41 protein-coding genes (2 of these 41 cut by a window edge) are annotated in these 57,671 nt (G+C 65.1%); 19 read left to right on the top strand and 22 right to left on the bottom strand.

The window, feature by feature from the left end; genetic code table 11:
• The 5 genes from L6Q67_RS09815 to L6Q67_RS09795 all read left to right on the top strand — a co-directional run.
• On the top strand, positions 1-119 hold the 3' portion of the coding sequence (locus tag L6Q67_RS09815) for a PAS domain S-box protein (RefSeq protein ID WP_296568550.1). Its footprint begins 3,562 nt before the window's first position; only the last 119 of its 3,681 coding nucleotides appear in the window; the start codon falls outside the window, past its left edge; it ends in the stop codon at positions 117-119.
• A complete protein-coding gene (locus tag L6Q67_RS09810) occupies positions 116-1,129 on the top strand; it encodes a two-component system response regulator (RefSeq protein WP_296568548.1) in 1,014 nt (337 codons plus the stop codon). The genes L6Q67_RS09815 and L6Q67_RS09810 overlap by 4 nt, the downstream gene beginning before the upstream one ends.
• A 117-nt stretch (positions 1,130-1,246) precedes the next feature.
• Complete coding sequence (locus L6Q67_RS09805) at positions 1,247-2,047, top strand: TIGR00266 family protein (RefSeq protein WP_296568546.1); 801 nt, start codon at positions 1,247-1,249, stop codon at positions 2,045-2,047.
• Complete coding sequence (locus L6Q67_RS09800; protein WP_296568545.1) at positions 2,044-3,153, top strand: M48 family metallopeptidase; 1,110 nt, start codon at positions 2,044-2,046, stop codon at positions 3,151-3,153. The genes L6Q67_RS09805 and L6Q67_RS09800 overlap by 4 nt, the downstream gene beginning before the upstream one ends.
• 165 nt (positions 3,154-3,318) lie before the next feature.
• Positions 3,319-6,141, top strand: coding sequence for a transporter substrate-binding domain-containing protein (locus tag L6Q67_RS09795; RefSeq protein WP_296568542.1), 2,823 nt, complete (start codon positions 3,319-3,321; stop codon positions 6,139-6,141).
• A gap of 38 nt (positions 6,142-6,179) precedes the next feature.
• Here the strand turns inward: L6Q67_RS09795 and L6Q67_RS09790 are convergent, their stop codons facing one another.
• The 4 genes from L6Q67_RS09790 to L6Q67_RS09775 all read right to left on the bottom strand — a co-directional run bounded on the left by L6Q67_RS09790 (position 6,180) and on the right by L6Q67_RS09775 (position 10,514).
• Positions 6,180-6,758 carry a nucleotidyltransferase family protein gene (locus tag L6Q67_RS09790; protein ID WP_296568540.1) on the bottom strand — a complete coding sequence of 193 codons (579 nt, stop codon included), beginning with the start codon at positions 6,756-6,758 and terminating at the stop codon, positions 6,180-6,182.
• A 3-nt stretch (positions 6,759-6,761) separates the two neighbouring features.
• Positions 6,762-7,760, bottom strand: coding sequence for an XdhC family protein (locus tag L6Q67_RS09785; RefSeq protein WP_296568538.1), 999 nt, complete (start codon positions 7,758-7,760; stop codon positions 6,762-6,764).
• An 86-nt stretch (positions 7,761-7,846) separates the two neighbouring features.
• A complete protein-coding gene (locus L6Q67_RS09780; RefSeq protein WP_296568536.1) occupies positions 7,847-10,042 on the bottom strand; it encodes a xanthine dehydrogenase family protein molybdopterin-binding subunit in 2,196 nt (731 codons plus the stop codon).
• Between the two features lie 13 nt (positions 10,043-10,055).
• The gene (locus L6Q67_RS09775) at positions 10,056-10,514 is read right to left on the bottom strand and encodes a (2Fe-2S)-binding protein (protein WP_296568534.1); all 459 of its coding nucleotides are present in this window, start codon (positions 10,512-10,514) and stop codon (positions 10,056-10,058) included.
• A 210-nt stretch (positions 10,515-10,724) separates the two neighbouring features.
• Here L6Q67_RS09775 and L6Q67_RS09770 point away from each other — a divergent pair, with 210 nt between their 5' ends.
• Entirely contained in the window at positions 10,725-11,645 is a 921-nt protein-coding gene (locus tag L6Q67_RS09770; RefSeq protein ID WP_296568532.1) for an AraC family transcriptional regulator, read from the top strand.
• On the opposite strand, the gene L6Q67_RS09765 is transcribed toward L6Q67_RS09770, so the two are convergent.
• The 3 genes from L6Q67_RS09765 to L6Q67_RS09755 form a co-directional block, all read right to left on the bottom strand.
• The gene (locus L6Q67_RS09765; protein WP_296568530.1) at positions 11,646-12,845 is read right to left on the bottom strand and encodes a DUF2252 family protein; all 1,200 of its coding nucleotides are present in this window, start codon (positions 12,843-12,845) and stop codon (positions 11,646-11,648) included.
• 107 nt (positions 12,846-12,952) lie between these two features.
• Entirely contained in the window at positions 12,953-14,806 is a 1,854-nt protein-coding gene (locus L6Q67_RS09760) for a 5'-nucleotidase C-terminal domain-containing protein (RefSeq protein WP_296568528.1), read from the bottom strand.
• A 92-nt stretch (positions 14,807-14,898) separates the two neighbouring features.
• Positions 14,899-15,543 carry a response regulator transcription factor gene (locus L6Q67_RS09755; RefSeq protein ID WP_296568526.1) on the bottom strand — a complete coding sequence of 215 codons (645 nt, stop codon included), beginning with the start codon at positions 15,541-15,543 and terminating at the stop codon, positions 14,899-14,901.
• A gap of 114 nt (positions 15,544-15,657) precedes the next feature.
• On the opposite strand from L6Q67_RS09755, the gene L6Q67_RS09750 reads away from it, so the two are divergent.
• The 4 genes from L6Q67_RS09750 to L6Q67_RS09735 all read left to right on the top strand — a co-directional run bounded on the left by L6Q67_RS09750 (position 15,658) and on the right by L6Q67_RS09735 (position 21,034).
• Complete coding sequence (locus tag L6Q67_RS09750) at positions 15,658-17,739, top strand: TonB-dependent siderophore receptor (RefSeq protein WP_296568524.1); 2,082 nt, start codon at positions 15,658-15,660, stop codon at positions 17,737-17,739.
• A 14-nt stretch (positions 17,740-17,753) separates the two neighbouring features.
• Positions 17,754-18,662, top strand: coding sequence for an ABC transporter substrate binding protein (locus tag L6Q67_RS09745; RefSeq protein WP_296568522.1), 909 nt, complete (start codon positions 17,754-17,756; stop codon positions 18,660-18,662).
• Positions 18,659-20,551, top strand: a complete 1,893-nt coding sequence (locus L6Q67_RS09740) for an ATP-binding protein (RefSeq protein ID WP_296568520.1) — start codon at positions 18,659-18,661, stop codon at positions 20,549-20,551. Before L6Q67_RS09745 ends, L6Q67_RS09740 begins: the two co-directional genes overlap by 4 nt.
• 66 nt (positions 20,552-20,617) lie before the next feature.
• Positions 20,618-21,034 carry a PhaM family polyhydroxyalkanoate granule multifunctional regulatory protein gene (locus L6Q67_RS09735; RefSeq protein WP_296568518.1) on the top strand — a complete coding sequence of 139 codons (417 nt, stop codon included), beginning with the start codon at positions 20,618-20,620 and terminating at the stop codon, positions 21,032-21,034.
• Between the two features lie 26 nt (positions 21,035-21,060).
• Here the strand turns inward: L6Q67_RS09735 and L6Q67_RS09730 are convergent, their stop codons facing one another.
• The 8 genes from L6Q67_RS09730 to L6Q67_RS09695 all read right to left on the bottom strand — a co-directional run bounded on the left by L6Q67_RS09730 (position 21,061) and on the right by L6Q67_RS09695 (position 30,679).
• Entirely contained in the window at positions 21,061-21,990 is a 930-nt protein-coding gene (locus tag L6Q67_RS09730; protein ID WP_296568512.1) for an AEC family transporter, read from the bottom strand.
• Positions 21,991-22,165: 175 nt separating this feature from the next.
• Entirely contained in the window at positions 22,166-23,401 is a 1,236-nt protein-coding gene (locus tag L6Q67_RS09725) for a phenylacetate--CoA ligase family protein (RefSeq protein ID WP_296568509.1), read from the bottom strand.
• 73 nt (positions 23,402-23,474) lie between these two features.
• Complete coding sequence (locus L6Q67_RS09720; RefSeq protein WP_296568507.1) at positions 23,475-24,275, bottom strand: ABC transporter ATP-binding protein; 801 nt, start codon at positions 24,273-24,275, stop codon at positions 23,475-23,477.
• Positions 24,276-24,479: 204 nt separating this feature from the next.
• Positions 24,480-25,805, bottom strand: coding sequence for an ABC transporter substrate-binding protein (locus tag L6Q67_RS09715; protein ID WP_296568505.1), 1,326 nt, complete (start codon positions 25,803-25,805; stop codon positions 24,480-24,482).
• Positions 25,806-25,875: 70 nt separating this feature from the next.
• Complete coding sequence (locus L6Q67_RS09710) at positions 25,876-26,943, bottom strand: branched-chain amino acid ABC transporter permease (protein ID WP_296568503.1); 1,068 nt, start codon at positions 26,941-26,943, stop codon at positions 25,876-25,878.
• 21 nt (positions 26,944-26,964) lie between these two features.
• Positions 26,965-27,891 carry a branched-chain amino acid ABC transporter permease gene (locus L6Q67_RS09705; protein ID WP_296568500.1) on the bottom strand — a complete coding sequence of 309 codons (927 nt, stop codon included), beginning with the start codon at positions 27,889-27,891 and terminating at the stop codon, positions 26,965-26,967.
• 18 nt (positions 27,892-27,909) lie between these two features.
• Positions 27,910-28,692, bottom strand: coding sequence for an ABC transporter ATP-binding protein (locus L6Q67_RS09700; protein WP_296406283.1), 783 nt, complete (start codon positions 28,690-28,692; stop codon positions 27,910-27,912).
• Between the two features lie 13 nt (positions 28,693-28,705).
• Complete coding sequence (locus L6Q67_RS09695) at positions 28,706-30,679, bottom strand: long-chain fatty acid--CoA ligase (RefSeq protein WP_296568498.1); 1,974 nt, start codon at positions 30,677-30,679, stop codon at positions 28,706-28,708.
• Positions 30,680-31,078: 399 nt separating this feature from the next.
• Here L6Q67_RS09695 and L6Q67_RS09690 point away from each other — a divergent pair, with 399 nt between their 5' ends.
• Positions 31,079-32,854: a protein kinase gene (locus tag L6Q67_RS09690; protein ID WP_296568496.1), complete on the top strand. Its 1,776-nt coding sequence runs from the start codon at positions 31,079-31,081 to the stop codon at positions 32,852-32,854.
• A complete protein-coding gene (locus L6Q67_RS09685; protein WP_296568494.1) occupies positions 32,851-34,050 on the top strand; it encodes an OmpA family protein in 1,200 nt (399 codons plus the stop codon). The genes L6Q67_RS09690 and L6Q67_RS09685 overlap by 4 nt, the downstream gene beginning before the upstream one ends.
• Positions 34,051-34,135: 85 nt before the next feature.
• On the opposite strand, the gene L6Q67_RS09680 is transcribed toward L6Q67_RS09685, so the two are convergent.
• The 6 genes from L6Q67_RS09680 to L6Q67_RS09655 all read right to left on the bottom strand — a co-directional run bounded on the left by L6Q67_RS09680 (position 34,136) and on the right by L6Q67_RS09655 (position 40,029).
• Positions 34,136-34,459: a hypothetical protein gene (locus L6Q67_RS09680; protein WP_296568492.1), complete on the bottom strand. Its 324-nt coding sequence runs from the start codon at positions 34,457-34,459 to the stop codon at positions 34,136-34,138.
• A 187-nt stretch (positions 34,460-34,646) separates the two neighbouring features.
• Complete coding sequence (locus L6Q67_RS09675) at positions 34,647-35,618, bottom strand: hypothetical protein (protein WP_296568490.1); 972 nt, start codon at positions 35,616-35,618, stop codon at positions 34,647-34,649.
• Positions 35,619-35,718: 100 nt separating this feature from the next.
• On the bottom strand, positions 35,719-36,942 hold the full coding sequence (locus L6Q67_RS09670) for a hypothetical protein (RefSeq protein ID WP_296568488.1): 1,224 nt from the start codon (positions 36,940-36,942) through the stop codon (positions 35,719-35,721).
• Between the two features lie 41 nt (positions 36,943-36,983).
• Positions 36,984-37,421 carry a hypothetical protein gene (locus L6Q67_RS09665; RefSeq protein ID WP_296568486.1) on the bottom strand — a complete coding sequence of 146 codons (438 nt, stop codon included), beginning with the start codon at positions 37,419-37,421 and terminating at the stop codon, positions 36,984-36,986.
• Positions 37,422-37,459: 38 nt separating this feature from the next.
• Entirely contained in the window at positions 37,460-39,499 is a 2,040-nt protein-coding gene (locus L6Q67_RS09660; protein WP_296568484.1) for a methyl-accepting chemotaxis protein, read from the bottom strand.
• 293 nt (positions 39,500-39,792) lie between these two features.
• Positions 39,793-40,029, bottom strand: coding sequence for a hypothetical protein (locus L6Q67_RS09655; RefSeq protein ID WP_296568482.1), 237 nt, complete (start codon positions 40,027-40,029; stop codon positions 39,793-39,795).
• Positions 40,030-40,457: 428 nt separating this feature from the next.
• Here L6Q67_RS09655 and L6Q67_RS09650 point away from each other — a divergent pair, with 428 nt between their 5' ends.
• The 7 genes from L6Q67_RS09650 to L6Q67_RS09620 are packed head-to-tail and all read left to right on the top strand — an operon-like array spanning position 40,458 to position 56,964.
• The gene (locus L6Q67_RS09650) at positions 40,458-41,729 is read left to right on the top strand and encodes a hypothetical protein (protein ID WP_296568480.1); all 1,272 of its coding nucleotides are present in this window, start codon (positions 40,458-40,460) and stop codon (positions 41,727-41,729) included.
• Positions 41,726-51,064, top strand: coding sequence for a cadherin-like domain-containing protein (locus tag L6Q67_RS09645; protein WP_296568478.1), 9,339 nt, complete (start codon positions 41,726-41,728; stop codon positions 51,062-51,064). The genes L6Q67_RS09650 and L6Q67_RS09645 overlap by 4 nt, the downstream gene beginning before the upstream one ends.
• A gap of 11 nt (positions 51,065-51,075) precedes the next feature.
• On the top strand, positions 51,076-51,534 hold the full coding sequence (locus L6Q67_RS09640) for a GNAT family N-acetyltransferase (RefSeq protein ID WP_296568476.1): 459 nt from the start codon (positions 51,076-51,078) through the stop codon (positions 51,532-51,534).
• A gap of 43 nt (positions 51,535-51,577) precedes the next feature.
• Complete coding sequence (locus tag L6Q67_RS09635; protein WP_296568474.1) at positions 51,578-53,785, top strand: type I secretion system permease/ATPase; 2,208 nt, start codon at positions 51,578-51,580, stop codon at positions 53,783-53,785.
• Positions 53,778-55,118 (top strand): HlyD family type I secretion periplasmic adaptor subunit, encoded by a 1,341-nt coding sequence (locus tag L6Q67_RS09630; RefSeq protein ID WP_296568472.1) that lies wholly within the window; start codon positions 53,778-53,780, stop codon positions 55,116-55,118. The genes L6Q67_RS09635 and L6Q67_RS09630 overlap by 8 nt, the downstream gene beginning before the upstream one ends.
• Before the next feature lie 23 nt (positions 55,119-55,141).
• Positions 55,142-56,491, top strand: coding sequence for a TolC family outer membrane protein (locus tag L6Q67_RS09625; RefSeq protein ID WP_296568469.1), 1,350 nt, complete (start codon positions 55,142-55,144; stop codon positions 56,489-56,491).
• Positions 56,488-56,964, top strand: coding sequence for a toxin-activating lysine-acyltransferase (locus L6Q67_RS09620; RefSeq protein WP_296568467.1), 477 nt, complete (start codon positions 56,488-56,490; stop codon positions 56,962-56,964). The genes L6Q67_RS09625 and L6Q67_RS09620 overlap by 4 nt, the downstream gene beginning before the upstream one ends.
• A gap of 179 nt (positions 56,965-57,143) precedes the next feature.
• On the opposite strand, the gene icmF is transcribed toward L6Q67_RS09620, so the two are convergent.
• A protein-coding gene (icmF, locus tag L6Q67_RS09615) for a fused isobutyryl-CoA mutase/GTPase IcmF (protein WP_296568466.1) crosses the window boundary here: on the bottom strand, positions 57,144-57,671 show its final stretch. 2,739 nt of this gene lie beyond the right edge of the window; the window shows 528 of its 3,267 coding nt (coding positions 2,740-3,267); its start codon lies beyond the right edge, outside the window; it ends in the stop codon at positions 57,144-57,146.

Here is a 57,671-nt window from a genome sequence, read left to right as displayed (position 1 = left end):
CCCCCCTCACGGCCCGCCTCCAGGCCGCCGTAGACGACTTCGACTTCGACCGGGCCTGCGCCGAGCTGACCAGCCTGCGCACCCACCTCAACCTCACCCCAGCGGATACCGCCCCATGACCCAAGACAGCCGCCAGCGCCTGCTGCTCGTGGACGACGAGCCGGCCAACCTCCAGGTCCTGCGCCACATCCTCCAGGACGACTACCGTCTCCTGTTCGCCCGGGACGGCGAGAAGGCCCTGCAGCTGGCCGCCCAGGAACGCCCCAGCCTGATCCTCCTCGACGTGATGATGCCCGGCCTCACCGGGCTGGACGTATGCCGCCAGCTCAAGGCCGACCCGGCCCTCGCCCGCATCCCGGTGATCTTCGTCACTGCCCTGGCCGACCCCCAGGACGAAGCGACAGGCTTCGAGGCCGGCGCGGTGGACTACATCACCAAGCCGGTGAGCGCACCCATCGTCAAGGCCCGGGTGCGCACCCACCTGTCCCTGGTGCGGGTGGACGAGCTCTACGAGACCCGCCTGCAGATCATCCAGCGCCTGGGGCGCGCCGCCGAGTACAAGGACAACGAGACCGGCCTCCACGTGGTGCGCATGAGCCACTACTCGGCCATCCTGGCCCGGGCCGCGGGCCTGGGCGACAAAGCCGCCGACGACATCCTGCACGCGGCCCCGATGCACGACGTGGGCAAGCTGGGCATCCCCGACGCCGTCCTGCGCAAACCCGGCCCCCTGAGCCCGGAGGAATGGGAGGTGATGCGCCAGCACGCGCGCATCGGCCGGGAGATCATCGGCGATCACGACTCGCCGCTGCTCCAGATGGCCGCGCGCATCGCCCTATGCCACCACGAAAAATGGGATGGCAGCGGCTATCCCCAGGGGCTCGCCGGCGAGGACATCCCCATCGAGGCGCGGATCGTCGCGGTGGCCGACGTGTTCGACGCCCTCACCAGCGTGCGCCCCTACAAAAGCGCCTGGCCGGTGGACAAGGCCGTGAACCTGCTGATCGAGGAGAAGGGCCGCCACTTCGACCCCACCCTGGTGGACGCCTTCGTCGCCAGCCTCCCGGCCATCGAGGCCATCAAGGCACAGTTTGCGGAAGCCCCCGGCGGCCCCACCGCCCTGGCCTGAGCCCTCCGCCACGCACATACGCAACTTTCCCGTGACAGCCTGTCTGAGGCGGAGAACGCGCCCGCCGGGGCAAGATCATTGAACAACTGAAGCTTTTGGCCTTGAAGGGAGACACACATGGCAATGGACGTCGTGGATTACGAAATTTTCGGCAATGAAATGCAGTACGTGGAGGTCGAGCTCGACCCGGGCGAGGCCGCCATCGGCGAAGCCGGGGTGATGATGTACATGCAGGACGGCATCCAGATGGACACCATCTTCGGTGACGGCTCGGCCCAGCAGGGTGGCTTCTTCGGCAAGCTGATGGGCGCCGGCAAGCGCCTGCTCACCGGCGAGAGCCTGTTCACCACCGTTTATCACAACGAAGGCAGCGGCAAGCGCCGGGTCGCCTTCGCCGCCCCCTACCCGGGCAAGATCGTTCCGGTGGATCTGTCCACCGTCGGCGGCACCCTGATCTGCCAGAAGGACTCCTTCCTGGCCGCCGCCAAGGGCGTGTCCCTGGGCATCGCCTTCCAGAAAAAGATCGGCGTCGGCCTGTTCGGCGGCGAAGGCTTCATCATGCAGAAGCTCGACGGCGACGGCATGGCCTTCATCCACGCCGGCGGCACCCTGATGGAGAAGACCCTCGCCCCCGGCGAAACCCTGCGCGTGGACACCGGCTGTGTGGTGGCCTTCCAGCCCAGCGTGGATTTCGACATCCAGTACGCCGGCAAGATCAAGACCGCGCTGTTCGGTGGCGAAGGCCTGTTCTTTGCCACCCTCAGCGGCCCGGGCAAGGTATGGCTGCAGTCCCTGCCCCTGTCCCGCATGGCCGACCGCATCGTGATGGCCTCCCGGGCGGCCGGTGGTGGTGGCAAGGAGGGCGGCTCGGTGCTGGGCGGCATCGGCCTGGGCTCACTCCTCGGCGACGACGAGTGAGCCCCACCCCGGCCAGCGCTTCCATCTCGCCCCCCATCCCGGCCCGCTACTACCCGGCCGGTGGCGACGCCCACGGCCACCCGGCCCGGCTGGCCTGGCAGGACGATGCGCTGCAGATCAGCGTGGAAGACCTGCCGGCCCTCACCGTGCCGGTGGCCCGGCTGAGCGTCGAGGCCCGGGGCTTCAACCACAGCCAGTGGGCCCTGAGCTGGGCGGGTGACGACCACGACGCCCCCCACCTGCTGATCGTCGATGACACGGTGGTCAGCCCCCTGCGGGCGGTGATGCCCGGACACTTCACCGGAGGCGATGGTCGGCGCCGAAGCACCCGGCGACGCTTCGGCCTCGGGCTGGGCCTGCTGGTGCTGCTGCCCCTGCTGGGCATCGCCGCGCTGCTGTTGTCCCTCGACCCCCTCACCGACCGGGTGGTGCGCCACATTCCCCCGGAGGTCGAGCGCCACATCGGCGAGGCGGTGCTGGCCCACACCCGCCTCGAGGGGCCCATGATCGAATCCGGCCCGGCCCACGCTGCCCTGCAGACCATCGGCAAGCGCCTGGCCCGCCCGGGCGAAACCCTGCAGTTCCACCTGGCCGACCGGCCCGAGCTCAACGCCTTTGCCGCCCCCGGCGGCGTGGTGGTGGTGAACAGCGCCCTGATGGCCCGGGCCGCCTCCGCCGAGGAGGTGGCCGGCGTACTCGCCCACGAGATCGCCCACGTGGAGCTGCGCCATGGCCTGCGCCAGCTCGTGTGCAGCGCCGGCCTGCGGGTCATCGTCTCGGCCCTCTTCGGCGACTTTGGAGCCCTCGGCGGCTGGGCGGCCCAGATGGGCGAGCTCAAGTTCTCCCGGGATGCCGAGCGTGAGGCCGACCAACGCGGCCTGGAGCACCTGACCGAGGCCCGCATCGACCCGCGCGGGCTGCTCGACTTCTTCCGCACCCTGGCCCACCAGGACAGCGGCGACACGCGCCTGCCGGGTCTGCTGTCCACCCACCCGGCCAGCGCCGAACGCAGCGCCTGGCTGGAGGCCGCCATCCAGACACTTCCCCTCACACCCTGGCAGCCCCTCGACATTGACTGGGCATCTGCCACAGGGAGGAGGGAGTAACATGGCAGGCGATCCGCACGCAGCACAGTGGTATCGCCCCGCGCCATGAATCGGCCTTCCGCAGGGCGATTCACGCTCAAACACATCAATCCACCAGGCATGTCGACGTTGGCGATTCGCTGGATCATCCTACGATGCCTCCTGACCCTGCAGGTTGGCATCGGCTTGGCCGTTTCGCCCTCTCTTGCAGTCGCCGCCCCCCGCTCCGGCCCGGTGACCAGCCTGCACGTGGTCAGCGACGAGAACTACCCGCCCTACCTGTTCCGCAATGCCGAAGGCCAGGTGGAGGGCTACCTGGTGGACCTGTGGCAACTGTGGGCCACCCGCAACCACGTCAAGCTCACGCTCACCGCCACCAACTGGGCCGAGGCCCAGAAGATGATCGCCCGGGGCGACGCCGACGTGATCGACATGATCTACCGCACACCGGCGCGGGAATCCCTCTACGATTTCTCCGCGCCCTACGCCGACCTGCCGGTGGCCATCTACACCGACACCTCCATCGGCGGCATCAGCGGCGTCACCACCCTCAAGGGCTTCCAGATCGGCGTGCAGGATGGCGACGCATGCATCGAACGGCTGCAGTCCAATGGCATCGCCACCCTGCAGAACTACCGCAACTACACCGACCTGATCGCCGCCGCCCAGCGCCAGGAGATCAAGGTCTTCTGCCTCGACGAGGTGCCGGCCAACTTCTATCTCTACAAGGCCAAGGCCCAGGGCGACTTCCGCAAGGCCTTCGAGCTGTACAAGGGGCAATTCCACCGGGCCGTGCGCAAGGGCAACCTGGACACCCTGCGCCTGGTCGAGGAGGGCATGAAGTCCATCACCACCAAGGAAGAAGCGGCCCTGCGCAAGAAATGGTTCGGCGCCCCCGTCGATCTGGGCGAATACCGGGCCTACGCAGGCTGGGGCCTGCTCGGGCTGCTCTCGGTGGGCAGCCTGCTGCTGCTCTGGAACATGACCCTGCGCCGCCAGGTGAGCGCCAAGACCACCACCCTCAAACAGACCCTGGCCGAACTCAAGGCGGCCCACCAGGCCGTCAAGGACGCCAAGGAGAGCCTCGCCGCGACCCTGCAGGCCATCCCCGACCTGCTCTTCGAGTTCGACGCGGAAGGGCGCTACCTCGACGTCTTCGCCAACCAGGAAACCCTGCTCGCCGCCTCCAAGGCCTCGCTGATCGGCAAGAACGTGGGTGCCGTCCTGCCGGCCGAGGCGAGCCGGCAGGTGCTCGTCGCCATCGAGCACGCCTTGGCCACGGGCAGCGACTACGGGCGGGTCATCGAGCTGGAAATCGGCGGGCAACGGCGCTGGTTCGAGCTCTCCGCCACCCGCAAGGCCGGCACCTCGCCCGAGGCCCGGGTGCTGGTCCTGTCCCGGGACATCACCCAGCGCAGGGAGACCGAGCAGGCCCTGCAACAGGCCCGCGACGACGCCCTGCTGGCGGAGCGTGACCGGCATTTCCGGGCCCTGTTCACCGCTGCCCCGGTGGCCGTGCTGTACACCCGGGCCAACGTGGCGGACTCCATCAACCAGCGCTTCATCGATCTCTTCGGCTACCGTGAAGAGGACATCGCCAACCTCGACGAATGGTGGCTGCGGGCCTACCCCGACCCGGGCTACCGGCAATGGGTCATGAGCACCTGGCAATCCGCCGTCGACCGGGCCGCCAGCACCGGCGGCAAGGTGCAGAGCCTCGAATACCGGGTCACCTGCAAGGACGGCACCACCCGCGATCTGCTCATCGGCGGGCAGATTTTCGGCGACGGCTTCATCGCCACCTTCACCGACATCACCCCCCTGCGGGAAACCGAGGCCGCCCTGAAGGACGCCAAGGACGCAGCCGACGCGGCCAACATCGCCAAGAGCGAGTTCCTGGCCAACATGAGCCACGAGATCCGCACGCCGATGAACGCCATCCTCGGCTACGCCTACACCCTCAAGCGCACCCCGCTGCAGCCCGAACAGATCGGCCGCCTGGGCAAGATAGAAGACGCCGGCCGCCACCTGCTGGCGATCATCAACGACATCCTCGACATCTCCAAGATCGAGGCGGGCAAGCTCGTGCTCGAGCACACCAGCTTCCAGCCCGGCACCATCATCGACTACGTCCACGCCCTCATCGCCGACGGCGCCGAGGCCAAGGGCCTGCACCTCACGGTGGACTACCACGACCTTCCCGACACCCTCCAGGGTGATCCGACCCGTTTGCGCCAGGCGCTGCTCAACCTGGCCAGCAACGCGGTCAAGTTCACCGAGGCGGGCTCCATTGCCCTGCTGGCGAGCACGCTGGAAAGTGACGACAGCAGCGCACTGGTCCGCTTCGAGGTCCGGGACACGGGCATCGGCATCGCCCCCGCCAGCCAGCGTGACCTGTTCCAGCCCTTCAAGCAGGTGGACGCCTCCACCACCCGCCGTTACGGCGGAACAGGCCTGGGCCTGGCCATCACCCAGCGCCTGGCCCGCCTGATGGGGGGTGACGCCGGGGTGGTCAGCGCGCCCGGAGCCGGCAGCACCTTCTGGTTCACCGCCCGCCTGGGCATCGGCGAGCTGCCGGCTCCCGGCCCGGCCCTGACCGGCGCCACCGCCGAGGAAAACATCCGGCACCTGCACGCCGGCGCCCGGGTGCTGCTGGTCGAGGACGACCTCGTGAACCAGGAGGTGGCCCTGGAACTGCTGGGTGACACCGGCTTGCAGGTGGACGTGGCCGCCAACGGCCGGCTGGCCGTCGACCGCGCAGCCGACACCGACTACGCGCTGATCCTGATGGACATGCAGATGCCGGAGATGGGCGGCCTCGAGGCCACCGCCCTGATCCGCACCCTGCCCCGCCACCGGGCCACGCCCATCATCGCCATGACGGCCAATGCCTTCGACGAGGACCGGCAGCGCTGCCTGCAGTCCGGCATGAACGATTTTGTCGCCAAGCCGGTGGACCCGGACCTGCTGTTCACCACCCTGGCCCGCTGGCTGTCAGCCCCGGGCTGAAAGGGTGAGGTGGCGCGGGCGCCTCGGGAACGGGCGCCTCAAGGCCTGGGCCTGACGAGATCCTGCGGCGTATCCACGTCCCGCAGCACGCCCGGGTCGGTGGTATCGATGCGCAGCATCGCCTCCCGGTGCCGGCCGAGGATGTCGCGCGCACCGGCATCGCCGGCAAGGGCCAGCAGGCCCTCACGCCAGCCGGCCGCAAACCCCACCGGATGGCCGCGCTGCCCGTTCAGCCAGGGCGCCGCCAGGGACGCCCCGGCGCTCAGGGCATCGGCCACCTGGCGCAGGGTTTGCGGCTGGATGAAGGGCATGTCGCCGAGGGCCACCAGCCAGCCGCCGGCATCAGGGCTGGCGGCCACCCCGGCCGCCAGGCTGTGGCCCATGCCGTCGCGGGCCTCGGCGCACGGCACCGTGCGCAGCCCTTCCGCAGCCAGCAGGCCGGCCAGGACGGTCTGCTCCGGGCGCAGCACGGCGATGCAGATCGGGCAGACGGCCTTCAGGCGACGCGCCGCCACCACCGCCAGCGGCGTGCCGTCTTCCAGCGGATGCAGCAGCTTGTCACTGCCGAAGCGCCGCCCCTGCCCCGCCGCCAGCAGCAGGCCGACGATCGGGCCCATGCCTCAGCGCACGCCGCAGCCGGCACTGGCCGGGCTGGCCGGCTCCGGGCGGGCGACGCTCATACCGTTCTTCACCGCCGTCATCTCGGCGAGGATGGAGACGGCGATCTCCGGCGGGGTGCGGCTGCCGATGTGCAGCCCCACTGGCCCATGCAGGCGCCCGACCTCGTCCTCGGAGAGGTCGAAGTATTCGAGCAGGCGTGCCTTGCGGGCGGTGTTGTTGACCCGTGAGCCGAGGGCGCCCACGTAAAAGGCCGGCGACTTCAGGGCCTCCAGCAGGGCCATGTCATCGAGCTTGGGGTCGTGGGTCAGGGCCACGATGGCACTGTGGGGGTCGGGCGCCATGGCCATCACCACATCGTCGGGCATGCCGGCCACCAGGGTGGCGCCGGGCACGTCCCATTCAACGGAATACTCTTCCCGCGGGTCACACACCGTCACCGCGTAATCGAGGGCCTGGGCCATGGAGGCCAGGTAACGGGAGATCTGCCCGGCCCCGATGATGAGCAGGCGCCAGTGGGGGCCGTGCAGGGTGGCCAGACGCTGGCCGTCCCAGTGCAGGGCCTCGCCGCGGCAGGCATCGAAGATGCGCACCCGGCCATCGGCCAGATCGATCTCCCGACGTACCAGCTGGCCACCCTCCAGGCGTGCCGCCAGATCGGCAAGCAGGCCGTGGTCGGGCGCCGGCTCGACCACCAGCTCCAGGGTGCCGCCACAGGGCAGGCCGAAACGGCCCGCCTCTTCCCGGGTGACCCCGTAAGTCAGCACGAAGGGCAGGCTGCCGGCGATGCGACCATCCAGCATGCGGGCGATCATGTCGTCCTCGATGCAGCCGCCCGACACCGATCCCTGCACCCGGCCATCGTCGCGCAGGGCCATCCAGGCCCCCGCCGGACGGGGCGCCGAGCCCCAGGTGCGGGCCACGGTGACCAGCGCCACCCGATGCCCCTCGGCCCGCCAGCGGCGCACCGCCGCCAGCACCTGCAGATCCTGGCTGTCCATGTCAGGCCTCCCGCCGGGCCGTCCCAAGGGAGGCCTGCGCCCCCCCGGGGGGCAGCGAACACAGTGAGCGTGGGGGTCGTTTCATCTCAGACCTTCAGTGCGTCAGTCGCGAAGGGCATGCGCGTGGCCCATTTTCCGGTGGCCGCGGCAATCGCGTTGGCCACCGCCGGCGCCACCGGCGGCACGGCGGGTTCGCCGATGCCGGTGGGCTTTTCGGCGGAGGCGACGATGTGCACATCCACCTTCGGCATCTCGTTGATGCGGATCGGGGCGTACTCACCAAAATTGCCCTGCTCCACCACGCCGTCCTTGAGGGTGATCTCCCCGTGCAGGGCCGCCGACAGGGCGAAGCCCACCGAGCCCTCCACCTGGGCGCGGACATTGTCCGGGTTGATGGCCATGCCGCAATCCACGGCGGCGACGATGCGATCCACCTTGATGCTGCCGTCCGCCGCCACGGTCACTTCGGCCACCTGGGCGACGAAGGAGTGGAAGGATTCATGCACCGCCACCCCGCGGCCACGGCGCTCGCCCGGCTTGCCCTTGGCCAGCGGCGTGCCCCAGCCGGCCTTGTCGGCGGCCAGGCGCAGCACGGCGGCGTGGCGCGGGTGCTTCTCGAGCAGCTTGAGGCGCAGGGCCACCGGGTCCTGCTTCCCTTCGGCGGCCAGACGGTCAAGGAAGGTCTCGGTGGAGTAGGCGGTGTGGGTCGAGCCCACCGACCGCCACCACAGCACCGGCACCGGGATGTCGGCCGGGGTGTGCAGCTCGACCTGCAGGTTGGGAATGGCATAGGGCAGCGATGCAGCCCCCTCCACCGACAGCCCATCCACGCCGTCCTTGATCATGAAGGCCTCGAAGGGCGAGCCCTTGGCGATGGACTGCCCCACCAGGCGGTGGCGCCAGGCCTGGATGTTGCCCGCGGCGTCGAGGGTGGCTTCGATGGTGTGATGGAACATGGGCCGGTAGTAGCCCGCCTTGGTATCGTCTTCCCGCATCCACACCAGCTTCACCGGCGCTGCAGTGCCGGTGGCCTTGACGATGGAGGCGGCTTCGCGAATGTAGTCCACCGAGGTGCTGGCGCGCCGGCCGAAGCTGCCCCCGGCGTAGAGCATGTGGATCACGACCTTCTCCGGCGGGAGGCCGAACATGGCCGCCAGGGCGCCCTGGTCCACCGTCTGGAACTGCTCGCCGTTCCACACCTCGATGCCGTCGGCGGTGCGCTGGATGACACAGTTCATCGGCTCCATGGCGGCATGGGCCAGGTAGGGAAAGTCGTAGCCGGCCTTCAGCGTGCGGGTGCCGGCGGCGGCCAGCACGGCGGGGGCGTCCCCGTCCTTGCGCGCCACCAGGCCGGGGTTCTGCGCCAGGGCGTGGTAGAGGTTCTGCATCTCGGCGGTGCCGAGCTTGAAGGCGGCGCTGTCGTCCCATTCGACACTCAGGGCGTCACGGCCCTTCTTGGCCGTCCAGGTGTCCCTCGCCAGCACGGCGACGCCACTGGGGATGGCCACCACGTCAACAACGCCCTTGATGGCCTTGGCCTTTCTCGCGTCGAAGGACTTGAGCTTGCCGCCAAAGCGCGGCGCGTGGGCCACCACCGCCACCAGCATGCCGGGCAGGTGCACATCCTGGGTGAATCGGGCGCTGCCGTTGGTCTTGGCGAAGCTGTCCTTGCGCGGGGCGTGCTTGCCGATGAGGCGGAAATCCTTCGGGTCCTTGAGGCTGACCGTCGCCGGCACGGCCTCGGCCGCAGCGGCTTCGGCCAGCTCGCCGAAGGTGGCCTTGCGCTTGCTGGCGGCGTGGCTGAGCACCCCGTCGCGGACGCTGATCTCGGCAGCGGGCACGTTCCAGCGCTTTGCGGCGGCCGACACCAGCATGGCGCGGGCGGTGGCGCCGGTCTGGCGCAGCTGGTCCCAGGAGTTGGCCATGGCGGTGCTGCCGCCGGTACCCTGCATGGGGCCGAAGGCCAGGTTGTTGAAGCGCTTGGCATCGGCCGGGGCGCCTTCCACCTTGACCTGCACCCAGGCGGCGTCGAGCTCTTCGGCAACGATGGTGGCGAGGCCGGTGTAGGTGCCCTGCCCCATTTCCAGGTGCTTGGAGAGCACCGTCACGCTGTTGTCGGCGCCGATGCGCAGGAAGGGGGTCGGCTCGAAGGCGGTCTCGGCGCTGCGGGCAGCGGCGGCGCCAGCCTTGGCGGCGAAGGCCGGCAGGGACAGGCCGAGGGTCAGGCCGGCAGCGCCTTGCAGGAAGCCGCGGCGGGAGAGATTCTGGATGGGGTTGTTCATGATCGTCGGCTCCTTACGCCAGCGCCTTGGCGGCTTCGTGGATGGCCGCGCGGATGCGCACATAGGTGGCACAGCGGCACAGATTGCCGGCCATGGCGGCGTCGATGTCGGCGTCGGTGGGTTTCTTTTTGGTGGTGAGCAGATTCACGGCGGACATGATCTGGCCCGACTGGCAGTAGCCGCACTGCACCACGTCGAGCTTGCGCCAGGCCTCCTGCACGGCCTTGCCGACGCGGGTGGCATCGACGGCCTCGATGGTGGTGATCTTCTTGCCCACCACGTCGGCCACCGGGGTGATGCACGAGCGGGTGGGCTGGCCATTCACATGCACGGTACAGGCGCCGCACAGGCCGGCACCGCAGCCGTACTTGGTACCGGTGAGCAGGAGGGTGTCACGCAGGGCCCACAGCAGGGGAGTGTCGGCTTCGACGTCCGCCTTGTGGGCCTTGCCGTTAACGGTGAGCTGGATCATGGTCAATCTCCGTTGGGTGACGCAGTGTTGTCTGATCGGCCGGCAGGGAAAGCGGCGGCCTCTACCTGCAGAAATGTAGCCCACGGCGCGCCTTGCGGCATTGCAGAATCCTGTGAGATTCTTGCCTGAAAATCCGGGATCGTGTCTCACCTCCGCTGATGGCCTTCATGCCGGCGATAATTCCGGATATGCCCGCAACAGGAAGAAACCATGACCGAATCAGGCCTTTCCGCCCGCAGTTCATCCTTCAGGCTCGAGGCGGCAAGCCTGGCGCTGGCCGATCTCATTGAACGATATTGCACCAGCGACGGCCCGAACACCACGCCGATCCCGGGCCTCAGCCTGTTCCGGGCATCCAGTACGAGTACGCCGATCTGCGCCATCTACCGCTCGATCCTGGCGGTGGCCGCCCAGGGCTGCAAGCGCCTGAGCCTGGCCGACGAGACCTTCCACTACGACAGCCGGCATTACCTGATCACCTCGGTGGATCTGCCAGTGATGGGGCAGATCACCGAGGCCTCGCCGGAGCGCCCCTACCTGTGCGTGGTGTTCGACATGGACGCGCGGCGCATCGCCGAGCTGGCCGGCAGCATGCCGGTGGCCGCGCTGCCGCCGGCCAGCGGCCCCCTCGGCCTGGGGGTGAGCCCGCTGACCACACCGGTGATGGACGCGGTGCTGCGCCTGGTCGGGCTGCTCGACACGCCCCATGACATCCCGGTGCTGGCGCCCCTTTACGAGCAGGAGCTTCTATACCGCCTGCTCACCGGCGTTCAGGGCGCCCGCCTGCGCAGCATCGCGGCGGCCGATGGCCAGGGGCAGCGCACCGCCCGGGCCATCGACTGGATCAAGGGCAATTTTGACCAGCCCCTGTCCATCGACGCCCTGGCCGAAGCCGCCAACATGAGCAAATCGTCCCTGCACCACCATTTCAAGGCCCTGACCGCCATGAGCCCGCTGCAGTACCAGAAGCAGCTGCGCCTGCAGGAGGCGCGCAAGATCATGCTGACCGAAGCCGTGGATGCCGCCACGGTGGCCCGCCGGGTGGGCTACGAGAGCCCGTCCCAGTTCAGCCGGGAATACCGGCGCCTGTTCGGCGCGCCACCGATGCGCGACGTGACGCGGATGCGCTGATCAGGGCGCGAAGGCGCCGTCGTCGTAAGCTTCCGCGTAGATCTTCCAGTGCTGCCGGAGCTGGGCAGCACAATCCTGCGCAGCGCCGAGCAGCGCCTTGCGCCGACACTCCCCGGCATACCCGATCAGGGCATCGGCGATGGCCGAGCCGTCGCGCCCGCTGCTGCGCAACTGGGCCGAGGCAACGATGCTCCCCATGCTGGCCAGCACCCTGGCGACGGCACCCTCGCCGGAGCGCGCCACGTCCAGGCTCACCCTGTCCTCGCTGGGCTGCAGGGCCCGCAACATGTAGGAGCGCTTGCGGAAGCGCACGGGCTCGAGAAAGGCCATCGGCACGGCCTGCATGCGGCGCTGGATGGCCACCACCCGCTCGGCCTCGGCGCGCCAGGCAGGCTGCGCCGTCGCCACCCGTGGCAACACCGACGAGGGCAGGGCCTCCTTGAGGTCGAGAAGTTCGTTGCCATCCGGCGAGCCCTTGCCGCGGACGAGAATCACGTAGCGATCCACCCCCAGGCTGCCGTTGCCCGCAATCCGCCGGGCCACGTCGAGCACCTCGAAGAAGCCCGGGTCGGCATGCTGTTTGGCGAGCCCCTCGATCAGTGCGCAGACGCGCTCCCGCTGGGTCTCGGTGACAGGCAGGGCCTTGCCGTTGTCCAGGCGCAGACGCCGATGCTTGCCGGTGAGCGTGGTGCGCCCCTCAAGGAAGGCCGGCCGCAGGCGGCCGTGCAGCCCGGCCAGCAGGTCGTGGACCAGGCCCTCTGCAGTGTCCCGCTCGACCCAGCCGGCGCGGCCGGAAGCAAGGCTGGCCAGGTAGGCATCCAGAAAGACAGCGCCCAGGGCACGGGCCTCCTTCTTGCCCACGCCCAGGTCCGGCGCCGCCACCAGCACGCTGCACAGGAAACGCACCAGGTCCAGGCTGGCAGGCGCCAGCAGGGCTTCGTCGAAGTCGTTCAGATCGAAATAGACCAGCCGGTTGTCGCCCTTGTAGCTGCCGAAGTTCTGCAGGTGCAGGTCACCGCAGGACCATACCGGCGGAGGTGCATCGAACAGGGGATCGGCGGGGAGGCGCCGGTAGAACAGGTGGCAGGTGCCGCGCAGGAAGACGAAGGGGCTGGCCCGCATGTTGCGATACTTGAGGCGCAGGCGGTCCGGATCGCGACCGGCGTTGAAGGTGAGAATCTCGTGGACGACATCCGGCATGAGATGACCTCGTGGTGTGCATGCCGGTCATGCTACCCCGGCTGGCATGTAAAAAGCCCCGCCGGAGCGGGGCATGAAGTGAGCTGTGCTCCCCGGGGGGAGAAAGCTCAGGGGGTTTCGCTGTACTGCTGGGTGCTGCGGTTGGCGGCCGCCGGCTTGGCCAGGGGCGACTTGCTGCGCACGTACTGCAGGAAGGAATCGGCGTAGTCCAGGAAGGTGTCCTCACGCTGGGCGGCGGGGATGGTCTTCAGGGTGTCGTACTTGTCGCCGCCGTCGGCGGTGAAGTTGTTGGTGATCACCTTGTAGCTGGCCGCCGGGTCGAGGGGCTTCCAGGTGCCGGTGCTGTCACGCAGTTCCAGCTGGCTCACCCGGCTGCCCTTGGCCTGGTTCATGTCCACCGCGAAGCGCAGGCCGCCGGTGTAGGGGTAGGCACCGGAACCCGTGCCGTTGAGCACCGAATCCACCCCGTCCTCCAGGGCCGACTTGACCTGGGCGCCGGTCATGACCAGGCGGTACAGAGTGTTCTTGAAGGGCAGCAGGGTATAGACCTTGCCGACCGTGATGTTGCCGGCGGGGATGTCCACCCGCACGCCACCGGCGTTCTGCAGGCTGATGTCGGCACCGCCGAAACGCTGCCCCTGCTCCAGGAAGGCCTCGGCCACCAGTTGCTGGATGTCGCCGCCGTGGGCCACCACGCTGGCGTCCAGGTTGCACACATCCCCCAGGGAAGAGCGGCTGGTGTCACGCTTGCTGCCGGGCACCCGGCGCAGGCACAGGTTGTCGGTGGTGGTGCCGGCCACCTGCAGGCCGAGGGCGTCCTTGGCCGCCTTGAAAGGCGCCAGGGCCGCCGTGGCCGCCGCCGCGGGCGTGGTGGTGCGGAATACGCCGGAGGCGTCGAGCTGGCTGCGATAGGCTGCCGCATCCGCCGCCGAGGCGGCAGCGGTGCCCACCTTGTAGCTGTCACCCACCAGCACCTGGGGCTTGCCGGAACAGGCGGTGACCTTGCCGCTGGCGTCGAACTTCACGTCGAGGGCGCCGACGGCGTAGGAGTACTGCCAGGCCTGGGCGATGCAGACCTTGCTGCCGTCCTTGTCGACGGTCTGGGTGGGGTAGGCACCCGACGGGGTCAGTCCGTAGCCAGCCATGCTGTCGGGGCCGAGCAGGGTGTGGGAGTCGCCGCCGATGATCACGTCGACACCGGACAGCTTGGGGGCGATGGCCTTGTCGGCGGCGTAGCCCAGGTGCGACAGCAGCACGATCTTGTTCACGCCGCGCAGCTTGAGCTCGTTGATGACGGTCTGGGCCGCAGTGGCTTCATCCTGGAAGCGGGTGCTGGCGTCGGGGCGCGAGGCGAACTGGGTCTTGTCCTTCACGGTGAGGCCGATCACGCCGATCTTCTCGCCGTCCTTCTCGATGATCCGGTAGGCCCCCATGCGGCCCGCCAGGGCCGTTCCGGCCGCCGGCTCGACGTTGGCCGACAGCACCGGCGTCTGGCAGGCACCGGCGTGGAGGTAGTCGATGAACTTGACCAGGCCGGCGTCGGCACCGTCGAACTCGTGATTGCCGATGGACATGGCATCGAAACACACCGTGTTCATCAGGGTCGCGTCGGCCTGGCCTTCGCTCTGGGTGTAATACAGATCGCCGGTGATGGCGTCACCGGCGTGGAGCTTGAGAACGTTGCGGCCCGGAGTGGCCAGGGCCTCCATGGCCGCCGTGACCCGGGCGAAGCCGCCCAGATCCACCGTCACCGAACGGGTGGTGCCGGCGGCATCCTTCAGGGTCAGGGTGGTGGTTTCGGCGTCCAGGTGGGAGTGGTGGTCGTTGATGTGCAGGATCGTCAGATCCAGGGCATGGGCACCGCCATCACTGCCGCCACCACAGGCGGAAAGGGTCAGGGCACAGAGGGAGAGGGCCACGGACTGGGCCAGCACGGTTCGGGAGCTTTGCAGGAGGGACATGGCATTCGCCGGGAGTTTGAATGCCCGGCAGACTATTCCGCCTGCGTTAAACGCCCGTGAACGGCCGATGACAGCCCAGTTGGACGTGTCGCTCAGACCCGCAGGCCGGCCCGGGTCATCATCAGCAGGGCCTGGGCCCGGCTGGTCACGCCGAGGGCACGCAGGATGGCCGACACGTGCACCTTCACGGTGCCCTCCGACAGCCCCAGAAACTCGGCGATGTCCCGGTTGGACTTGCCCTGGGCCACCAGTTCGAGCACCCGCCCCTGGGCCGCAGTGAGCTGGAAGCGCTCGGCAAAGGCCTGGCTGGCGCGGCGGTTGCGGTTGCTCCCGTCACTGCCGATGGCGGCCTCGGGGGTGAACACCCCACCGGAGAGGATGGTGCGCACTGCCTCGATGAGGGTATTGCTGGGGCTGGCCTTGGAGACGAAGCCCGAGGCGCCGGCCTTCAGGGCCCGGTGCACCGACTCCCTGTCGTCCAGGGCCGACACCACCAGGGCCGGCACGGCGGGGAAGCGCTTGGCCACCACCCCCAGCAGGGAAAAGCCGTTGATCTCGGGCAGCATCAGATCCACCACCACAAGGTCGCAATCGGAATCGGCTTCGAGCAGGGCCAGCGCGTCTGCGGCGTTGCTGGCCTGCTCGCACACCACGTCCTCGCGCACCTGGGCGAGGGTGAGGGCCATGGCCTCGCGCACCAGCACGTGGTCTTCAACAATAAGAATGCGCGTCTGCATCAGTGTCGCTTGCTCACGGATATCTAAACTGGATTGGGTAGCCCCTCAGTTTAGCCTACCCAGACCCGGGCAAAACGGAGAAAATTGCGATCCCGGGCCGCCACGCCGCAAATCATGCCCATCCCCCACGCCACGCCATACTCCCCAGCCCTTCGCGCCCTGGTCACGCTGACCCTGCTGCTGCCCCCTGCCCTGCCGGCCCAGGCCGAGATCCCGGAGCCAGACGCCGACGAAGCCGCCTATCTGGCCGACCTGCCGGTGGTGCTGTCGGCCACCCGGCTGCAACAGGCGAGGGCCGACACCCCCGGATCGGTGATGGTCATCGACCGCCACATGATCCGCGCCTCGGGGGCCCGCAACATCCACGAGCTGTTCATGCTGGTGCCGGGTTTCCAGGTCGGCCTGCATACCGCCAACCAGCCCCTCGTCACCTATCACGGCCTGTCCGACGAAGCACCCCGGCGCATGCTGGTGCAGGTGGACGGACGCTCCGTGTACTCGCCCTACTTCATCGCCGGCGTCGAATGGAACCAGCTGGGCGTCGACATCGACGACATCGAGCGCATCGAGGTGTTTCGCGGCTCCAACTCTGCAGCCTACGGCAGCAATGCCTTTCTCGGCGTCGCCAACATCATCACCCGCCCCCCTTCGGACACCCGCGGTGGCAGCCTGCGCTACCGGGCCGGCAACAGCGGTATCAACGACGTGAGCGTGCGCCTGGGCAAGCGCCTCGGCGACGTGGACCTGCGCATCACCGCAGCACGTAACTACGACCGCGGCCTCTCCGCCATCAACGACTGGCGCAAGTCCGAGCTGGCCACCCTGCGCGCCGACTGGGCCATCAACCACGATCATGTGCTGGAGTTCCAGGCCGGCTGGACCAGCAACGACCAGGGCACGGGCAAGGACGGCAACCCCACCGACCCGGAGCGCACGGCCCGCATCGCCAACACTTTCGGCCTGCTGCGCTGGCGGCATGCCCCCGCCCCGGACGAGGAGCTCAGCGTCACCTGGTATCACCAGGAAGAGAACGGCCGTGACCGTTTTGCCCTGAGCGTCCCCATCCCGCCCCAGCAATCCGGCCTGCCGGTGACCATCGGCCTGCCCTTCGATTTCGATTACGGCTTCCGGACGGTCCGCGACGATCTGGAGATCCAGCGCATCACCAGCCTCGCCCCCACCCTGCGGGCGGTCTTCGGGGCGGGCATGCGCGAGGACAAGCTCGATGCGCCGCTGCGCTTCAATTCGGACGAACGCGTGCGTCACGGCGTCAATCGCGCCTTCGGTACCCTCGAGTGGCGTGCCTCTCCCGACTGGCTGTTCAATGTCGGTTTCATGGCTGAAGACAACTCCCTGACCGGAACTTCGCTGGCACCGCGGGCATCAGCCAATTATCATATGACGGAAAACCAGACCCTGCGTCTCGCCATCAACCGTTCATACCGGAGCCCCACTGCCTTCGAGCAGAAGTCCAGCATGATTTTTTCCACCTCCGCGCCGGTCGTCACGCCCCTCATGACGATCCCCGCGGGCACCCCCATCTCCCAGACTTTCCGGCCCTCTCCCGGCCTGCGGGCCGAGCGCATCACCACCTACGAGCTGGGTTACCTCGCTGAACTGCGCCCGTTTCAGGCCAGCATCGACGCCCGCCTGTTCCTCGAGCGGGCCCGCGACCTGATCGAGATGCGCCTCGAGAACTCCACCGTCGGCCTGATCCCGCGCAACAACACCCGCTACTTCGCCAACAGCGGCGAGGCCGACATCCGGGGCCTTGAAGTGCTCGCCACCTGGCGCCCGGCTACCGGCACCTGGCTGTCGGTGCATCACACCGAGCTGCGGGTCGATGGCCCCGGCGACCCGGCCACCGCCAGCGGCGCCCAGCCCAGCGGCTGGGTCGCCAACTCCGCCCCCCGGCACAGCTCCGGGCTCTTCGGCGCCTGGGAGTTCCACCCCCGCTGGCAGGTCAGCGTAGCCCGCCGCTGGGTGGGCGGCATGAGCTGGTACGCCGACGCCGAGCACCGCATCCGCATGTACCGCCAGCTCGACCTGCAACTGAGCCATCGCCTTCCCCCCGAACTGCTCCGCGGTGAAATCGCCCTCACCGCCCGCAACATCGACGGTGATGACGAGACCTTCGCCCCCCGGGCCTCCTGGTGGGGCCGCCAGGTCTTCGCCACCCTCCAGCTCGAGTTCTGATCCGGATGGGTCCTGTGCTGCGCCTCCTCATCCTTCTCGCGCTGGCCCTGGGCAGCCGCTGGGCCCTCGCCGGGCAGGCCTGCCTGGTGATGTCGGAAGAGGGGAGCGCCTTCAGTGAAGCGGCCGACGCCCTGGGCACCGAGCTGCGCAGCGCCGGGCACCGCCTGCAGACCCTTCCCTCCCCCCTGCGCGGCGACGACAACGCCACCCTCAACAACTGCGCCCTGATCATCACCCTGGGCGCCCGGGCCGCCCAGAGCATTACCGCCCTCGCCCCGCGCAGCCTCGTCCTCCATACCCTGCTGCCGCGCAGTGCCTACGAGCGCCTGCCCGTGCGCGCCGAGGATGCCCGCCGGGTGTCGGCCGTCTTCATCGACCAGCCGGCCCCCCGGCAGATCGAACTGCTGCGCATTGCCCTGCCCGAATGGTCGCGGGTGGCCCTGCTGGTCGGGCGTGAAAGCCTCGAACTGGGGCAACGCCTGCAGAGCGCAGCCCGGGACAGGCGCCTGCGCCCCACCTTGGCCCAGCTCAGCGAGGAAAGCGAGCTCTACCCCACCCTGCAGCGTGCCCTCGCCGAGCCGAGCATCCTCCTCGCCATGCCGGACTCCACGGTTTACAACAACCGCACCATCTCCAACATCCTGCTCACCGCCTATCACCAGCGCTCCCCGGTGGTCGGCTTCTCGCCCGCCTACGTCAAGGCCGGCGCCCTGCTGGCCCTCTACAGCACTCCGGCCCAGGTGGGCCAGCAGGCCGGTGAGGCCGCACGCCAGGGGCTCACCACCGGTACCCTGCCGCCACCGGCTGCGCCGCGCCATTTCCGCGTCAGCACCAACCCCTACGTGGCCCGTTCCCTGGGCATCATCCTCGACGAACCCGGCGCCCTGCGCGAGCGCCTCGAACGGGCCGAGGGCAACCCATGATCACCCCCAACGACTGGGATATCCGCCCCCGCGCCGTCCTGATCGCCGCCCTGCCCACCACGGTGATGGCCCTGGTGCTGATCGCCTACTTCACCTCGTCCCGTCTCTCCGACCTCGAGGACGCCCACTCCCAGCGTGGCAAGGCGCTGGCCCGCCAGCTGGCCGCCGCCAGCGAATACGGGGTGTTCTCCGGCAACCTGGAGAGCTTGCGCAAACAGGCCAACTCCATCCTCCAGGAGCGGGATGTGATCCGCGTCGCGGTGTTCAGCCCCTTGCAGGAAGTCCTCGCCGACAGCACCCGCAGCGCCCCCACCAGCACAGGCCTCAGCGCCCGGGAGCGCAGCCGCCCGCTGCTGTTTCGCGAGCAGGTCACCGGGCCCGGCATCACCCTCGACGACACCTTCCTCGAAACCGGCAGCAGCGGTGCGGCACAGACACCGGTACGCCACGGCGAAGTGCTTGTCGAGATGAGCCGCGACTCCCTGCGTACCGAAGAAGCACGCCTGCTCCGGAACGCCATCCTGATGGTGGCCGCGGTGCTGTTCGCCAGCGTGGCCCTGGCCCTGCGCATGAGCCGTGGCATCTCGGGCCCCATCCTGCGCATTGCCTCGACGGTGGCCAGCTTTGGCCAGGGCAACCTGAGCAGCCGGGTTCCCGTCGAAGGGGGCAAGAGCCTGCGCACCCTCGCCGAGGGGGTCAACGACATGGCCGACAAGCTCAGTGCCTCCCGGGAAGACCTGGAGCGGCAGATCGCCGCCGCCACCCGGGAGCTGATGCAGAAGAAGGAAGAAGCCGAGCGTGGCAACCAGGCCAAGACGCGCTTCCTCGCCGCCGCCAGCCACGATCTGCGCCAGCCCATGCACGCCCTCGGCCTGTTCGTCGCCGAGCTTGGGCAAAAGCAGCACGCCCCCGACACCCGCCGGCTGGTCGAGCGCATCGCCGTGTCGGCCGAGACCATGGAGAACCTCCTCGACAGCCTGCTCGACATCTCGCGCCTCGACGCCGGCGTGCTCGACCGCCAGATCAAGCCCTTCCCGGTGCAGCCCCTGTTCGAGCGCATCGACGTCGACTACCGGCGGGAAGCCGAGCTCCATGGCCAGCGCCTGCGTCTGCGCCCCACCAGCCTGTGGGTGGAGAGCGACCCCCTGCTCCTCGAGCGGATCCTCCACAACCTCATCAGCAACGCCCTGCGCTACGCCCCTGGCGGCACGGTAATGCTGGCCTGTCGCAGACGGGGCGCCAAGGTCCGCATCGAAGTCCGGGACAACGGCCCGGGCATCTCACCCGACGCTCAGGAGGCGATCTTTCAGGAGTTCGTCCAGCTCGACAACCCGGAGCGCAACCGGGCCAAGGGCCTCGGCCTCGGCCTGGCCATCGTGCGCCGCCTCACCGACCTGCTGTCCCACCGCCTGGAGCTGCGCTCCACCCCCGGCCACGGCGCCCTCTTCGCCCTCGAACTTCCCCTTGCCACCGCCAGCGTGATCCCCGAGGGCGCGCCGCCGCCGCCGCCCCACTCCCTGCACGGGCTGCACGTGCTGCTGGTCGATGACGACGAACTGGCCCTGGCCAGCACCACCGGCCTGCTGGAATCCTGGGGCTGTGCCGTAACCGCCACCGACACACCGGACACCCTGTTCTCCGCCCTCGCCGAGCACACCCTGCCCGACATGATCGTCTGCGATTACCGGGTCGGCAGTGCCCTCAACGGGCTGGCCGTCATCCAGTCGCTGCGCCAGCATTTCGGCAGGCAGGTGCCGGCCATCATCCTCAGCGGCGACACCTCGGCCACCACCACCGGCGAGGCCCAGAGCGCGGGCATTCCCCTGCTCCACAAACCTGTCCGGCCCGCCCGGCTGCGCGCACTGCTGCAACGCAAAACCCAAGCCTGATGCAGGCGGGAAGTGCATCGGGTACTATCGAAGCGTCAATAACCAGTTGAAACAAGGGGGAGAGCGATGAGCACCGAAAACAATGCACAGGATCCAATGGAATTCATGCGCAGCATGTGGAGCAAGATGGGTTTCAGCCTGCCCGGCATGGTCACGCCGACCCTCGACGTGGACGAACTCGACAAGCGCATCTCCGACATGAAGGCCGTCGAGAACTGGCTCAAGATGAACCTCAGCTCCCTGCAGATGGCCACCCAGGGCCTCGAGATGCAGCGCGCCACCATTGCCGCCATGCAGGCCATGAGCAAGGTGGCCGCCGAAGGGGGCCGCAAGGACGGCGACGAGAGCGCCCAGCCCAACCCCTTCGCCAGTGGCATGTGGCCCTGGAACCTGATGCAGAACGCCGCCGAACAGAATGCCGCGGCAGCGGCGGCCCCGACGCCGGCCGCGCCGGCCAAGGGCAAATCGAAGGAAACGAAGTAGTCAGCCCGCCGGGCCGGGCGCCGGGTTCAGGCGCCCCAGCCCGTCAGCAAGGCCAGCCAGGCGGTCAGCGTGACCGCCGCCAGCACCGTGGTGGCCGAAATCAACCAGGCCACCCCCGGCCCGTCCCCGCCCATGCGCATGGCCAGAATGTAGGCCGATGACGCGGTGGGCAGCGCGGCAAACAGCACCGCCGTGGCAAACGCCGTCCCGCTCAGGCCCAGCAGGCCACCCAACCACCAGGCGATGGCCGGCAACGCCAGCAGCTTGACCGCACACAGGTAGGCCGCCCCGAGCCGCCCCCCCTCACTCCGCCCCCCTCGCAGGGCCGCCCCCACGGCGAGCAGACCGAGGGTCACCGCCGCATCGGCCAGGCGCTGCAGGAAAGGCTGCACTGGCCCCGGCAAGTGCAGGCCGGAAAAGCTGAAAGCCATGCCCGCCAGCGTGGCAACGATCAGGGGGTTGCGGGCCAGTTCCCGCCCCAGCCGCCCCTGACCGTGGTGGGCGAGGAAGCCGACCGCCGCCATGTTGGCAAAGGGCACCATCGCACCACACAGCGCCCCCATCGCCGCCACCCCCGCAGCACCGCCAAACTTGCCGGCCACCGCAATCCCGATATAGGTGTTGAAACGATAAGCACATTGCAGCCGCGAGGCGAAGGCCATCGCCCCCAGCCCCATCAGCGGCCGCCCCAGCAGCCCCAGCAGCAGCCCGCTACCCATGGTCAGCAAGCCCACGGCAAACAGGGGCGCGAAAGTGTGCAGGTCGATCTGCGCCCGCGCCAGGGCGTTGAACAGCAGAGCGGGGAACAGCACGAAGTAGACCAGCTTCTCCACCCCCTGCCAGAAACCATCCTCAAGCCCCGCGTGACGGCGCAGCACCACTCCGAGGGCAATCAGGGCGAAATCGGGCAGGAGGAGCAGGAAGCTCTGCATGACGAACAGGGCGGGCACCGCCATCGGGGACAGGCTGCGAGTGTGCCAGAAGCCCTCCGCCCCCGACCATGCGGGTTAGCCACAGGCCCGCGCCGCCGTCCCGGGCCACTCACGGCATCGGTTGCGCCGTCCTTCAATGGCCGAAAAAAACGCCGGCAGAACCGGCGTTGTCAAAACACATTCTGCTGAAGGATTCGCTTCACTCGTACTTGCGCACATCGTCGATGACCTTGCCGTCATTGGCCAGGCTTCCCGGAGCGCAGAAGCACACCTCGCCACGCAGCTTGGTCAGCTCACGGATCGAAGCGGCAACCGCCTCGGCCAGCCCCTCCGCCGGCGCCGCGTGCTCGCAGTGCAGGGTCATGCGGTCGTTGTGATCCGGGTTGTCCACCACCAGACGCCCCCGACCGATTTCCGGGTGGCGCTTGAGCACCGCCGCCACCTGGCCCGGATGCACGAACATGCCCTTGACCTTGGTGGTCTGGTCGGCGCGGCCCAGCCAGCCCTTGATGCGGACATTGGTCCGGCCGCAGGGCGAGGCGCCCGGCAGCACGGCCGACAGGTCGCCCGTACCAAAGCGGATCAGGGGGTAATCGGGATTGAAGGTGGTCACCACCACCTCCCCCACTTCGCCGGGCGCCACCGGATCGCCGGTGCCGGGGCGGACGATCTCCAGCAGCACGTCCTCGTCCAGCACCAGCCCCTCCCGGGCTGGGGTCTCGAAGGCGATCAGGCCCAGGTCGGCGGTGGCGTAGGCCTGGTAAGCCTGGATGCCGCGGGCAGCCAGGGCCTCCCGCTGGCTGGGGGGAAAGGCCTCACCGGAGACGAAGGCCTTCTTCAGGCTGTCGATCCTCACGCCCAGCTCGTCGGCCTTGTCGAGAATGATGCGCAGGAAGGACGGCGTACCGGCATAGGCGTCGGGGCGCAGATCCTGCATGGCCGCCACCTGTTGCTCGGTCTGCCCCACCCCGGCCGGGAACACGGTGCAGCCGAGGGCGTGGGCGGCGGTCTCCATCATCGAGCCGGCCGGCGTGAAGTGATACGAAAAGGTGTTGTGCACCAGATCGCCGCTGCGGAAACCAGCCGCATAGAAGGCCCGGGCCAGACGCCAGTAGTCCTTGCGGGCGCCCTCCGGCTCGTAGATCGGTCCCGGTGAGGCGAACACCCGGGCGCAGCCGGCCCCCCACTGCACCGCCGCCAGGCCGCCAAAGGGGCGGGCAGCCTTCTGCATCTCGGCCAGATCGGACTTGCGGGTCACCGGCAGGGTAGCCAGGGCTTCGCGGGTGTTGATGCTGGCCGGGTCCACATCCTTCAGCAGGGCAGCAAAAGCCGGCGCGTGGGCCTTGGCATGAGCCACCTGGGCCGGCAGGCGGGCCAGCAGGTCACGCTCCCGCTCGGCGGGGTCGCGGGTTTCACGGGCGTCGTAGTAGTTCATGGTTTCTCCGCGAGCGGAAAGTTGTTCTTGTATGCAGTCCTGCGGTCCTTGCCCGTGACGGGCGCCTCGTTGCTCAGGAGAGCCAGCGCTTGCGACGACGATAGTGCTTGACCTCGCGGAAGCTCTTCCGCCCCTCGGACGACAGCCCGAGGTAAAACTCCTTCACATCCTCGTTGGTGCGCAGATCGGACGCCTCGCCCTCCATCACCACCCGGCCGTTTTCCAGGATGTAGCCGAAGTCGGCATAGCGCAGGGCCACCATGGTGTTCTGCTCGGCCAGCAGGAAGCTCACGTTCTCCTTGCTGTTGAGGTCCTTCACGATCTCGAAGATCTCCTCGACGATCTGCGGGGCGAGGCCCATGGAGGGCTCGTCGAGCAGGATCATCTCGGGCTTGGCCATCAGGGCGCGGCCGATGGCGCACATCTGCTGCTCGCCACCGGAGGTGTAACCCGCCTGGGAGGTACGCCGCGTCTTGAGCCGGGGGAAATAGTTGTACACCTTGTCCAGGCTGTCCTTGAGCTCGGCCCGGGACTGGCTGCGGGTGTAGGCGCCGGTGAGCAGGTTCTCCTCGATGGACAGGTGGCCGAAGCAGTGGCGTCCTTCCATCACCTGGATCACCCCGCGACGGACGAGGTCGGCGGGGGTCAGCTGGTCGATACGGCTGCCCTTGAACTCGACACTGCCCTTGGTCACGTCGCCGCGCTCGGCGCGCAGCAGGTTGGAGATCGACTTGAGCGTGGTGCTCTTGCCGGCGCCATTGGCGCCGAGCAAGGCGACGATCTTGCCCTGGGGCACCTGCAGGGAGACACCCTTGAGCACAAGGATGACGTGGTCGTAGATGACCTCGATGTTGTTGATGCTGAGGTAAGACATGGCAGCGGCCATCCCCTTTTTACGGGCGACTCACATCACCCTCGATCTTGTTCTGTAGCGAAAACCCAATCTTCCGGCACCTGGGATGGCGAGAAACCGTAGCGGGCACCCCGAGGTCGCAAGGAGGAACGGAGCTGTACTGGAGTACAGCGAGTACCGGACTTGCGAGATCGGGGTGCGCAGTAGGTTTATCGCCCCCCCAGGTCAGCTTTCTTTGCTGCAGTCGCGGGGCTTGATGCCTTTTTCCTTGGCGTAGGCGGCAGCCGACTCCTCGATCATGCCGCGCACCAGCGGACGGTCGGATTCGACCCAGTCGGTGATGACCTTCCACTGGTTGCCGTCCCACTGCTGGAACTTCACCTTGCCCGGGCCTTCGTGGTCGGCGCAGGTGATCTTGAGCGGCGGCATGAAGCCGGTGGCGCCGAGGGCCTTCAGGCGGGCGTCGTCGAGGTTGAGGTTCTCGAAGCCCCAGCGCACCTGCTCGCCGGTCAGGGCCTTGCCCTTGCCATACTTCTCCTGGGCCTTGCGGATCGCCTCGACGGTGATGATGCCGTGCACCACGCCGCGGTTGTAATACACCGAGCCGACGCGGGTCTTGTCTTCCATGTTGCCCTTGCTCTTGCCGTACACGTGCTTCTTGATGTCGGCCACCACCGGGTAATTGGCACCGGCCACGTTGAAGCCGGCGGCGATGAAACCCTTGGCGGCAGGGCCGGCCGGGATGGTGTCTTCCTCGGCACCGGACCACCACACGCCGATCAGCTTCTCGCGGGGGAAGCCGGTCTTGGCGGCAGCCTTGATGGCGGTGGGGTTCATCACGCCCCAGCCCCACAGCACCACGTAATCGGGCTTGGCCTGGCGGATCTGCAGCCACTGGGACTGCTGCTCGTTGCCCGGGTGGGCCACGGCGATCTTGATCACTTCAAAGCCGTGCTTGGCAGCCAGCTTGTCCATGATGGCGTGGGACTCCTTGCCGTAGGCGGAGTCGTGATAGAGCAGGCCGATCTTCTTGCCCTTCAGCTTGTCCATGCCGCCTTCCTTCGTGCCGATGTAATTCACGATGGCGGAAGCCTGGGACCAGTAGGTCGTGATCATCGGGAAGACCCACGGGAAGATCCGGCCGTCGGCGGCGTCGGTGCGGCCGTAGCCGATGGTGACCATCGGGATCTTGTCCTGGGCGACCTTGTCCAGGACCGAGTAGGTGATGCCGGTGGAAACCGGCTGGAACACGGAGTTACCGGTGCTGCCCTTCTTCTTCAGGCGCTCGTAGCACTCCACCCCCCGGGCGTTGTTGTATTCGGTCTCGCACTCTTCCCAGGTCAGCTTGACGCCGTTGACGCCGCCGTCGCGCTCGTTGACGAGCTGCATGTAGTCGATCCAGCCGCCGAACAGGCCCGAGCCGCCGGCCGCATAGGGGCCGACGCGGTAGCTGGGCAGGCCGATGAACTGCTCCTCGTTGGCAGTGGCCAGGCCGGAACCCAGCAGACCCGCCATGACGGCACCCAGAACGAAGGTTTTCTTCAGCTTCATGTGTTTGTCTCCTCTTTTATATGGTGTGGATGCTGCTCGCGGTGGGCGGAGGTCGCCCGGACGCTTTCGGTTAATGGGGGAAGGGCCACAGGCGCAGCTTCTCCTTGGCGATCTGCCACAGGCGGGCCAGGCCATGGGGCTCGACGATCAGGAAGAAGATGATCAGGCCGCCGAAGACGATGAGCTGGAAGTTGGACACGAAGCCCGCCCCGAGGGCATCGCCGAAAATGGCCGGCACCACGTTGTCCAGGAAGATCGGCAGCAGCACGATGAAGGCCGCACCGAGAAAGGAGCCCATGATGGAGCCGACCCCGCCGATGATGATCATGAACAGGATCTTGAAGGACAGATCCAGGTTGAAGCCCTCGGGCTCGACGGTGCCGATGTAGGTGTAGGCATACAGGGCACCGGCCACGCCACAGTAGAAGGAACTCACCGCGAAGGCCAGCAGCTTGGTGCGCATCAGGCGGAAGCCGATCACCTGGGCCGCCACGTCCATGTCCCGCACCGCCATCCAGGCGCGCCCGGTGGAGGAGCGCACCATGTTCTTGGCCAGCAGGGCCATGAAGGACACGATCAGGAAGGTCAGGACATACTTGGCCTCCGGCGAAACGAAGGTGTAGCCGAGGATGGTCACATCCTGAGCCGTCACCACCCCCGACGACGAGTTATTGGAGAACCACGGAAACTTCACCAGGGCCCAGACGATGAAGAACTGGGCCGCCAGAGTTGCCACCGCCAGGTAGAAGCCCTTGATGCGCAGGCTGGGCAGGCCGAACAGAATGCCCACCGCCGCAGCGGTCAGCCCCGCCAGTACCAGCGCCAGCAGAAAGGGCATGCCCTCGATGCGCAGGATGAAGTTATAGGCCGCAAAGGCCCCCACCGCCATGAAGGCCGCGGACCCGAGGGACAGCTGGCCGGCGTAGCCGGTGAGGATGTTGAGGCCGATGGCGGCCAGGGAGAAGATCAGCACCGGGATCAGGATGGCCTTGAGCCAGTACTCGTTGGTCAGCAGGGGCACGGCCACGCCGAACACCAGCATCAGCAGCCAGAACCCGATCTTGTCCTGACGGATCGGGAAGATCTGGGAATCTTCGGCGTAAGTGGCCTTGAACTGGCCGGCTTCACGGTAAAGCATTGTTGTTGCTCCTTGTCTCTGTCAGACGCGGTCGATGTGCTTCTCGCCGAACAGCCCTTCCGGCCGTACCAGCAGGAAAGCCAGGGCCAGCATGTACGGGAACCAGCCCTCGATGCCACCGCCGACGAAGGGGCCCACGTACACCTCGGCCAGCTTCTCGGAGGCGCCGATGATCAGGCCGCCGATGATCGCGCCAGGCACCGAGGTGAAGCCGCCCAGGATCAGCACCGGCAGCGCCTTGAGGGCCGTGAAGGTGAGAGCGAACTGCACGCCGTTGCGGGCACCCCAGATCATCCCGGCCACCAGGGCCACGAAGCCCGCCACGGCCCACACCACCCGCCAGATGGTCTGCAGCGGGATGCCGATGGACAGGGCGGCCTGGTGATCATCCGCCACCGCGCGCAGGGCACGGCCCACCTTGGTGTATTGGAAGAGGATGGCCAGCAGGGCCACCAGGGACGCCGCGACGCCGGCCGCAAAGAGGTCGAACTTGGAGACGCCGATCTCGTAGTTGTCCATCAGCCAGGCGATGGGCTCATCGACGATGCCCAGATCCAGGCCGCGCACGTTGGCCCCCCACACCATCTGGGCGATGCCCTCGACCACGTAGGTGAGGCCGATGGTGGCCATGAACAGGGTGATGTGGGGCTGATTGACCAGGGGCCGCAGCACGATGCGTTCGGTGGCGATGCCCAGCACGATCATTGCAACGAAGGCCAGCAGAAAGGCCAGCCAGAACACCGCGCTGCTGTCGGCCTCGAGGCCCAGCCAGCCGGGCAGCACCTCCTGGAAGCCGACAAAGGTCAGGGCGGCGAAGAACACCATCGCCCCCTGGGCAAAGTTGAAGACGCCGGACGCCTTGTAGATGAGCACGAAGCCCAGGGCGACCAGGGCGTACATGACGCCCGACAGCAGCCCCCCGACAAGTACCTCGATGAAGAATTGCATTTGTCTTTTCTCCCCGCCTTAATGCGACGTACCCAGGTAGGCCTTGATGACCTCGGGGTTGTTCTTCACTTCTTCCGGCACGCCGTCACCGATCTTCTTGCCGTAATCCAGCACCACGACCCGGTCGGAGATGTCCATCACCACGCCCATGTCGTGCTCGATGAGGACGATGGTGGTGCCGTAGTGGTCATTCACGTCGAGGATGAAGCGACACATGTCCTGCTTCTCCTCCACGTTCATGCCGGCCATGGGCTCGTCCAGCAGCAGGATGTGGGGCTCGGCAGCGAGCGCCCGGGCCAGCTCTACCCGCTTCTGCAGGCCGTAGGGCAGGCGCCCCACCGGGGTCTTGCGGATGTCCTGGATCTCGAGGAACTCGATGACTTCTTCGACCTTGATGCGGTGGGCAATCTCTTCCTTCTGCGCGGCACCCCAGTAGAGGGCGTGCTGCAGGAAGTTGCACTTCATCTTGAGGTTGCGCCCGGTCATGATGTTGTCGAGCACGGTCATGCCCTTGAACAAGGCGATGTTCTGGAAGGTACGGGCGATGCCCTGCTCGGCGGCCTCGTGGGGCTCCATCTTTTTGCGCAGGGCCCCCTTGAAGAAGATCTGCCCTTCCTGGGGGTGATACACGCCGTTGATCACGTTGAGCATCGAGCTCTTGCCGGCGCCGTTGGGGCCGATGATGGAGCGGATCTCGTGCTCCTTCACGTTGAAGCTGATGTCGGTCAGCGCCTTCACGCCGCCGAAGCGCAGGGAGATGTTCTGGAGGTCGACGATCACGTCGCCAATCTGTCTGGCCATGTCGGTCTCCGTCTCAGGCCGCCTTCCGCGCCTGGGGCGGGAAGGTCTTGGCGTCCTCGATGCGCAGGTTGGCGGACACCTTGTTGGTGCGGCCATCCTCGTAGGTCACCTGGGTTTCGATGAACTGCTCCTTGCGGCCGGCGTAAAAAGCGTCGATCAGCACCTCGTACTTCTCGGCCACGAAGTTGCGGCGCACCTTGCGGGTGCGGGTCAGCTCGCCGTCATCGGCGTCGAGTTCCTTGTGCAGCACCAGAAAGCGCTTGATCTGGGACTCGCTCATGTTCGGGTCGCTGGCCAGATCGGCATTGACCTGCTCGACGCACTCGCGGATCAGCTCGTACACCTGGGGCTGGCTGGCCAGATCGGTGTAGCCGGCGTAGGCCATGCCCTTGCGCTCGGCCCAGTTGCCCACCGCTTCCAGGTCGATATTGACGAAGGCGGTGACGAAATCACGCTTGTTGCCAAAGCACACCACTTCCTTGATGTGCTGGAAGAACTTGAGCTTGTTCTCGATGTAGTTGGGGGCAAACATGCCGCCCCCGGTGAGCTTGCCCACATCCTTGGCCCGATCGATGATCTTCAGGTGACCGTCCTCGTCGAAGAAGCCCGCGTCGCCGGTCATGAAGTAGCCCTCGGCGTTGATGGACTCGGCGGTGGCGTCGGGGCGCTTGTAGTAGGCCTTCAGCAGCATCGGGCCCTTGACCAGGATCTCGCCGTTGTCAGCCAGCTTGACCTCCACGTTGGGCGCCGGGGTGCCCACCGAGTCGAGCTTGATCTGGCCATCGGGCTGCAGGCAGACATAGGCGCAGGTTTCGGTCTGGCCGTAGAGCTGCTTGAGGTTGATGCCGATGGAGCGGTAGAAGCGGAACAGGTCGGGGCCGATGGCCGCACCGGCGGTGTAGGCCACGCGGATGCGGCTCATGCCCAGCACGTTCTTGAGCGGGCCGTACACCAGGATGTTGCCCAGGGCGTACTGCAGGCGGTCGGCGGCAGAAACCGGCTTGCCGTCCAGGATGTCCGCGCCGCAGCGCTTGGCCACGTCCATGAAGTGCTGGAACACGCTGCGCTTGATGCTGCTGGCGTCCTCCATGCGGATCATCACCTGGGTCAGCAGGTTCTCGAAGACCCGCGGCGGGGCGAAGTAATAGGTGGGGCCGATCTCGCGCAGGTCGCCCATCACCGTTTCGCCGGACTCCGGGCAGTTGATGGTGAAGCCGGCCACCAGGGCCTGGGCATACGAGAACAGGTGGTCGCCCACCCAGGCCATCGGCAGGTAGGACAGGATGTCGTCCTGATCGGTGAGCTTGTCGAAGCTGCAGCCGCCCTGCGCCGCGGCGATGAAGGCGGAGTGACTCTGACAGACGCCCTTGGGCTTGCCGGTGGTGCCGGAGGTATAGAGCATCACCGAGACGTCCTCGGGGCTGCCCTTGTCGATCTCGTTGCCCAGGAAGTCGGGGTGGTTCTGGTGGTGGATGCGCCCCATCTCCAGGACTTCATCCAGGCCGTGCAGGAAGCGCTGGTTGTAGTGACGCAGACCGCGGGGGTCGTCGTAGATCACGTGCTCGAGCAGGGGCAGGTCGCCCTTGATCTCGAGCATCTTGTCCACCTGTTCCTGGTCTTCCACGCAGGCGAAGCGGATCTCCGCGTCCTGCATCACGTAGGCCATCTCCTGGGCCACCGCATCCTGGTACATCATCACCGGGATGCCGCCCAGACACTGGGCCGCCGCCACCGACCAGTACAGGCGCGGCCGGTTGTCTCCCACCACCGCCAGGCGGTCGCCGCGCTTGAAGCCCAGCTCTGCCAGGCCGCTGGCAATCGACCTCACCCGCTCGGCCACTTCGGCCCAGGTGTAGGTCTGCCAGATCCCGTATTCCTTCTCGCGCATCGCCGGCCGGTTGGGCCGCTGCTGTGCGTGGTGCATCAGCAGGCGCGGAAAAGTATCCAGGCTCGCAGAATCTGCGGCTGTCGCTCGGGTATTGGACATACCCCATCCTCCTCCGGTTTGTCTCGGTCTCGTCCCCGCCGCTGCACTGCCCGTCCCTCACAAGGGCCCGACAATGGCGACGGATTGTCTTTTTTGCTGACGGCCAGTTTTGCAAACCAAGTTTGCTCAACTGTTTTTCAAATGTACGGAATTGTGAAAGGGCCGCACCGTGACCCATCACGCAGCCATTTCTCCGTGGAACGGTGACGGTGCGAGGAATTTGATACAAAATGCGGCCCAGTGCTTCGTTATGGGTCGCGCCGCGAGCAGCGATGCTCTTTCCATGATCCGCCGTGAATGACGATGAGCTCCCCCCAGACCGGTAAAGGTGACTCGAGCAAGCCCACCAGGGGCTTGTCGCTCATGCCATCCACCAGTGTCGTGAGCGGAATGGGGCAGATGCATCATGGGAGCAAGGCGCGGGACAACGTCCTGCCCCCGGGCACCGGCCTCGGCGAGTTCGAAATCACCGACCTCATCGGTGAGGGCGGGTTCGGAATCGTCTATCTCGCCTACGACCACATCCTTCAGCGCAAGGTCGCCATCAAGGAATACATGCCGGCCTCCCTGGCCAGCAGGGCGGCGGACGGAGCAACCATCCACCCCACCTCCGACAGGACGGCCGAGGCCTTCCAGAAGGGCCTCTTCAGTTTCATCAACGAAGCCCGGCTGCTGGCCCGCTTCGATCACCCGTCGATGGTCAAGGTGTTCCGTTTCTGGGAAGGAAACGGCACCGCCTACATGGCGATGCCCTTCTACGACGGCCCCTCCCTGCGCCAGATCCTGCAGGAACAGGACGTGCCCCCCGACGAAGCCTGGCTGATGGAGATCGTCCGCCCCCTGCTGGATGCCCTCGAGATCCTCCACGACGCCCAGTGTTTTCACCGCGACATTGCGCCGGACAACATCATCGTCCTGGGCAGCCATCAGCCCGTGCTCCTGGATTTTGGCGCCGCCCGCCGGGTGCTGAGCGAGTCTGCCCAGGCCCTGACGGTCATCCTCAAGCCGGGCTACGCCCCCATCGAGCAGTACGCCGACGTGGCGCAGATGCGCCAGGGTGCGTGGACCGATCTGTATGCGCTGGCATCCGTGGTGCATTTCGCGATCCACGGCAAGCCCCCGCCCACCTCGGTCACGCGGATGATTTCCGATCCGCTGCAGCCGCTGGCCACGACGGCGGCAGGGCGTTACAGCGAGCGGTTTCTGCTCGCCTTCGACGCGGCGCTCGCAGTGCTCCCCGACCAGCGCCCCCAATCGGTGGCCGAGATGCGTCTCCTGCTCGGGATTCCGCCCCGCAGCACGACGGCCGCGCATTCGAACGAACCCAGGCCCGGCGGCCCGCGAACGGCACTGGACCCGGAACGCACGGTGCAGCTCGACAATGTCTCCCGAGCCGCGACGACCCACTCGCCTCCCGCCGAGACCCCGGCAGTTTCCGTAGCCCCACCGCCCCAGGTGGCCGCGCCGGCCACTGCACCGACCCCTGCGCCTGCCTCACGCTCCCCGGCTCCTGAACCCGCAGCAACCGTCGACGCGGCGCCCCCCCAGGCAGCGCAGGGCAGCCACCGTGGCCTCATCGTCGCGGGGCTTGTCATTCTTGCGCTGATCGCCGCTGCCGCCGCTTACCTGAGCAGGAGCGGCGACCGTCCCTCACCCGCAGCCCCGTCCGCCCCTGCAGCGCAGCCCCCGGCCCCGGTGCAGACACCCCCACAAGCCCCTGCGCCACAGCCAGCGCCCGCCCCGGCAACACCGACGGTTCAACCCCCTCCGCTCGCCCCCGCCACGGCGGAGCCGCCCAGGACGCCTCCGACCGAGGCCGTTCCGGCGAAGAGCGAACCCGCTCCCCCTACGGCCAGCACGAAGCCCGTGGAGAAAGCGGCCGAAAAGGCGACCGGCAAGGCGCCTGAAAAGTCAGCCGACAAACCGTCCGAGAAGGCGCCCCCGGCAAAACCGCCGGCGACGGCCCGCCCACCGGCAACCGAGCCCCAGAAGCCCGCAGGGCGGACCCCGACATCGTCCGCGGACGAAAGGGGAGCCGCGCCAGAAGTCGACCGCACGCCCAAACCGCAGGCTGCCCGCAAGTCGTCCCGTTGCTCCGATCTTCTCCACCGGATCACCCTGGGCGAAACCCTGTCCCCGGAAGATGACAACACGATGAAAAGAGAATGCCGATGAGATCGATCCCTTCATGGCTGCGGACCCGGCTCGGTATCGCCGCCTGCGCCCTGCTTGTGGCCTGCGCCACCCCGCCCCAGGCCACCACCACCAAGGAGCTGCCGTTTGAGCAGGCAGTCGCCCAGGCAACCGAAGACCTCTTCAAGCAGACCCAGGGTGATCTGCTGTCCAAGGTGGAGAGCAAGCTGGCCCGCCGCACGATTGCCATCGATCCGCTGCTGGACGGCCGCACGGGCCAGCAGACCGCCGTCACCCGCAGCATCGAGAAGAGCATCACCGAGAAGATCAAGGCGGCCTATCCCCAGTTCGATGTGCTGCCCTTCCAGAGCAGCAGCATGGGCAAGACCAACCTGATCCTCACGGGCACCCTCACCCGCGACAACGCCGCCGGCGCCCCGCCGAAGCGGCTGCGCCTTGCGCTGGCCCTGACCGACCTTAGAACCGGCAAAGTCGTCGCCCAGGCCAACTCGCTGACCCGTGACGACGGCCTCGACACCAAGCCGACTCCCTTCTACCAGGACAGCCCGGTGATCATCCGCGACCGCACCATCGATGGCTACGTGAAGACGGCAGAAACCCCGCCCGGTCAGGCCGCCGATCCGGCCTACCTCGAAAAGATCGTCACCGCCGCCCTGATCGAAGAAGCCCTGGGTGCCTACAACGATCAGAACTACGCCGACGCCCTCCGCCTGTACGAGCGCTCCCTGGCCTCGCCGGGTGGGGACCAGCTGCGTGTCCACACCGGCATCTACCTGTCCAATCTCAAGCTGGGGCGCAATGGAGAGGCGGAGTCCGCATTCGGAAAGATCGTCTCCTCGGGACTCGCCAACAACAACCTGGGGGTCAAATTCCTGTTCCGCCCGGGCTCGACGGAGTTCTGGCAGGACGCCAAGATCAGCGGCCCCTACACTTTCTGGCTCCGGCAGATCGCCCGCCAGAGTGCGGCAGCCAAGGTGTGCATGAACATCATCGGCCACACCAGCAAGACCGGCTCGGAACAGACCAACGACCGTCTGTCCCAGCAGCGCGCCCAGTTCATCAAGCAGCGCCTTGAAGCGGAGGCCCCGGAGCTGGGCGCCCGCACCCGCGCCTCGGGCCAGGGCTTCCGTCAGGCCCTTGTCGGCACCGGCAGCGACGATGCAAGGGATGCCCTGGATCGCCGGGTGGAGTTCAAGCTCTCCAGCTGCCCCCCCTGAACGCAGCAGCGGCACAGCTGCCCGGGTGGCCGTTCAGCCGATGCTGAACGGCTTCTGCAGCCGGGGCAGCCGCGCATCCCATGGATCAGTTGGTGCCTTCACCACCGATCGGCCCCAGGTAGTTCTTGAGCTCATCCCACTGGGAGTACGGGGCCCCCTCCCGATAGCCGGCACTGCGCGTGGTGCTGTAACGGTCGTCGTACTTCATCATGTCGGTGCGGACCGGCCCCTGGGGTCCGGCAGCGGTGGGCTCCATGGCGTCATACATGTCACCGGACGACATGCCCCGTTGATGCAGGGCCTTGATGTCGTCATACATGGTGTATTCGGCACTGGCGACCGGAACGGCGCTCAGAACACTTCCGAGGATCAGGCCGGCACAGACCTTCATGGCGAGACGTGTCTTCATTTTGTCTTCCTTCGGCGAAATTCCTCCCTGTTTCTGCATTAATCAACCAGCCCCCGTTGCGGGGGTCTGACTGCCATGTCACCGGCCCGGGCGAGCCTGTTTCGAGGTCCGGGAGGACCGGATAGACACCTTCATCTTAGTCGACAGAATTACTCGGATAAGACGAAAGTGATGGTTCAGGATGCCCTCAACGGGCCCTGGCCAGCAGCCCGTCGGCGGCCGGCAGGGCAGGCATCACGCCGTCCACGCCCACAAGGGCGAGCACCTGCCCTACCAGGGCACGATGCTGCAGCGGCGCGTGGCGATACCAGTGGGCCAGGTAGCGCCGCAAGCCGGCACGGGCATCCTCCGGCGCCAGATTGAGGTAGCCCAGCGCCTCCCAGCGTCCCCCGTCCTCTTCGAACAAGGGCAGCATCAGGGTGGCGACCAGTTCGTTCTTCTGGCGCAGGTAGGGGTCACTGCGCAGGGCGGCCTCGTTCTCCTGCAGCCACTGGGCCAGGGGCGTGTCGGCGGGCAGCCGGCGGTGCCCCTCGGCAATCAGGAGATCGAAGAAACGGCGCAGCACAGGGCCCTCCTCCGCCCAGCGCGATCCCGCCGGAGCCGCCTCCCATTCCGCCGCCAGATGCTTCAGCACATACAGGGAGGCAGTCTCGCAGAGCGCCTCCTCGAACCACTGATTGGCGTGCGCCCCCTCCCCCCCGGCCTCCACGTGGGCATCGTGGTTCGACAGCAGGTGGCAAAGTTCGTGGGCAAACTCGTAGGCATACAGGTGCCAGTTCTCACCCCGGGCATGCAGGCGGATCCGGAACTCGCCCTGGGCGCCCCGGCCATACAGCGCAACGGGCGGCCCCTCGGTATGGGTGACCACGATGGGGACGCTCGGACGCCCGGGCAGGCGCGACAACAGAGTTTCGGCGGTGGCCTGCAGGACGCTCTCGATATCGTCCCGGGACACCCGCCCCCAGCCGCCCCCGTGCACCTGGATGCTGAGGCCGGGCTTGCGGCCCGCGCCGGACTTCTTGCCGGCGGGTGGCAACTCGCCACCGGCCCAGGCCACCGAACACCACAGGGACGCCAGGATGAAGGGCATGCGTACCCCCCGGAGCAGCACGCCCCCCGCGCCCCTGGAGAGAAACGGGAAACGCCATTGGGTGACCATGCACAAACCTCCCTGAAAACGGGGTGATTGTCTGAAGCATAGCCGGCCACGGGCGTTTCCCAAGGCCGGAATGCACCGGCCCTGTCCGGATCGCCCGGGCTCAGAAGACCACGTCGTAGGTCGCCGTCAGCAGGCGTGCATTACCGAAGCGGTTGAAACCATCCACGGTGTAGTTGGGGCCGCTGCGATCCTTCTGCACATCCAGCTGCACCTTGACCGCGCTGGAGGTGGACAGGTCATAGCGCAGGGTGGCGGAGTGGGTGCGGTGTGCCTCCTGGCCGTCGGGGTCTGCGCCTGCAGCGATGTCCGCCTGGCTACGGTAATTGGAGACCGTGTACATGGGCGTCCATTTGCCGATGCGATAGCCCACGCCGAGGATCTGGGCCCGGTCGGTGTAGCCCATCACATCGTTGTGGGCGATACGGATGAACTCGCTGCGGACCAGGAAGTTCTCGTAGTCGATGTTGAAGGTGGCACCGTAGATCTTCTGCTTGCCCGCCGGCGAGGAGAAGGAAGTGTCGCCATCGATATAGCTGCCGTAGGTGGACGAAGCCGGATCCGTATCCAGGGAGCCGGATGCGTTCTTCTGCCTGACCTTGGACTGGAGATACACGAAGCGCGTCTCGAACCAGTCCTTGGCGAGACTCAGATCGCCACCGACGATGTTGTCCCAGCGCACATCGGTACGGTTGTTGCGACCGCGATAGACCTTCCAGTAGCCGCTACGGTCCTTGGACTCCTTGCCGATGAGGGCGTTGGCACCCACATCCCAGCCGGCCATCTGGCCGCGATAGGCCACGTTGAAGCCGTTGTAGTTCACTACCTCCCAGCCATAGAGCTGGGGCGGCAGATGCGTCCAGGGCAGGGCCACGCCGATGTCCTGGGTGTCGGAGTAGTAAAACATCGGGATGCGCTTGCGACCGGCCTGCAGGGTGATGTTGTCGTTCACCTTGAAGCTGGCATAGAGCCATTCCAGGTTGATGGCGCCATCCCGGGCGCCCCGGGCCACGACCTGACCGGTCACCGAGAAACGCCGGTCCGGAAAGGTGGCCACGCCCTGGAGGCCGAGCTTGGAGTCGGGCTGCCACTGGATGCCGCCCTTGCCGTCATAGACACCGCCCTGGGCATAGTCGGAGATGAAGACGGGCTTCCTGTAGCCGCTCATGGCGCCCTCACTGCCCCCGAGCATGTGGCCCAGCCCCAGGGTCGCGAAGCCGGAACCATTCAGATCGATGCCGCCCACTTCGACGGCCTGGGAAAGGGATGGGGCGCCGAGCAGGAGGGAAGAGAGCACGACGGCAAGGTGACGCATACGGAAAATCATGAAACCTCCAGATGGAATTCGGTTGTCGGTGCAGGACCGGATCAGTTCACGGTCAGGACGACCTTCACGGTCGCGTCCGCAGCGGATTTCTCGACGTAGCCGATCCCGCCGGGCGCGCCGGCCACCGCCTTCTTCACGGCGGCGCTGTTACCCGCCTCGGGCGGGGGTGTGCCCTTGCCGGTGAAGGCCAGCTTGGACCAGTAGGCCTTGGCCTGGGCGGCCGATTTGCCGGTGATCTTGGTGTAGAACTCGTCGCGCAGCGGGCTCGAGTCCGCCTGGTCCTGGGGCGCGGCCGACGCGCCGCCCGGCAGGCTGGCAGCCTTGCCGAGGAAGACATCGGCAACCTGCTCCTTGGTCATGGCATCCGGCCCGCCCTTGCCCACGATCACGACGAACTCGGCGGAGGCCGACGCCGCAGCGAGCAGGCCGGTGAGCAAGGCGGTGATCCGCAGACAGGGCTGCAGCTTGGTGAAAGACATTGCACGTCCTCAGTTAATGGCCCGGACAGCGGGCTGGATCAGAAATCTGCGTTTTTATTGAAGAACTGGAAGCAGCGGCGGATGGCATGTCGATCGGCCTCGGAGGCATTGCCGAACTCGACTCCGTAGATGAACCGCCCCCCTTCGCTGCTGGCACGCACGACGCGGCACTGGATGCGCACGGGCTCCTGGCGGGTGTAGCTGTCGAGGTTTTCATCCGGCACGAAAATGGACACCTCGATGGGCTGCTGGGCGTCGATGGCCTGGGTCAGGCGCAGACGCAGCCCGTTCAGGGAGAAGTCGGCGCAGATGCCTTCCTGGGATTGCCCGGACTGCTTCACCCTGACGAGGAGGCTGTGCTCCGCCCGTGGAGCCCGTCGCTGCTCACGGTCGGCCCGGGGAATGGGCGTACCGCTGTTGAAGCTGAAGCCGGCCATGATGTTGTTGAGGCGTTGGGTCACGTCCCGCAGGTCTTCGCCGATGGCCGCGGTGGTCTCCACCTTGCTGCCACTCTCCCGGAGAGTGATGAACAGGGTCTCCGTCGTGCTCTCCAGCAGCGCAAAGCGATCGAGTTGCTGATGGCTGGCGTTGGCAATGCCCTGGATCGACTGGGCCGATTCGACCGCATTGCTGGCCATGCCCTCGATGGCGCCGCTGGTCTTGCGCGCCTCGTCCTGAGTGTGATCGACCTGCCGGACCACCTCGTGCATGGTGGTGGAGACCTGCTGCACCTTGCCCGACAGCTGGCCAATGATCTGTCCCACCTCGCTGGCCGACGCGGTGGTCCGCTCCGCCAGCTTGCGTACTTCATCCGCCACCACGGCAAAACCACGCCCCTGCTCCCCGGCCCGGGCAGCCTCGATGGCGGCATTGAGGGCCAGCAGATTGGTCTGGGATGCAATTTCCTTGATGGTATTGACGATGGAATGGATCTGCTGGGCCGACTGCTCCAGGTCCAGGATCTCGCCGGCAGCGCGTGTCACCTCGGTGGTGGTGTCCTGCATCGAGGCGATGTTCTGCTGGACGCTGCTCAAGCCGCCCCGGGCCAGCTCCTCGACCAGCGACGAGCGCTGGGCGGCCCCCATGGCCTGGGCCTGCACATCCTCGGAAATGTGATGCAGTTGCAGCATCGCCCCCGCCACCTCGTCGGACCGGCTGGCCTGCTGGCGGCTCACGTCGGAGATCTCGTTGGAGATCTTGGAGACCTGGTAGGCCGACTGGCCCATGTGCTTGCTGCACTCCTCGATCTCCCGCAGGATGCCGTCCAGCCTGTCGCGCATGGTCTTCATGGCAAACAGCAGGCTGGTCTGATCGCCCTGCCCCACCGCCACATCCACGTCCAACTGGCCGCGGGCGATCTTCCGCGCAATCTCGGCGGCATAGGCAGGCTCACCGCCCATCTGGCGGAGGATGCTCACGGTGATCAGCACACTGAGCACCAGCACCGCCAGCGTGGCGCCCGCCCCCACCCCGATCATGCCGATCTGGGCAAGCTGGGTGGCGGCCTCGGCGGAGTCGGTCTGCGCCGCCACATTGACCGCGTTCATCTCCACCAGCTGGGTGAGCAGCTTCTCGGCAGCCACGTAGGATTTCCGCTGGGCACCACCCAGCATGTAGTACTTCTGGAAGAGCTCCCGCTGCCGTGCCATTTCCTTGTTGGCCGCCAGCGACTGGATGAGCGCGATGGTGTCCTGGTCAAACTTCTTCCAGGTGTTCCACTCCTTGACGAACTGCTGCCACAGGGCATCCTCCTCGGCCGAGCGGGGGATCGCCTCATAGCGCTTCCAGACACCCTCGACGTTAGCCCAGGCGGCGAGCTTGTCCTTGGCGATGGTGTCGAACTGCTCCTGGGCGTCCGGGTCGTTCTCCCACAGCGCCGCCTCGTAGGTACTCGACTTGAGAGCGACCTGGACTTCACGGATGCCCTGGATGGCGATGACCGATGGCAGGCGGTGACGCCCGATCTCCTGAACCCCTGAAATCCCCTCCCGAATCCCGAGGATTCCCGAGATCACCGCTACCACCAGCGCAACGATGGCGACGGCCCCCAGCATCAGCAGCTTCTGACGCAGACTCATCCGAGCAAGCATTGTTCTTGTTCTCTCTTCTTATATGAAGCCGGGAACCGGATGAAGCAGCGACTCACCCCGATTCCATTCATGCACGCCCCTGTGCGTGCCGGCCGTGGGGGTTCTTCGGCATACCGTCACAAATCTTTAACAAAACCCCGGAGCAGGAGCAAAGCGGAGTCATCGTCCGTGGCCGGTGCAGAGCCCACCACGGATTTCCGTCCCGGAATGCAGAAACGGCGCCTTTCGGCGCCGTTTCCTTGTGCTGTTCCCCCCTTACCGGGGGTGTCTTTATGGCTTGCTTACATGCTCCGGCGGTACTGGCCGCCGACGTCGTACAGGGCCGTGGTGATCTGCCCCAGGGAGCAGTACTTCACGGCCTCAACCAGCACCGCGAACACATTGCCGTTCTCGATCACGGTCTGCTTGAGCAGGGCCAGCCACTTGGGGGCCTGGTCGGCATTGCGGGTCTGGAAGTCGGCCAGACGGGTGAGCTGGCTCTGCTTCTCGTCCTCGCTGGAACGGGCCAGCCTATGCACAACTGCCCACAACTATGTTTTTACCGTAGGTAGCTTCAGCCCCGCATTCTCGGCATAGACCTCCAAGGACTCGCCGACGGCCAAGGCTCTCGCCAAGCGGGACTCTCCAGAAGTGAGCCCGAACAAAGCCATCAACTGCCTCTCGGTAGCCACGCGCCGGCGCTCAATCGGAGCAATCAGGCACAGCAATTCTCCCTCCGAACACAGCACCAGCCTCAATCACGCTCCAGCGCCTGACAACACAAGGCGTCACGCTTCTGATGTTGCCCCTTCAAGACTATCCACACAGCAAGAAACTATCCAAAACGCATATTGTTCTGGATAATCACGCAATCTCAAGGAACGCCAGAGTCTCGAAGCTCACCAGTCAGAGGACTCCAACGCGGCTCGAACCGGACACTACTGTTGATGCCCTAAACGAAATCATCATGAGCGCACCATCAAACATCTGGCGAAACCTGCCATACCTCTTGGGATTGGCGATGTTGTTGCCACACGCCGGCACTTCAGTTGCCGCCGAAACGCCGGATATCGCCAGCGGCATACTGGCAAGAATCCTGGCCTTCAATCTGAAGGCCGCTCAATCCACTGCTGCCTTGGCCGGCGTACCCAAAGCCCCCCTGCCGGTTGTCGACTCCGGCGCTTACACCCACATGAATGCCGTGTGGTGGATGGACAACCATCGCCTCATCTTCAATGGCAGCGCGCCCGGCACCCCACCCAACGACGCAGATCCGCAGTCTCGCCGGTTCGGCATTCTTATTTGGGATGTCCGGGATAATTCAATTCAGGTGTTTCAGGACAACAGAGGATGGAAAAAGGATGAGGGGTGGGAGCTTGGATGTTACTACTATGCAACAAAACAAATAACCTACTCCCGCCGGGAGTTTACAAAGCTGCAACCTTTTAAAGAATGGAAGCAGTTTGTGAGATGGGGAATATTGGGGACTGAAACAGAAGAGATAGGGCTGGGCGCTATCGCACCATCCCCTGTTAATACATCTGATATTTCCAGCCCAAGAGAGCACCCCTATACCTGCTTACCCAAACCCAAAAGCTACGACCCCAACCATATAGTCATCAGCCGAACAACAATCGCTTTACTTGAGGAGCATGGTTACATCGACATAGGCCCTTACCCCAGCACACCTAAGAAGCTCAAAGAATCGCAAGATATTTACTACAAGGTTGGCACCAAACCGATTCCTCTTGATTTCGAGGCCATCCCTCCCTTTGGCGATCATCGGTACTTCTATCGAGCTGGCAATGGTGGCTATCACCCGTTCCTTAATCGTTACCAATGGGGCATCAACCCGGTGACACTGTTCAACCCTGACGATGGCTCCATCACGTCGCACTCGATGCCATCGATTCTGATTGCCAACCCCCTGTGGCCGATTCTTTCGTCCAATTCGCAGTACTCCTGCTCCATCGGAATTACAGCCACTCGAGAGGGCTTCATTGTCCAGTGCTCAGGCTTTCCGGAAGCAGGGCTTTACCAATGGCAGCCGGCCCAAGACAACACGGTCACCGCACTGGTGCAGGGCGAAGAAACCGACCAACACGGGCAAATCTCCCCGGACGGCTGCCGCTTCGCCTTTGTGTCCTGGACACCCCGGCGCATCAGTCGCACCAGCGATATTCCCGAACGTGACAAGACGCTCAAAGTGATGAACCTGTGCGGAGAAACCCGGCAATGAGCGATTCACCCGTCGTCACCACCCAGCCGCAGGGCGATACCGCTCGTCTGGTCAAGCTGGCGTTGGTGGCCTCCGATGCCGCCTATGCAGGGCACTTGGCGACGCCGGGTATGCCCTTGGCAGCATACCGGGACACTCCGGCGTATGACAATCCCCAGCCCTTTCAAACCCCATCGGGATTTGTGGTTGATCGTGTTTTTGAAGACCCGGCGACCGGGTACAAGGCCGTTGCATACGTAAACCCGGAAACCAACGAACTCCTTTTCGCTCAAGCCGGCACCGATGGCCTGAATAGTCAGGACTGGGCAGGCAACGTGCTTCATACCGGTATCAACCAATGGGAGAATAACAAGGCCAATGTCCTGGGCTATCTCGAGAGCCGAATGCTGACGGATCCCGGTACACGCTTGATTGTGGGGGGGCAAAGCCTGGCCGGAGCACTTGGCGACTTCACGGCTCATGACGTGATTCGGGACCTCAGCCAAACAGCCGGCTTCGATCCGTCACGAGTGGCTTTGATAACGTTCAATGGTAGCGCGTCGGAATACGCACTCAAGGCTCGCGCTGCCAACAATCCCGATGACCCAAACTGTGCGTACGCCCCAAGTGCGGTTGCCGATGCGGTAACCGGAGGAGCCGTGCTGCTCAACACAGCGACGCAAAGTGATCTCGTGAGTTACATGGGCGGAAAGCCCCTATCAGGCCGTACCCTGATACTCGACCGGCCTCTCAATCAGAACGCAGAACAATACAACTGGACACCCAACCCCAATGCCGCAGACCCAGCTTATGCGCACAGAATTGAAACGGGGTTGTACGATGTTTTCGGAAAACTGGAAGCATTGTCCAGAGATCCTCGCTCACCACTCAACCTTAATTCGCTGACCTCAGCCCCCGACCAATTCATCGATTCCAACCGCGTCCCCCTCAACCTACAGGAAACCCAAGCAGTAGGTAACTGGCTGGCCGGCACCCGCAGCGGCCAGTATGGTGAGACCGAAAGCCTGATCCGAATAGGCTTGGGAGGCGTCGGCGGGGTGATCTTGTCGACTCCCGGAGAACCGGGCGGGGCCCTGGCATCGGCGTTCCAGAAACTGGGTATGGACACCCAACTGGCCAATGTGGGCGGCTACGGTGCGGAGCTGATTCTGAAAGGCCTGTGCGTGGCGGCACCCGTGCCGTGTGCCCTGACCTTGGCAGCAGCACATGGCACCGCTGATCTCGTTGGCATGCTCGAGCGTAGCGGTCTGCACGACGCCGCTGAGCAGTTACGCAACCAGAATTTCGTTGAAATCGGCAAAACACCCGATGGCGCTACCCGTCGTATTGAATTGGGCAACGGTTACGACGATCCGCAACTGATCGACGAATATTCCGACAAGACGGTCACCATCAGCCTGCGCGATCAATCCCAGACCATTTACGACAAAACGACGCAGGAGGTGACGAGTTTACCGGGACTACACATTGAACGCGATGCAGCAGGTGGCAATTCAGCCATCGTTTTACCAAGTGGCCAGCGTGTTGAGTTTGACCCACAGCAGGATGCGCTTTCAAGCAAGCCGGATGGCTCCTGGACGGTACAGCGAAGCGATGGCAGCAGCACCAACGTAGAACCCATCTCAGATAAGCCGTTTCAGTATGCAGCGGTGGACCATCCCGCTCCCACGCAGGTTGAGGTTGATACAGCGCAGGAGGCTGCAGCAGCCCCGCTCCCTGCCTTTGAAGCCGACAGCGACACGATCAACCCCACAGTTCCTCAAGCAGCGCCGATTGCCGCGCCCCTGAACAGCAACGACGACAGCGACACCCTATCCCTCGAGCCCGGTTCGATCCCAGAGGGGTCAAGCCCCGCCGACAACAGCCATGCAAGCCACAACGACACCCCGCAACCCGCCAATGCCGACAGGCTGACCGCCGGCGCCATCAGCAGCGCTGCCAACCTCGTTCTGGCCATCGAGCATGGCGACGCGTTTGCAGCCGCGGTGTCAGGGGTGAACCTGGCCAACAATCTGAGCAAGCTCAACAACGCAGGCAGCGCGGATCTCGATGGCGCCGCCAGCGCTTTGGGTACAGTGGCCTCGGCGCTGAATCTCTACAACGCATTGGAAAGCGGAGATGCCGGCGGGATCATCGTGTCGGGCGCCAGCCTAGCCAACACCTTCGCGTCAGATGCCATCTCGAATGCACTTGGCGCAGCCTTCAGCGACGTCGTACCAGTCCTGGGCATCGTGAACAGCCTGGCGCATGGCGACGTCTTGGGCGCCGCAATTGGTGCAGTTGCGATCGCCTTCCCAGTGGCCGGCGCGGTCTTGATGGTCGCCAACATGGTGTTCAGTGGTCTCTTCAGCGGCGCTGAGGACATCCCGACTCGCTACGGTGATGCCGAAACCCGGTGGGATTCCGCGGGGCACGTCTCGGTATCGACTACCCACGATGAGGCAGGCGGCGGCGCCACGGCAGCAGGCTGGCTGAACAGCTTGCTGGGCGGCCTGACAAGCGAGCTGGCCAGCCGCACCGACGCCGATGGCCAACTCCTGTATGGATTGGACCCCAGCCGCTTGCCAAGGATCGGCTATGCCTACGATCCGGATACCGATGACGGCTATTTGCGCCTCTCCTGGACGCTGACGGATGGCACTGTGCAGTATCGGCAGTACGACACCGCCGGCAGCCGCCACGACGCGCAGACCCAGGCAGGCGTCAATGACCTGGCCCGGGATTTTCTTGAGCATGCCGCGGCTGCCATTGTCCCGGCCTGGGAGGCACAGACCCTCTTTCAGCAGCAGGGCAGCACGGCAACGCCCCCCACCGCGACATTTACCGGCGAGCTCTCCACCGATGGCGGGCACGTCACCCGCACGGTTCTCACCCTGGGCGACGGCAGTACCGTCGCCACGGCGCTGGACTTGGATCACGACGGCTACGTCGAGCAGAACGCCTGGACAACGGCGGCACTGCTGGCGGTAGATCTCGATGGCAACGGCAAGGTTTCCGCCGACGAGCTGGTGGATGGCCGTGCCGGCGCAGGGTCGCGCAACAGTCTGGCGGCGCTCGATGCCAATGGCGATGGCCTCCTCGATAGCCGCGACCCTGCCTTCGCGGCCTTGTCCCTGTGGATCGACACCAATGGCAACGGCATGGCCGATGCAGGCGAGGTGACGGCAGTTGCCGCCAGCATTTCCACGATCACCTTTGCCGATGGCACCCTCACGGTCACGCGCAGCGATGGCGCGACCAGTGCGCTGACTCGCACCGAACTCACCGGTGACACCCAGGGAGTAAGCCAGACGCTGACCCACGACGGCCTCTACGAAGCGCAGGAGGGTGGCACCACCACGCTCCATGCCGTCAATCAGCGTACCTTCGATGGCGATGCCGCGCACCAGCACGGTGGCGAAGCCAACCCGGATGCACAGGGCGAAATCCTTATCGACGCCGGTGACGCGCGGATTCTCTCCCTTGGCAACGCCACGGCCACTTCCCGCGCAGAGCAAGACAGCATTCAAGGCGATGCCCTGTTGCAAAGTGCCGGAGCAGGCACAGTCATCACCGGCCAGACTGCTGGCGGGCAGGCCGGCAATAAAGCCGACATCGCCATCGTCTCGGACACCCCTGCCAGCCCCCCTGCCCCCAGCCCGAATGCCACGCTCCGCCTCGATGCCGGCGACCCCCGCATCCAATCCGCCCCACCTGCTCCCGCCAAGCCCCGAGCGCCCATCGTCGTGCCGCCTGGTCTTGCATTTGTGCCGAGTGCCGCCACCAACCCCACCCGCGTCATCGAGCAGGTCACTGCCGAAATGATCGTCAGTGCCACCAGCGGCCTGTTCGGCGCCAACGCCCCCCTGGCCGGGATCACCGTGGCCGCGCTGCCGCTGGTGTTTCCCACCGTAGTCAGCGCGGCGGAAGCCAGCACCGACGCCATTGGCGGGCCGCCGGCCATGCCCAGTTCGCTCACGGATGCGATGTTGCAGGATGTGTTGGCCGGACGCCGCCATGACGATGCCCCCGCGCCCACGGGAACCAGCCCGGTGGCGTGGTCCGTGGGCATGGTGACGAGCAACGCCCCGGGCAACAGCGGTATTGCATCCCCCTACACCCCGACAGGCGGGCAAGGCCCCCTGCCCACCCAAGTCCTCACCGATTGGCACTCCGTTGCCGCCGTCGCCACACCAAACGTGGCAACGCCGCCGGCCAGCCAGACGCTGGGGCTGGCAGACTGGGTGTCGGTGCCCCACGCCCCGCAGGCGGCCAGCGGTGCCGCCACGAGCAGTACTGGCCTGCAAGGCGGCGGCCCGACTGACACGGCCACCCCGCCGCAAGCCCAGCCCCTGGCAGCAACCGTATTCATCAACCACGCTCCCGATGTTCAGGGCGAGCAAGCCAGCAGCCTGGAAGATACCGCGCTCGTCATCTCCCCCGCAGATCTGCTGGCCAACGATAGCGACCGCGACGGCGCCACCGTCGGGCAAACGCTCACGTTGACGGCGGTCGGCAATGCCACGCACGGCTCGGTGAGCCTGGCCGGCGGCCAGGTCCACTTTTCGCCGGACGCGGATTATTTCGGGCCCGCGGGCTTCGATTACACAGTGAGCGACGGCGCGGGCGGCGAGTCCGTTGCCAGGTTCTCCCTGGACGTGCTGCCGGTGAATGATGCCCCGCAAGCGGCGGGCGAGTCAGCCAGCGGCACGGAAGACACCCTGTTGTTGATCGATCCCGCAAGCCTGCTGGCCAATGACCTTGACATCGACAACGCCCATGGCGACTTGCGCATCACCACCCTGACCGATGCCCATCATGGCAAGGTCAGCTGGACAGTCGGCCCGGATGGCCAACCGTGGCTGGCGTTCACACCTGAAGCCGATTTCCATGGAGATGCCGGTTTCACCTATACCGTCAGTGACGGTGGAGGAGGCGAAAGCACCGCAACAGCCACGCTCAGCATCGCCCCGGTGAACGACATTCCCCTCGCCACCGGCGAAACCGCCACGGGCAGCGAAGACACGGGCATCACCTTCACGGCCGCCCAGTTGCTGGCCAACGAGGTCGATGCCGATGGCGACCCCTTGAGCATTGTTCGGGCGGGCAACGGCCAGCATGGCACCGTGAGCGTCAATAGCCGGGGGGACGTGAGCTTCCTGCCCGACGCCAATTACCATGGCCCTGCCGGATTCGATTACTGGATCAGCGATGGCCAGGGTGGCGAAGCCAAAGCCCACGTGACGATCAGCCTGGCATCGATCAATGACGCACCGGTCGCGGAGAACGACGTTCTGGGGAGCTTCGCCGAGGATACGGCGATCATGATCGCCAGCGCAGACTTATTACGCAACGATGGCGATATCGACAGCGCCACGCTCACCGTGACCTCCGTGAGCGACGCCCGGCACGGGGCCGTTGAACAATTGGCCGACGGCTCCATCCGCTTCACCCCTGACGCCGACTACAACGGCCCGGCAGGCTTTCGCTACACCGTCAGCGATGGCGACGGCGGAGAAACCACGGCCGTCGCCATACTGACCGTCACCCCGGTCAATGACGCCCCTGTCGCGCACGGGGAAACCGCCAGTGGCGACGAAGATCATGAAATGGTCTTTCCGGCAGCCCTGCTGTTGGCCAACGATGTGGATGCCGATACGCCCTATGGCGACCATCTGGCGATCACCGCGGCCCGCCTCGCCGACCCGGCCACCGGGAGTGTCCGCATCGGGGATGATGGCGCGGTGCATTTCACACCTCATCCGGACTACGCCGGCCCCGCCGCCGTGATCTACCAGGTCAGCGATAGCACCGGGCTGAACAGCACGGCGACGCTCACGCTCACCATACTGCCGGTCAACGACGTCCCGGTGGTGGTCGATGAAACGGTGGCGGGCACCGAGGACACCGTGCTGCGATTCGATCCGGCCCTGCTCCTGGCCAACGACCGGGACATCGACAATACGCATCCCGAGCTGTTCATCAGCGCGCTCGGCACTGCACAGCACGGAACGGTGCGGTGGCGAGACACGGCTGCCGGACAAGTCATCGAATTCACCCCTGAGCGCGACTTTTTTGGCGAGGCCGGGTTTGCCTATATCGTTGCCGACGGCGCAGGCGGCGAGGCCCAGGGCTACGTGACGGTGAATGTCGCCAACGTCAACGACGCCCCCCTTGCCCGTGACGACAGCGCCAGCGGCCTGGAGGATACGCCCCTGACCTGGACGTCAGCCGCGCTGACCGGCAACGATACCGATGTGGATGACGATGCCCTGAGCATCACCGCCGTCGGCAATGCACACGGTGGCACGGTAACGATGATCAACGATCAGGTGGTATTCGTTCCGGATGCAGACTATTCCGGGCCGGGGAGTTTCGACTACACCGCCAGCGATGGCCATGGCGGCTTGTCCAGTGCTCACGTTGTGCTGGAGATTGCCGCCGTCAATGACGCGCCCACCGTCGTGGGCGAAACGATCCAGGGCGTGGAAGACACCCCGCTGGACATCGATCCAGCAGCCTTGCTGGCCAATGACCGCGATATCGATAGTCCGCTCGGCAGTCTGCATGTAATAGCAGTGGGCGGAGCCAGCCATGGCACGGTGACGCAGCAGCCCGACGGCACGCTCCATTTTGTGCCCGATGTCGACTTTGCCGGTGACGCAAGTTTCAACTACACCGTGGCGGACGACGCGGGTGCGACCGCCAGCGGCACGGCAACCATCCATGTGGCCAACGTCAACGACGCCCCCGTGGTCACTGGCGAGACGATCACCTCGGCCGAAGACATGGTGTTGAACCTCAAAGAGGCGCTGCTGGCCAACGACACTGATGCCGACACACCGCATGGCGCCCTGGGCGTAAGCGCCATCACCAACGCGGAGCATTGCACGGTGTCAGTCAATGGTGATGGTTCGGTGACTTTCCGTCCGGAAGCCAACTATTCCGGCCCTGCCGCCTTTGACTATACCGTGAGCGATGGCTCTGGCGGCTATGGCACCGCCAGAGCCAACTTCGTGATTACTCCCGTCAATGATGCGCCGTTGGTCACCAACGAGTCGGCGACGGCCGATGAAGATTCGATCATTCATTTTTCGGCGGCGGCTTTATTGGCCAACGATACCGATATCGAGACACCGAATAGCCTGAGCATTGTGGCCGTGGGGGCTGCGTATGGCGGCTGGGTCAGCCAGTCGGGCGATGACATCACCTTCAGGCCTTATGAAAATTTCAACGGTGCAGCCTCGTTCCGCTACAGCGTTGCCGACCCCGACGGCGGCCTTTCCCAGGGGCAGGTAAATATCAATTACTTGCCCATGAACGATGCGCCGGTGGTCAACAACGAGCTATTCCACAGCCGGCAAAACGTAGCCACCACCATTACCGAAGCGGCATTGCTCCAGAACGATGACGACGACGGCGGGCATTACAACCTGCGGGTCAGCGACGTATACAACGCATATGGCGGAACGTTTACCAGCTTCACCGGCGGCAACGTGACTTTTCAGCCCGACGCCGGCTTCTCGGGCATCGCGTCGTTCAACTACGTCGTCACCGATAGCGAGGGCGCGTCGTCATCGGGCTACGCCCAGATTGACTTCTCTCAACCCAACCTGAACCCCGTTGCTACGGATGACAGCTTTTCAGGCACCGAAGACGTCGTGTTCAACATTGCAACGGCCCAGCTGCTGGCCAACGACAGCGACGCCGACGATCCGGGCAACCTCACCGTCACCGCGGTGGGCGGCGCGACACATGGCACGGTAAGGCTCGACAGCGCCAGCGGCAACGTCATCTTTACGCCGGATTCCAACTACAACGGTACCGCACAATTCAATTACACCGTTGCCGACCCCTACGGCGGCAGCGCGCAGGCGATAGCCTTTCTTGACATCAAGGCCGTGAATGATGCGCCAATCATTGACAGGGTGGAATGGAACGCCGTTGATGCGAGACACCCCGACCAGAGCGCGAACGATGGCAATGGCGTCATTATCGGAGAGCACATCGACGACCCTTATCGTGCCAGCGGCCGGATTATTGCGCACGATCCCGATGGCGAAGACAGTGCGATTACTTACTCGATCATAACGGCCCCCGTCCACGGCAAAGCATGGGCAAATCAATATACGTCGGCGGATTACGCAGCCCATCTGAACGAACAGGGACTGGACTACGGAAATGGATTCGAGAATATCTCCCAAGGCGTGCTTGGCCTCGGCGGCACCACGCCTCTTGCGTCGGCATGGATTGATAAAAGCGGAGCCTGGCAGTATTACAGCATGCTGGGCGACCCTTACACGGGTGCGGATCCATTCATCATCCGCATAACCGACGGGCAAGGAGCCTATACCGATGTGAGCATTGCCACCAATCACTATGGATCATCGATCAACACCGGCGGCGGCGGTTGCCCCGTGGTGCTCGATCTCAACGATAACGGCATTGAATTGCTGGCACCGGAAGACTCATCCATTTTCGCCGATCTGAATGGCGATGGCTGGAAGGAACGGATCGGCTGGGTGGCGTCTGGTGATGGCGTGCTGGCTTACGATGCCAATGGTGATGGGCAAATCGATGTGATGGATGAGGTGTCTTTTGTCAAATACAAGGACGGTGCCCGTACGGACCTTGAAGGCTTGGCGGGGCTGGACTCATCCGGTGACGGGATGATTTCCAGTGCCGATGCCGTTTGGTCGCAACTCGGCGTCGTCACGGGAGCCGCCCGTCAGGACAGCACCGGCAAGATCAGCGACTGGTCGTCGCTTGACAGCAACGGGATCACCTCCATCAGCCTGGACCGCCAGGGTGCTCTCCATCTTGATCACGGCAATGTGGTATTCGGCACCAGTACGCTCACCTTTGCCAATGGCCACACCAGCGTGGCCGGTGATGTCATGTTTGCGGGGGCCGGCATGGCTTTGCCCAGCGAGGTGCTGGCCGCCCTGGAACCAGCGTGCACGGCAAACGAAGCAATAGACGTCACACCCCCTGCCGCTGCAGCAATCACTGGAGAAACGTCCGCGGCAACGGCCACGGACACGACGGACACTCCCGCACCGGAGGCAGGTCATCAACAGAAATCAGTCGCTATGCCAGAAGGTGCTCCTGAGATGGTCATGCCAACTTCGGCAGGCGACGTGGCGGAAGAAAACGGCCTGTCACTCGAGGCCGCAGACGCAATCGCTCGTATCCGCCAGCAAGCGCTGCTGTTCAACCAGGCAAGCGTTACTGCCGAGGTCGATACCAATGCGGCGCTGCTTGCCTATGTGCCACCTCAAGCAGAGGCGTCCGATGCCGGTGCGGCCTTGGTCGATCTGGCAGCGCCTGCAAGTGCCGAACCGGCGCATGCGTGAGGGAATAACCCATGAAGATCCGTCTTGCCACGATGAACGATATCGAGGCGGTTTACACCATCTGCCTTCGCTTTCATGAGGAGTCCCGTTTCAGCCGATACCCACTCAATCCGGACAAATTGCGTGCAGCCATTACGGAATCCATTCAAGTCTCCAAGGCAAGTTGCGTCTTGTTGGCTGAACACAGCAGCGGTGACGTAGTGGGCATGCTGGCAGGGTACGTGACCAGTCCCCGCTTTACCGATGTACGGGTGGCGCAAGACCATGGTTTTTATGTCCTCCCTGCACATCGGGGCAGTTCTGCGGCCATGAAGCTGATGATCGCTTTTCGGCGCTGGGCAGAGAATCGTCAGGCAGTCGAGTTGTGCATTAACCAGAATGTCGACATCGACCAGGCACGCTTCGCGCGCTTCATGCGACATCTCGATTTCCAGTGCTGCGGCGCCAACTTTGTATTGCCCCTTCGTTAATGCCTCTCCTTTTCTCCGGCCATATTCTGCTCCGTATCCTGCCATGACCTCTCTATCCCCCCCCTCAGCGGATGCCAGTCTCGGCTTATTACAGCTATTCGCCCAGCTCCATGGCATCAATACTGATCGCCGCCAGCTGGCTGATCAGTTTGTTCCGCCCGGTGGCCTGTTTGGGGCCGCGGATTTGATCATGGCGTTATCAGGACTGGGGTTTGAGGCCCATCGCGTGACGGGAAGACTGAGGCAGCTGGCGCACACAGCGTTGCCGGTCATTGCCGAGGACAATGCCGGAGGCTTCATGCTGGTAGGGAGGGTCGACGCCGATTCGGTCCTGGTACAGCTGGCTGATGGAGAACAGCCCATGCGCCTTGACCGCGCCCAGTTCGAGGCGCGATGGTCTGGCCACTGGATTACCGCGCAACGGTCCGGTCGCGGATTAGGTGCAGCAGAGAGCGACGGCGGAGCAAAATTCGGCCTGGCCTGGTTTTGGCACGCACTGCGCAAGTATCGCGGGCTGATGGGGGAGGTGTTATTGGCGTCGTTGTTTGTTCAGGTATTTGCGCTGGTGACGCCGCTGGTGTTCCAGGTGGTGATCGACAAGGTCCTGACTCAGCGAACCTTGACCACTCTCGACATTCTGGTTGCGGCCCTGCTGGGCATAGCGATCTTCGAGGCCGTGCTCTCCGGAATGCGCCAGTATCTATTCACCCACACCACCAATCGTATTGACGTCGAATTGGGGGCAAAACTGTTCCGTCACCTGTTGCGCCTGCCATTGGCCTACTTCGAGTCGCGACGGGGTGGCGATACCGTGGCACGGATTCGCGAACTGGAGAATGCGCGCAACTTCCTCACAGGCCAGGCATTGACCAGCTGGCTGGACTTGCTCTTCACGGTGATATTCCTGGCCGTCATGTTCCGCTACAGCGCGGCGCTGACCTTCATCGTGATTGCGGCTTTGCCCGTACTGTTTGCCGCATCCTGGATCATCACGCCGATGTTGCGGCGGAGACTGGAAGATCGCTTTGCGCTGGGCGCAGAAAACCAGGCCTTTCTGGTGGAGACCGTAACCTCCATGGAGACCTTGAAGAGCCAGGCCGTAGAGCCATTCTGGCAGCGGGAATGGGAGCGTCGCCTGTCCGCCTATGTCAACGCGGCCTTTCACAGCGGCCAGGTTGCCGCTGCAACCAACCAGTTCATCGCCTTTACCAGCAAGCTGCTCACCGCCGGCTTGCTATGGTTTGGCGCGCGCCTGGTCATCGAGGGTGAGCTGACCGTTGGCGGACTGATTGCTTTCAACATGCTGGCCGGCCGGATCAATGCCCCTATTCTCAAACTGGCATCACTGTGGCAGGAGGTGACCCAAATGAGGGTCTCGATCAAGCGCCTGGCCGACATTATGGATGCCCGCGCCGAACCGTCCTTTTCCCCGGCAAAAGCGACACCCCCCGTCATTGCCGGGCGGGTGAGCTTCGATCATGTCCATTTCCGCTATCGGACGGATGGCCCGGAAGTACTGTCCGATTTCTCCTTTGACATAAAGGCCGGTGAAGTGGTCGGCCTGGTCGGCGTTTCCGGGGCCGGCAAGACCACCCTCATGCGGCTTGTCCAGCGTTTATACACGCCGGAAAGAGGCCGCATTCTCATTGACGGCATGGACTTGGGATTGCTCGATGCCCAATGGCTACGGCGGCAACTGGGGGTGGTGAGCCAGGACTCAGTGCTGTTCAATCGCTCCGTGCGCGACAATATCGCCTTGGGCCACCCCGACTTACCCATGGAGAACATTATCCATGCTGCAACACTGGCCGGGGCGCATGAGTTCATCCTGGGCTTGCCCGAGGGCTACGATACCTTGATCGGCGAACGCGGCGGCAAGCTATCTGGAGGACAGCGTGCGCGGATTGCCATTGCCCGCGCACTGGTGACGAATCCACGTTTGTTGCTTCTTGATGAGGCAACCGCGTCACTGGATTACGAGTCCGAGCGGACCATCCACGATAATCTGCATGAGATCTGCTCGGGTCGAACCGTGTTCATCGCCGCCCACCGTCTATCGACCCTGCGCCTGGCAGACCGGATCCTGGTATTGGAAGGCGGGCGGCTGGTCGAGGTTGGGCATCACAATGCCCTGATGCAACAGGGTGGGCGCTATCAGGACCTGTACCGAGCCCACCATGTCCTGGAGACCTTGCCTGTTGCTGTGCGCCCCACGGCAACATCGGCTGCCATGGGAGGCGCCCATGCCTGACTCGACGCTCTCCCCCAATGCCGCACCCACCGACAATCCATTTACTTCGGCAGCGATCGCGCTGCAACGACGCCCCCCTTGGCTGATAGCACGCATGGTGTCGCTGGCCTTGTGCGCGATGGCGGTACTGGCACTGGCCTATGCCTGGCTCGCACCAATGGATGTTGTCATCTCCGCCCAGGGGCGGGTCATTCCCTCAGGCAGGAGCAAGGTGGTTCAGCCCATCGAGGCGGGCATCGTTCGGGCCATCCGCGTTCGCGATGGCGCCATCGTCAAGGCCGGCGACGTACTGATCGAGATGGATCACACCGCCACGGGCGCAGACAGTGATCGCTTGCAACGAGAGGTATGGGAGGCAGAAACAGAGGCCGAGCGCTTGGCCGCGATGACCCGTGGAGCCAGCCAGTTTGCAACGCCGAGCGGTGTGCCCCATGACATCGTTGTCAATCAAGCGGCAATCTTGCATAGCCGGGTGGCTGAGCATCGCTTCCGGGCCGCATCCCTGGAAGCTGACTTGGCCAAGCGGCAGGCGGATCGGGATGCGATTGCCGCCAACCTGACACAACTGCGCGCCAGCTTGCCTCTGGTCACACGAAAGCACGCAATGCGCCAGGAACTGGCAACGACAGGCCACATTGCCGAAACCGGAGTGATAGAAACGCAATTAGAACTCATCAACCTTGAAAAGGATATTTCCGTTCAACAAAACCGCCTCAAGGAAGCGGAAGCCGGCTTGCGTGTTGCCGCGCAACAGAAAGCACAAGTCAACGCAGAATTTGACGTACGCATTGCCGCAGAGTCGGTGGATGCCACGCGCAAGCGGGAGTCCGCGCGCCAGGAATTGGTCAAGGCCAACCAGCGTCAGTCACTGCAGGTGTTGCGGGCACCAATCGATGGCGTCGTACAGCAACTGGCGGTGTCCACATTGGGGGGCGTCGTCACGCAAGCGCAGCCATTGATGATGATCGTTCCCGACAACGCCTCGCTGGAAGTGGAAGCCCAGGTGCTCAACCGCGACATCGGCCATCTGCGGGCCGGCCAGCCGGTCATTGTCAAAGTGGAGACCTTTGATTTCACCCGCTACGGCCACCTCGACGGCGTGGTGCAATGGGTGGCCACCGATGCGCTGACGGACCAGAAACTGGGGCCTGTTTATCCGGTTCGAATTCAATTAAAGACAGACCAGACGCCATTTTCGATCAATGGCCGCCACGGCCTGGTGTCGCCCGGCATGAGCGTGACGGCCGACATTCGTGTCGATCAACGCCGCCTGCTGGAGTACTTCCTTGCACCATTGCTGCGTTACAAGGAAGAAGGCTTGCGGGAGCGGTGATGATGAGACTACCAAGATTCATCTTGAACGGCCCCCTCCTTCTGGCGGGCTTGCTGGCGCCCGCTTCTGCCTGGGCTGACGATCTGTTGTCGCTGTATCGTGCCGCGTTGTCGCAAGACCCCATATATCGCGCAGCCCGCTATACACTCCAGGCGGCACAACAGAAGGTTCCCCAAGCCAGAGCCGACCTGCTACCCGTCATCAGCCTCGGGGCCGACGTGTCGCGCCAGCGCGGCAGCGCCTCGTTCAATGAGGCCCCCGATGAGAATCGTGACGTCAGGAGCAACAACTGGGCTCTGCGTCTTGCACAACCGCTGTATCGCCCTACATCGTGGTCGATGCTCAGCCAGGCGGAAGCCCAGTATCGCCAGGCCGAAGCGCAATTCTGCCTGGCGAGCCAGGATCTTATCCTGCGGGTGGCGCAGGCTTTTTTTGACGTACAGCTGGCACAAGAATCCGTTGCGGTGGCCTCCTCCCAACTGGAAGCGGTTACTGAGCAGCTCCGCTTGGCAAGACGAAATTTTCAAGTCGGCACAACGACCATTACCGACATTCATGAAGCCAAGTCACGCCTGGACCTCGCTCGATCGCAGCAAATAGCAGCTGACAATGACCTGACGGTCAAGCGGGCCGAACTGGAGCGTATCGTTGGCGCTTCGCCACCAGATTTGCCGATGTTGAACAGCGAGGCCAGCTTGCCCTGGCCATCTCCCAACAATATCGATGAATGGGTAGCGTCGGCCCAGGCCAATAGCCCGTTGGTTGCCATTCAGGATGGCAACAAGGATAGTTATGAGCAACAACTGGCCCGTAGCCGGGCGGGCCACGCCCCGACCGTTGATATCAATGCGTCCTATGGAAGCGCCTACACATCGGGCAGCATGACCTCACCTGCGGATATTCCAACACGTAGCCTCGCCGGGCAGATTGGTTTGCAACTGGCGATACCGATCTGGTCCGGTGGAGCCGTTGCGTCCCGCATCGAGGAAGCACAGGCCAATCTCGATAAAGCGCTGGCTGATCGGGAGGCCAGCCGGCGACAAGCCATCACTCAATCCCGCCAGGCATTTTCCGGCATGACAGCCGGCCATGCACAGGTTGAAGCACTGTCCTCGGCAGTGCTGTCAAGCCAGGAAGCGGTCAAAGCCAATCAAATTGGCTATCGTATCGGCACTCGAATCAACATCGACGTACTCAATGCCGAACAGCAGCTTTACGCTGCGCGCCGTGATCTGGCACGTGCAAAAATGGAAACCCTGATGCATGGACTGCGGCTGAAGGCAGCAACTGGCTCGTTGATCGAACAAGATGTGATAGGCATCAATGCCTTATTGGATAGCGCTGGCAAGAAAAATCAGGAGAAAGCACCGTGAAGAACATACCGGATAAATCAGCAAACGATCAGGAACTGACCCAATTGATGCATATGGCTCAGGAGCAGGCCAAGGTGGTACTGCGCAAGCTGCCACTATTGGGTCCCATCACATGGCTGATGCTGCAACGAAGCGCCACTCGCAACATTCTCTTGAGCGAGCTGGAATGGCGCATATTGCCCGCAATGGTACTCGACCAGGTACGATTGCATATGCAAAAGGAGGCGCCCATTGCTTTTATCACATGGGCAAAACTGTCGGCCTCCGCTGCCGAGCGCTATCGCGAGCCTCCTCACCATTTGGCCCCGTCCGACTGGAAGTCGGGCGAGAATATTTGGATCATCGATGTCGTGGCTCCATTTGGTGGTGCCGCCGAAGCCATTCAAGACCTTAAAGAAAAGGTGTTTCCTGGGCAAGTCCTGCAGCAATTGTCTCCAACATCGGAGGGGCCCGCGAACATACTGAAATGGTGACTGACGACGCCATGTGAAGAATAGGCAAGCAGTGCGCCCCAGCGCCAACAGCCTAACCGCGGGGCGGCACTTCCCGCGGCAGCGGGCAAGCGGCAGGGTCTCATTCAGAGAAAACGGCGCCCGAAGGCGCCGTTTCCTTGTGCTGTTCCCCCCTTACCCGGGGTGTCTTTATGGCTTGCTTACATGCTCCGGCGGTACTGGCCGCCGACGTCGTACAGGGCCGTGGTGATCTGCCCCAGGGAGCAGTACCTCACGGCTTCCACCAGCACCGCGAACACATTGCCATTCTCGATCACGGTCTGCTTGAGCAGGGCCAGCCACTTGGGGGCCTGGTCGGCGTTGCGGGTCTGGAAGTCGGCCAGGCGGGTGAGCTGGCTCTGCTTCTCGTCCTCGCTGGAACGGGCCAGTTCGATCTCCTGCTGGGCCATGCCCTTCGGGTTGAGGAAGGTATTGACACCGATGATCGGGTAGGAGCCGTCGTGCTTCTTGTGCTCGTAGTAGAGCGACTCTTCCTGGATCTTGCCGCGCTGGAAGCCGGTTTCCATCGCACCCAGCACGCCACCGCGGGAGCTGATGGCCTCGAACTCCTTGAGCACCGCTTCTTCCACCAGGTCGGTGAGCTCATCGATGATGAAGGCGCCCTGGTTGGGGTTCTCGTTCTTGGCCAGGCCCCACTCGCGGTTGATGATCAGCTGGATGGCCATGGC

Origin of the sequence: Zoogloea sp. (assembly GCF_023150065.1) — a bacterium.
Lineage (GTDB): Bacteria > Pseudomonadota > Gammaproteobacteria > Burkholderiales > Rhodocyclaceae > Zoogloea.
Note: the sequence above shows the minus strand (reverse complement) of the source record. Positions and strands in the feature narration are given on the sequence as shown.

Bases quoted from the DNA above. Each gene is read 5' to 3' on its own strand.
- L6Q67_RS09770 (WP_296568532.1), top strand. From the start codon at position 10,725: ATGACCGAATCAGGCCTTTCCGCCCGCAGTTCATCCTTCAGGCTCGAG.
- L6Q67_RS09750 (WP_296568524.1), top strand. From the start codon at position 15,658: ATGCCCATCCCCCACGCCACGCCATACTCCCCAGCCCTTCGCGCCCTG.
- L6Q67_RS09740 (WP_296568520.1), top strand. From the start codon at position 18,659: ATGATCACCCCCAACGACTGGGATATCCGCCCCCGCGCCGTCCTGATC.
- L6Q67_RS09775 (WP_296568534.1), bottom strand. From the start codon at position 10,514: ATGATCCAGCTCACCGTTAACGGCAAGGCCCACAAGGCGGACGTCGAA.
- L6Q67_RS09690 (WP_296568496.1), top strand. From the start codon at position 31,079: ATGCATCATGGGAGCAAGGCGCGGGACAACGTCCTGCCCCCGGGCACC.
- L6Q67_RS09725 (WP_296568509.1), bottom strand. From the start codon at position 23,401: ATGAACTACTACGACGCCCGTGAAACCCGCGACCCCGCCGAGCGGGAG.
- L6Q67_RS09760 (WP_296568528.1), bottom strand. From the start codon at position 14,806: ATGTCCCTCCTGCAAAGCTCCCGAACCGTGCTGGCCCAGTCCGTGGCC.
- L6Q67_RS09680 (WP_296568492.1), bottom strand. From the start codon at position 34,459: ATGAAGACACGTCTCGCCATGAAGGTCTGTGCCGGCCTGATCCTCGGA.
- L6Q67_RS09810 (WP_296568548.1), top strand. From the start codon at position 116: ATGACCCAAGACAGCCGCCAGCGCCTGCTGCTCGTGGACGACGAGCCG.
- L6Q67_RS09695 (WP_296568498.1), bottom strand. From the start codon at position 30,679: ATGTCCAATACCCGAGCGACAGCCGCAGATTCTGCGAGCCTGGATACT.
- L6Q67_RS09730 (WP_296568512.1), bottom strand. From the start codon at position 21,990: ATGGCGGTGCCCGCCCTGTTCGTCATGCAGAGCTTCCTGCTCCTCCTG.
- L6Q67_RS09780 (WP_296568536.1), bottom strand. From the start codon at position 10,042: ATGAACAACCCCATCCAGAATCTCTCCCGCCGCGGCTTCCTGCAAGGC.
- L6Q67_RS09685 (WP_296568494.1), top strand. From the start codon at position 32,851: ATGAGATCGATCCCTTCATGGCTGCGGACCCGGCTCGGTATCGCCGCC.
- L6Q67_RS09705 (WP_296568500.1), bottom strand. From the start codon at position 27,891: ATGCAATTCTTCATCGAGGTACTTGTCGGGGGGCTGCTGTCGGGCGTC.
- L6Q67_RS09650 (WP_296568480.1), top strand. From the start codon at position 40,458: ATGAGCGCACCATCAAACATCTGGCGAAACCTGCCATACCTCTTGGGA.
- L6Q67_RS09715 (WP_296568505.1), bottom strand. From the start codon at position 25,805: ATGAAGCTGAAGAAAACCTTCGTTCTGGGTGCCGTCATGGCGGGTCTG.
- L6Q67_RS09765 (WP_296568530.1), bottom strand. From the start codon at position 12,845: ATGCCGGATGTCGTCCACGAGATTCTCACCTTCAACGCCGGTCGCGAT.
- L6Q67_RS09790 (WP_296568540.1), bottom strand. From the start codon at position 6,758: ATGGGCCCGATCGTCGGCCTGCTGCTGGCGGCGGGGCAGGGGCGGCGC.
- L6Q67_RS09670 (WP_296568488.1), bottom strand. From the start codon at position 36,942: ATGATTTTCCGTATGCGTCACCTTGCCGTCGTGCTCTCTTCCCTCCTG.
- L6Q67_RS09630 (WP_296568472.1), top strand. From the start codon at position 53,778: ATGCCTGACTCGACGCTCTCCCCCAATGCCGCACCCACCGACAATCCA.
- L6Q67_RS09645 (WP_296568478.1), top strand. From the start codon at position 41,726: ATGAGCGATTCACCCGTCGTCACCACCCAGCCGCAGGGCGATACCGCT.
- L6Q67_RS09710 (WP_296568503.1), bottom strand. From the start codon at position 26,943: ATGCTTTACCGTGAAGCCGGCCAGTTCAAGGCCACTTACGCCGAAGAT.
- L6Q67_RS09665 (WP_296568486.1), bottom strand. From the start codon at position 37,421: ATGTCTTTCACCAAGCTGCAGCCCTGTCTGCGGATCACCGCCTTGCTC.
- L6Q67_RS09635 (WP_296568474.1), top strand. From the start codon at position 51,578: ATGACCTCTCTATCCCCCCCCTCAGCGGATGCCAGTCTCGGCTTATTA.
- L6Q67_RS09735 (WP_296568518.1), top strand. From the start codon at position 20,618: ATGAGCACCGAAAACAATGCACAGGATCCAATGGAATTCATGCGCAGC.
- L6Q67_RS09720 (WP_296568507.1), bottom strand. From the start codon at position 24,275: ATGTCTTACCTCAGCATCAACAACATCGAGGTCATCTACGACCACGTC.
- L6Q67_RS09675 (WP_296568490.1), bottom strand. From the start codon at position 35,618: ATGGTCACCCAATGGCGTTTCCCGTTTCTCTCCAGGGGCGCGGGGGGC.
- L6Q67_RS09700 (WP_296406283.1), bottom strand. From the start codon at position 28,692: ATGGCCAGACAGATTGGCGACGTGATCGTCGACCTCCAGAACATCTCC.
- L6Q67_RS09785 (WP_296568538.1), bottom strand. From the start codon at position 7,760: ATGGACAGCCAGGATCTGCAGGTGCTGGCGGCGGTGCGCCGCTGGCGG.
- L6Q67_RS09660 (WP_296568484.1), bottom strand. From the start codon at position 39,499: ATGAGTCTGCGTCAGAAGCTGCTGATGCTGGGGGCCGTCGCCATCGTT.
- L6Q67_RS09755 (WP_296568526.1), bottom strand. From the start codon at position 15,543: ATGCAGACGCGCATTCTTATTGTTGAAGACCACGTGCTGGTGCGCGAG.
- L6Q67_RS09805 (WP_296568546.1), top strand. From the start codon at position 1,247: ATGGCAATGGACGTCGTGGATTACGAAATTTTCGGCAATGAAATGCAG.
- L6Q67_RS09640 (WP_296568476.1), top strand. From the start codon at position 51,076: ATGAAGATCCGTCTTGCCACGATGAACGATATCGAGGCGGTTTACACC.